The 54323-nt window shown below is 74.9% G+C and carries 53 protein-coding genes and 1 pseudogene (1 of these 54 running past the window's edge); 32 read left to right on the top strand and 22 right to left on the bottom strand.

The annotated features are described in order from the left end of the window. The 4 genes and pseudogenes from ACFWOG_RS03875 to ACFWOG_RS03860 all read left to right on the top strand — a co-directional run. Positions 1-548, top strand: the 3' portion of a protein-coding gene (locus ACFWOG_RS03875; protein ID WP_380354434.1) for an NAD-dependent protein deacetylase. The gene continues 394 nt to the left of window position 1, outside the view; 548 of the gene's 942 nt are visible here — the last part of the coding sequence; its start codon lies beyond the left edge, outside the window; its stop codon occupies positions 546-548. 365 nt (positions 549-913) lie between these two features. Then, positions 914-1076, top strand: a pseudogene (locus tag ACFWOG_RS03870) (glyoxalase/bleomycin resistance/dioxygenase family protein); the annotation flags it as partial. 198 nt (positions 1077-1274) lie between these two features. Then, positions 1275-1976 carry a copper homeostasis protein CutC gene (locus tag ACFWOG_RS03865; protein WP_380354431.1) on the top strand — a complete coding sequence of 234 codons (702 nt, stop codon included), beginning with the start codon at positions 1275-1277 and terminating at the stop codon, positions 1974-1976. Beyond that, on the top strand, positions 1973-2704 hold the full coding sequence (locus ACFWOG_RS03860) for a response regulator transcription factor (protein ID WP_380354428.1): 732 nt from the start codon (positions 1973-1975) through the stop codon (positions 2702-2704). The genes ACFWOG_RS03865 and ACFWOG_RS03860 overlap by 4 nt, the downstream gene beginning before the upstream one ends. Here the strand turns inward: ACFWOG_RS03860 and ACFWOG_RS03855 are convergent. The 5 genes from ACFWOG_RS03855 to ACFWOG_RS03835 form a co-directional block, all read right to left on the bottom strand. Beyond that, a complete protein-coding gene (locus ACFWOG_RS03855) occupies positions 2656-3600 on the bottom strand; it encodes an NAD-dependent epimerase/dehydratase family protein (RefSeq protein ID WP_355408446.1) in 945 nt (314 codons plus the stop codon). The two genes, ACFWOG_RS03860 and ACFWOG_RS03855, sit on opposite strands and share 49 nt — an antisense overlap. Before the next feature lies 1 nt (position 3601). Further along, positions 3602-5005, bottom strand: coding sequence for a UDP-glucose/GDP-mannose dehydrogenase family protein (locus ACFWOG_RS03850; protein ID WP_329947701.1), 1404 nt, complete (start codon positions 5003-5005; stop codon positions 3602-3604). Positions 5006-5144: 139 nt separating this feature from the next. After that, complete coding sequence (locus ACFWOG_RS03845) at positions 5145-6293, bottom strand: Gfo/Idh/MocA family protein (protein WP_380354425.1); 1149 nt, start codon at positions 6291-6293, stop codon at positions 5145-5147. A gap of 5 nt (positions 6294-6298) precedes the next feature. After that, the gene (locus ACFWOG_RS03840) at positions 6299-7213 is read right to left on the bottom strand and encodes a protein phosphatase 2C domain-containing protein (protein ID WP_380354422.1); all 915 of its coding nucleotides are present in this window, start codon (positions 7211-7213) and stop codon (positions 6299-6301) included. After that, positions 7210-9336, bottom strand: coding sequence for a hypothetical protein (locus ACFWOG_RS03835; protein WP_380354419.1), 2127 nt, complete (start codon positions 9334-9336; stop codon positions 7210-7212). Before ACFWOG_RS03835 ends, ACFWOG_RS03840 begins: the two co-directional genes overlap by 4 nt. A 555-nt stretch (positions 9337-9891) precedes the next feature. Here ACFWOG_RS03835 and ACFWOG_RS03830 point away from each other — a divergent pair. The 3 genes from ACFWOG_RS03830 to ACFWOG_RS03820 all read left to right on the top strand — a co-directional run bounded on the left by ACFWOG_RS03830 (position 9892) and on the right by ACFWOG_RS03820 (position 12791). Further along, positions 9892-11142: an MFS transporter gene (locus ACFWOG_RS03830; protein WP_380354417.1), complete on the top strand. Its 1251-nt coding sequence runs from the start codon at positions 9892-9894 to the stop codon at positions 11140-11142. After that, positions 11139-11717 (top strand): VOC family protein, encoded by a 579-nt coding sequence (locus ACFWOG_RS03825; RefSeq protein ID WP_380354415.1) that lies wholly within the window; start codon positions 11139-11141, stop codon positions 11715-11717. Before ACFWOG_RS03830 ends, ACFWOG_RS03825 begins: the two co-directional genes overlap by 4 nt. 351 nt (positions 11718-12068) lie before the next feature. Continuing rightward, a complete protein-coding gene (locus ACFWOG_RS03820; protein ID WP_329947706.1) occupies positions 12069-12791 on the top strand; it encodes an alpha/beta hydrolase in 723 nt (240 codons plus the stop codon). Between the two features lie 246 nt (positions 12792-13037). Here ACFWOG_RS03820 and ACFWOG_RS03815 read toward each other — a convergent pair whose 3' ends face one another. After that, entirely contained in the window at positions 13038-13772 is a 735-nt protein-coding gene (locus ACFWOG_RS03815) for an SDR family oxidoreductase (protein WP_380354412.1), read from the bottom strand. A 71-nt stretch (positions 13773-13843) separates the two neighbouring features. On the opposite strand from ACFWOG_RS03815, the gene ACFWOG_RS03810 reads away from it, so the two are divergent. Further along, positions 13844-14809: a LysR family transcriptional regulator gene (locus ACFWOG_RS03810; protein WP_380354409.1), complete on the top strand. Its 966-nt coding sequence runs from the start codon at positions 13844-13846 to the stop codon at positions 14807-14809. A 304-nt stretch (positions 14810-15113) separates the two neighbouring features. Then, entirely contained in the window at positions 15114-15692 is a 579-nt protein-coding gene (locus ACFWOG_RS03805; protein ID WP_380354406.1) for a GNAT family N-acetyltransferase, read from the top strand. 63 nt (positions 15693-15755) lie between these two features. Here ACFWOG_RS03805 and lanL read toward each other — a convergent pair whose 3' ends face one another. Beyond that, positions 15756-18524, bottom strand: coding sequence for a class IV lanthionine synthetase LanL (lanL, locus tag ACFWOG_RS03800; RefSeq protein ID WP_380354403.1), 2769 nt, complete (start codon positions 18522-18524; stop codon positions 15756-15758). Between the two features lie 179 nt (positions 18525-18703). After that, positions 18704-18871, bottom strand: coding sequence for an SflA family class IV lanthipeptide (locus tag ACFWOG_RS03795; protein WP_329885076.1), 168 nt, complete (start codon positions 18869-18871; stop codon positions 18704-18706). A 300-nt stretch (positions 18872-19171) separates the two neighbouring features. On the opposite strand from ACFWOG_RS03795, the gene ACFWOG_RS03790 reads away from it, so the two are divergent. Continuing rightward, positions 19172-19570, top strand: coding sequence for a DUF4440 domain-containing protein (locus ACFWOG_RS03790; protein WP_329949452.1), 399 nt, complete (start codon positions 19172-19174; stop codon positions 19568-19570). A gap of 169 nt (positions 19571-19739) precedes the next feature. On the opposite strand, the gene ACFWOG_RS03785 is transcribed toward ACFWOG_RS03790, so the two are convergent. Further along, positions 19740-20705, bottom strand: coding sequence for an endonuclease/exonuclease/phosphatase family protein (locus ACFWOG_RS03785; RefSeq protein ID WP_380354469.1), 966 nt, complete (start codon positions 20703-20705; stop codon positions 19740-19742). 217 nt (positions 20706-20922) lie between these two features. On the opposite strand from ACFWOG_RS03785, the gene ACFWOG_RS03780 reads away from it, so the two are divergent. After that, positions 20923-21396 carry a DUF3093 family protein gene (locus ACFWOG_RS03780; protein ID WP_329949454.1) on the top strand — a complete coding sequence of 158 codons (474 nt, stop codon included), beginning with the start codon at positions 20923-20925 and terminating at the stop codon, positions 21394-21396. A 106-nt stretch (positions 21397-21502) separates the two neighbouring features. Here ACFWOG_RS03780 and ACFWOG_RS03775 read toward each other — a convergent pair whose 3' ends face one another. Next, a complete protein-coding gene (locus ACFWOG_RS03775; protein ID WP_355405445.1) occupies positions 21503-22180 on the bottom strand; it encodes a MerR family transcriptional regulator in 678 nt (225 codons plus the stop codon). Positions 22181-22278: 98 nt separating this feature from the next. On the opposite strand from ACFWOG_RS03775, the gene ACFWOG_RS03770 reads away from it, so the two are divergent. After that, positions 22279-22791 carry a DUF4188 domain-containing protein gene (locus ACFWOG_RS03770; RefSeq protein ID WP_380354398.1) on the top strand — a complete coding sequence of 171 codons (513 nt, stop codon included), beginning with the start codon at positions 22279-22281 and terminating at the stop codon, positions 22789-22791. Positions 22792-22880: 89 nt separating this feature from the next. After that, the gene (locus tag ACFWOG_RS03765; protein ID WP_329949457.1) at positions 22881-23711 is read left to right on the top strand and encodes an inositol monophosphatase family protein; all 831 of its coding nucleotides are present in this window, start codon (positions 22881-22883) and stop codon (positions 23709-23711) included. Between the two features lie 21 nt (positions 23712-23732). Here ACFWOG_RS03765 and ACFWOG_RS03760 read toward each other — a convergent pair whose 3' ends face one another. After that, a complete protein-coding gene (locus ACFWOG_RS03760; protein ID WP_329949458.1) occupies positions 23733-24287 on the bottom strand; it encodes a TetR/AcrR family transcriptional regulator in 555 nt (184 codons plus the stop codon). Further along, a complete protein-coding gene (locus ACFWOG_RS03755) occupies positions 24284-24646 on the bottom strand; it encodes a DUF1304 domain-containing protein (protein ID WP_329885084.1) in 363 nt (120 codons plus the stop codon). Before ACFWOG_RS03755 ends, ACFWOG_RS03760 begins: the two co-directional genes overlap by 4 nt. Before the next feature lie 430 nt (positions 24647-25076). Between ACFWOG_RS03755 and ACFWOG_RS03750 the strand changes: the two genes are divergently transcribed. Continuing rightward, on the top strand, positions 25077-26294 hold the full coding sequence (locus tag ACFWOG_RS03750) for a 3-deoxy-7-phosphoheptulonate synthase (protein WP_380354465.1): 1218 nt from the start codon (positions 25077-25079) through the stop codon (positions 26292-26294). 173 nt (positions 26295-26467) lie between these two features. Here the strand turns inward: ACFWOG_RS03750 and ACFWOG_RS03745 are convergent, their stop codons facing one another. Further along, a complete protein-coding gene (locus ACFWOG_RS03745) occupies positions 26468-27595 on the bottom strand; it encodes a beta-ketoacyl-ACP synthase 3 (RefSeq protein WP_380354393.1) in 1128 nt (375 codons plus the stop codon). Between the two features lie 168 nt (positions 27596-27763). Here ACFWOG_RS03745 and ACFWOG_RS03740 point away from each other — a divergent pair, with 168 nt between their 5' ends. From ACFWOG_RS03740 to ACFWOG_RS03710, 7 genes are all read left to right on the top strand, one after another. Beyond that, positions 27764-28021 carry an acyl carrier protein gene (locus ACFWOG_RS03740; protein WP_329885087.1) on the top strand — a complete coding sequence of 86 codons (258 nt, stop codon included), beginning with the start codon at positions 27764-27766 and terminating at the stop codon, positions 28019-28021. A gap of 75 nt (positions 28022-28096) precedes the next feature. After that, on the top strand, positions 28097-29359 hold the full coding sequence (locus ACFWOG_RS03735; protein WP_329885088.1) for a beta-ketoacyl-[acyl-carrier-protein] synthase family protein: 1263 nt from the start codon (positions 28097-28099) through the stop codon (positions 29357-29359). Then, complete coding sequence (locus ACFWOG_RS03730; protein WP_380354390.1) at positions 29356-30732, top strand: ketosynthase chain-length factor; 1377 nt, start codon at positions 29356-29358, stop codon at positions 30730-30732. The genes ACFWOG_RS03735 and ACFWOG_RS03730 overlap by 4 nt, the downstream gene beginning before the upstream one ends. Continuing rightward, a complete protein-coding gene (locus ACFWOG_RS03725) occupies positions 30729-30986 on the top strand; it encodes an acyl carrier protein (protein ID WP_329949462.1) in 258 nt (85 codons plus the stop codon). Before ACFWOG_RS03730 ends, ACFWOG_RS03725 begins: the two co-directional genes overlap by 4 nt. Positions 30987-31106: 120 nt before the next feature. Beyond that, positions 31107-31895: an SDR family NAD(P)-dependent oxidoreductase gene (locus tag ACFWOG_RS03720; RefSeq protein ID WP_329885091.1), complete on the top strand. Its 789-nt coding sequence runs from the start codon at positions 31107-31109 to the stop codon at positions 31893-31895. A 103-nt stretch (positions 31896-31998) separates the two neighbouring features. Further along, positions 31999-33051, top strand: a complete 1053-nt coding sequence (locus tag ACFWOG_RS03715) for an aromatase/cyclase (protein WP_380354388.1) — start codon at positions 31999-32001, stop codon at positions 33049-33051. Beyond that, entirely contained in the window at positions 33048-33989 is a 942-nt protein-coding gene (locus tag ACFWOG_RS03710) for an MBL fold metallo-hydrolase (protein ID WP_355405454.1), read from the top strand. Before ACFWOG_RS03715 ends, ACFWOG_RS03710 begins: the two co-directional genes overlap by 4 nt. Positions 33990-34077: 88 nt before the next feature. On the opposite strand, the gene ACFWOG_RS03705 is transcribed toward ACFWOG_RS03710, so the two are convergent. Then, positions 34078-34785 carry an NTP transferase domain-containing protein gene (locus ACFWOG_RS03705; protein ID WP_355405455.1) on the bottom strand — a complete coding sequence of 236 codons (708 nt, stop codon included), beginning with the start codon at positions 34783-34785 and terminating at the stop codon, positions 34078-34080. A 107-nt stretch (positions 34786-34892) separates the two neighbouring features. Next, on the bottom strand, positions 34893-35912 hold the full coding sequence (locus ACFWOG_RS03700; protein ID WP_380354386.1) for an acyltransferase domain-containing protein: 1020 nt from the start codon (positions 35910-35912) through the stop codon (positions 34893-34895). 151 nt (positions 35913-36063) lie between these two features. Between ACFWOG_RS03700 and ACFWOG_RS03695 the strand changes: the two genes are divergently transcribed. Genes ACFWOG_RS03695 through ACFWOG_RS03685 form a run of 3 tightly spaced genes read left to right on the top strand, consistent with a single transcriptional unit; the run spans position 36064 to position 39167 of the window. Beyond that, positions 36064-37125, top strand: a complete 1062-nt coding sequence (locus ACFWOG_RS03695) for a DUF6081 family protein (RefSeq protein WP_380354383.1) — start codon at positions 36064-36066, stop codon at positions 37123-37125. 39 nt (positions 37126-37164) lie between these two features. Next, complete coding sequence (locus tag ACFWOG_RS03690) at positions 37165-38052, top strand: nitroreductase/quinone reductase family protein (protein WP_380354381.1); 888 nt, start codon at positions 37165-37167, stop codon at positions 38050-38052. Between the two features lie 47 nt (positions 38053-38099). Next, entirely contained in the window at positions 38100-39167 is a 1068-nt protein-coding gene (locus ACFWOG_RS03685) for an aldo/keto reductase (protein WP_355405459.1), read from the top strand. 171 nt (positions 39168-39338) lie between these two features. Here the strand turns inward: ACFWOG_RS03685 and ACFWOG_RS03680 are convergent, their stop codons facing one another. Further along, positions 39339-40409 carry a DUF6081 family protein gene (locus ACFWOG_RS03680; RefSeq protein ID WP_355405460.1) on the bottom strand — a complete coding sequence of 357 codons (1071 nt, stop codon included), beginning with the start codon at positions 40407-40409 and terminating at the stop codon, positions 39339-39341. 201 nt (positions 40410-40610) lie between these two features. Here ACFWOG_RS03680 and ACFWOG_RS03675 point away from each other — a divergent pair, with 201 nt between their 5' ends. The 3 genes from ACFWOG_RS03675 to ACFWOG_RS03665 are packed head-to-tail and all read left to right on the top strand — an operon-like array spanning position 40611 to position 43317. Further along, on the top strand, positions 40611-41603 hold the full coding sequence (locus ACFWOG_RS03675; protein WP_380354377.1) for a pseudouridine-5'-phosphate glycosidase: 993 nt from the start codon (positions 40611-40613) through the stop codon (positions 41601-41603). Further along, the gene (locus tag ACFWOG_RS03670; protein ID WP_329885101.1) at positions 41600-42289 is read left to right on the top strand and encodes an HAD family hydrolase; all 690 of its coding nucleotides are present in this window, start codon (positions 41600-41602) and stop codon (positions 42287-42289) included. Before ACFWOG_RS03675 ends, ACFWOG_RS03670 begins: the two co-directional genes overlap by 4 nt. After that, positions 42286-43317 carry a DUF6081 family protein gene (locus ACFWOG_RS03665; protein ID WP_380354374.1) on the top strand — a complete coding sequence of 344 codons (1032 nt, stop codon included), beginning with the start codon at positions 42286-42288 and terminating at the stop codon, positions 43315-43317. Before ACFWOG_RS03670 ends, ACFWOG_RS03665 begins: the two co-directional genes overlap by 4 nt. 230 nt (positions 43318-43547) lie before the next feature. Here the strand turns inward: ACFWOG_RS03665 and ACFWOG_RS03660 are convergent, their stop codons facing one another. Both ACFWOG_RS03660 and ACFWOG_RS03655 read right to left on the bottom strand, forming a co-directional pair. Beyond that, complete coding sequence (locus ACFWOG_RS03660) at positions 43548-44651, bottom strand: hydrolase (RefSeq protein WP_380354371.1); 1104 nt, start codon at positions 44649-44651, stop codon at positions 43548-43550. A 163-nt stretch (positions 44652-44814) separates the two neighbouring features. Further along, positions 44815-46326, bottom strand: a complete 1512-nt coding sequence (locus ACFWOG_RS03655; RefSeq protein ID WP_329885104.1) for an MFS transporter — start codon at positions 46324-46326, stop codon at positions 44815-44817. A gap of 79 nt (positions 46327-46405) precedes the next feature. On the opposite strand from ACFWOG_RS03655, the gene ACFWOG_RS03650 reads away from it, so the two are divergent. From ACFWOG_RS03650 to ACFWOG_RS03640, 3 genes are all read left to right on the top strand, one after another. After that, positions 46406-46897, top strand: a complete 492-nt coding sequence (locus ACFWOG_RS03650) for a MarR family winged helix-turn-helix transcriptional regulator (protein ID WP_380354368.1) — start codon at positions 46406-46408, stop codon at positions 46895-46897. A 105-nt stretch (positions 46898-47002) separates the two neighbouring features. Next, a complete protein-coding gene (locus tag ACFWOG_RS03645) occupies positions 47003-47950 on the top strand; it encodes an NAD(P)H-binding protein (protein ID WP_380354366.1) in 948 nt (315 codons plus the stop codon). A 60-nt stretch (positions 47951-48010) separates the two neighbouring features. Next, positions 48011-48463: a nuclear transport factor 2 family protein gene (locus ACFWOG_RS03640; RefSeq protein ID WP_329949474.1), complete on the top strand. Its 453-nt coding sequence runs from the start codon at positions 48011-48013 to the stop codon at positions 48461-48463. A 176-nt stretch (positions 48464-48639) separates the two neighbouring features. Here the strand turns inward: ACFWOG_RS03640 and ACFWOG_RS03635 are convergent, their stop codons facing one another. From ACFWOG_RS03635 to ACFWOG_RS03625, 3 genes are all read right to left on the bottom strand, one after another. Next, positions 48640-49587 carry a 3-hydroxyacyl-CoA dehydrogenase NAD-binding domain-containing protein gene (locus ACFWOG_RS03635; protein ID WP_380354364.1) on the bottom strand — a complete coding sequence of 316 codons (948 nt, stop codon included), beginning with the start codon at positions 49585-49587 and terminating at the stop codon, positions 48640-48642. After that, positions 49584-50396, bottom strand: a complete 813-nt coding sequence (locus ACFWOG_RS03630; protein WP_355405468.1) for an AfsR/SARP family transcriptional regulator — start codon at positions 50394-50396, stop codon at positions 49584-49586. The genes ACFWOG_RS03635 and ACFWOG_RS03630 overlap by 4 nt, the downstream gene beginning before the upstream one ends. A gap of 119 nt (positions 50397-50515) precedes the next feature. Then, positions 50516-51121, bottom strand: coding sequence for a response regulator transcription factor (locus ACFWOG_RS03625; RefSeq protein WP_329949476.1), 606 nt, complete (start codon positions 51119-51121; stop codon positions 50516-50518). A gap of 153 nt (positions 51122-51274) precedes the next feature. Between ACFWOG_RS03625 and ACFWOG_RS03620 the strand changes: the two genes are divergently transcribed. Continuing rightward, entirely contained in the window at positions 51275-52267 is a 993-nt protein-coding gene (locus ACFWOG_RS03620; protein ID WP_380354359.1) for a beta-ketoacyl-ACP synthase 3, read from the top strand. Continuing rightward, positions 52264-52752 carry a flavin reductase family protein gene (locus ACFWOG_RS03615; RefSeq protein WP_329885112.1) on the top strand — a complete coding sequence of 163 codons (489 nt, stop codon included), beginning with the start codon at positions 52264-52266 and terminating at the stop codon, positions 52750-52752. Before ACFWOG_RS03620 ends, ACFWOG_RS03615 begins: the two co-directional genes overlap by 4 nt. On the opposite strand, the gene carB is transcribed toward ACFWOG_RS03615, so the two are convergent. Further along, positions 52716-54323, bottom strand: a 1608-nt coding sequence (carB, locus tag ACFWOG_RS03610) for a carbamoyl-phosphate synthase large subunit (RefSeq protein WP_380354356.1), incomplete at its 5' end; no start/stop codon positions are given. The two genes, ACFWOG_RS03615 and carB, sit on opposite strands and share 37 nt — an antisense overlap.

Below are 54323 nucleotides of genomic sequence, written 5' to 3'. Positions count from 1 at the left end.
ACGGCCTGCACCGGGCGGCAGGCACGACGGACGCCGTCGAGCTGCACGGCTCGCTCGACCGGGTGGTCTGCCTGGACTGCGGGCGGACGACCCCGCGCGAGCGCCTGGACCAGCGCCTGCACGCCCTCAACCGCGCCTTCCCCGCCCAGGTCCGGGCCCTGGCCGAGACCGTGCCGGCCAACCCCGACGGGGACGCCGACCTGCCCGCCGAGCTGGCGCAGTCCTTCCGGATCGCCCCCTGCGAGGTGTGCGGCGGAGTCCTCAAGCCCGATGTGGTCTTCTTCGGCGAGAACGTGCCCGTGCCCCGGGTCCAGCACTGCTACGACCTGGTCGACGACGCCCGCGCGCTGCTCGTCCTCGGGTCCTCCCTGAGCGTCCTGTCGGGCCTGCGTTTCGCCCGTCGCGCCGCCCGCGCCGGCAAGCCCGTCGCCATCGTCAACCAGGGGCCCACCCGCGCCGACGACCTCGCCGCCGTACGGGCCGACCTCCCGCTCGGTGCCGCACTGGCCACCCTGGCCGACCGGCTCGGGGCGCCTGTGGCGCCCTGACGTCCCCCGTCCCGGCGCGGCGCGTGGCCGGGCTGGGCCCGTCGGAGGACCCTGCGGAGTGTTGCGCCCGCCCGGCCCGGGGCGGTCCGCGCACAGTGCGTCATGACCTTCACCCGGACCACGGCGCTCACCGCCGCCGTGCTGACCGTCGCGGCCGTGACCGCCGCCGTTCTCCCACCCGCCCCGCAGGCCGTCGCGGGTGCACCCCCGGCGGCGCGCGCCTGCGTCCGCTCCGATCCCGCCGGTGACGCCCGGGCCCGCGCTGGAGAAGATCACCGGCACGCGCCTCGACCATCTCCTCCGAGAGCGGGTCACCGGCCCGCTCGGCCTGGTGCGCCGGGGACACCCTGGTCGGGGAGACCGTCATGTCCCGTGTTCGGCTCGCTCCGTGTGCGTCGCCGATCTCGAAGGCTCCGCCGCCTTCTGCTCCAAGTTTGTCGGTGCCGGGCCGGCCAGGCGCCGCCCCGGCTACGCGAACTTCGCCGCGCCGAGCCCCCGCTCAAGCTCGTCCTCGTCGAGGGCGAGCCCGCGTTTGGGGCTTGCCGGCCCGGGGGGGGGCATGGCGCATTCGATCCCAGATCTCTGGGATCGAACCGCCCTTCGTACCCGCCTACGGTGAGGGATGTCCGCCTGCGCGAAGTCCCGGCGCCCGCCCGGTGATTCTGTTATGCGGACACGACAGCCCGGTCGGAGGCGCTGTGAGATCATTCCGGTATGTCTAGACCAATGCTTGAAGTGATCGCGTTGGACGCGGGGGACGCCCGGGCTGCCGAGCACGGGGGTGCGGATCGAATCGAACTGGTTAGTGACATGGCGAGGTGGGGGCTGACGCCGTCGGCGGAGACGGTGCGGGAGGTGCGCGCGGCGGTCGACCTGCCGGTGCGCGTGATGGTGCGCGAGGCGGACGGCTTCGCCGCGGGCGAGGTTCAGGTACTGCGGGACCGGGCCCGGGAACTGCTGCGTGCCGGGGCGGAGGAGTTCGTCCTCGGGTTCCTGACGCCCGACGGCGCGGTGGACCTGCCGGCCGTCGAGGCCGTGCTGGAGGTGCTGGACGGGCGTCCGTGGACCTTCCACAAGGCGATCGACTTCGCCGCCGACCGATCGGCGGCCTGGGCGGCACTGTCCGGGCTTCCCGGGCTCGACGCGGTGCTCAGTTCGGGGGGCCGGGAGGGCGTCGCTGAGGGCCTCACCACCCTGCTCGCCGAACACCGGGCGCTGGCCGGGCGCGGTGCCCCCGGCGAGCGCGGGGCCGTGCCCCGGCTGATCGCCGGGGGGACGCTGCGCGAACCGGAGGCGGCGCCGTTGCTCGCGGGCGGTGTGAACGCCTTCCACGTCGGCACCCGGGCCCGCCCGCAGGGCAGTTGGGACCACCCCGTCGACCCTGCTGCGGTCCGGGTGTGGGCCGAGTTGCTGGGGGGCGCGTCGTGACCGAGCCGGGCGGGCCCGCCACCCCTCCCGGGCGCGGAGCCGCCCTCGCGGTGACGGTGGTCGCCGAGGGCGAGATGCACCGTCACGGGATCGCCGGCATGCTCCGCGCCCTGCCCCTGGTGGGGGAGGTGACCACCAAGCCGCACGACCGGATCGGTTCGCCCGTCGAACTCTGGCGGGCCGACGTGGTCGTCCTGGTCTGCGCCGAGGAGGTCGCCCCGTGGGCCCGGGCGGTGTTCGCCACCCCGCGCGGTGAGGCCCGGCTGCTCGTCCTGCTCGGCGCCAACGCCGCACGGGAGCCGGGATCCTGGGCCACCGCCCGGGTCGACGGCTTCCTGCCGCTGGAGCAGCTGACCACCGCCGTCCTGGAGGATTCGCTGCGCCGGCTGGTGCTCCGCCGCCTGCCGGCGCCCGGCCGGGTCCGAACCGGTCCGCGGGTGCCGGACCAGCGCGGCGGCCTGCCGGGGGTGGCCGGCGGGGCGCTGACCGGGCGGGAGCGGCAGACCCTCGGGCTGCTCGTCGAGGGGTTGAGCAACAAGGAGATCGCCGCCCGGCTGGGCATCTCGGTGCACGGCGCGAAACGCCACGTCACCATGGTGCTGGCCAAACTGAACTGTCCCAACCGGACGTTGGCGGTGGCGATCGCCCTGCGCTACGGGATCGTCGACCCCGTCGGTGCTCAGGAGACCGGCACCGGCCCCCGGGTGGCGACGAACTCGGCGATGTAGTCGGGCAGGGAGATCCTTGGCTCCCAGCCGAGCTCCCGTGCCAGGGAGTTGTCCGCCCGGCCGCCGACCCGCTCACCTCTGCGGGCCGTCACCATCTCGATCTCGGTCCCGAACATCCGGGCCACGTCGACCAGTCGGTGCTCCTCGCCCCGGCCCAGCAGGTAGCCGTCCCCGGAGCCGCGCTCCGCGCACAGCAGCAGCCCCTCGACGATGTCGTCGATGTGCGTGAAGTCGCGGCTCTGGGTGCCCGGTTCGACCACCGTCAACGGCAGGCCGGCCCGGAACTGCTCCTCGAAGATGCCGATCACCGTCGCGTAGGAGCCGGTGGCGATCTGGCCGGGCCCGTAGACGTTGTAGAAGTACGTGATCACGTGGTCCAGGCCGAACCACTGCGCGGTGTTGCGGATGTACTCGATGTTCTTGGCCTTGGTCCAGGCGTACGGGTTGAGGTGCTCGTCCCGGCCGTCGTTGCCGAACTTCGAACTGGACGCCGCGTACACCAGCTTGGCGCCGTGCAGACGGCAGAGCCGGACCACCTCCTTGGTGCCGCGCAGGTTGAACTCCCATACGCGGTCCGGTTCTTCGAAGGACTGCGGAATGCGGGAGTATTCGCCGAGGTGGTACACCACGGCCGGCGGGGGCAGGCTCCGATCGGTCCACAGGGTGACCACGTCGGCCGTGTCGCCGTGCAGGTAACGCACGTTCGGGTGGTCCACGTGACGCTCGGGCGTACCCGTGAAGTAGTTGTCCACCGAGACGATCCGCGCCGAGGGGTCGGTCGCCACCAGGCTGCCGATCAGCCTGCCGCCGACGAAGCCGGCCCCTCCGGTCACCAGGATCGTCCGTTCTGCGGGCCGTCCGGTCATCAGGCCCTCCTCCTTCCGGTCACCGGCCATCTCAGGCCGCCTCCTTCCAACCCAGGCCGCGGTACGTCCAGCCGGCCGCGTGCCACGCCTGGCGGTCCAGGCAGTTGCGGCCGTCGATCACGAGGCGCCCGCTGACCAGCGGCGCCAGCGCGGCCGGGTCGGCGGTGCGGAACTCCGCCCACTCGGTGAGCACGCAGAGCAGGTCGGCGTCCGCGCAGGCCGCCTCCAGGCTCTCCGCGTAGGCGAGTTCGGGGTGGCTACGACGCGCGTTCTCCCGGCCGAGCGGGTCGTAGACCCGCACCAGCGCACCGGCGCCGTGCAGCATCCGCGCCACCGCCAGCGCGGGCGCGTCGCGCACGTCGTCCGAGTCGGGCTTGAAGGTCGCGCCGAGGACGGCGATCCGGCTGCCCGCGAGCTCCGGTCCGGCCGGGCCGGCGGTGCGGTCCAGCAGCTCCCCCGCGAGCTGCAGAACCCGCTCGCGGCGGCGCTGGTTGATCAGGTCGACCTCGTGCAGGAACCGCACCGCGGCACCCGCCCCGAGCTGGTGCGCACGCGCCTGCAGGGCGCGGATGTCCTTGGGCAGGCAGCCGCCGCCGAATCCCACCCCGGCCCGCAGGAACTCGGGTCCGATCCGGGAGTCGTGGCCCAGCGCCCGGGCGAGCGCGGCGACGTCCGCCCCGGACGCCTCGCACAGTTCGGCCATCGCGTTGATGAACGAGATCTTGGTGGCGAGGAAGGCGTTGGCGGCCGTCTTGACCAGCTCGGCGGTGGCGAAGTCGGTCTCCAGGACGGGGATCTCCCGGCCCTCGCGGGCGGCCAGCTCGTGCACGCCGTCGTGCACCCGGGCAAGGGTCTCGCGAGCCCAGTCACCGCGCGCGCCGACCACGATCCGGTCCGGGCGCAGCACGTCGTCGACGGCGTGCCCCTCCTGGAGGAACTCCGGGCACCAGGCGACCTCGGGGTCGGCGTCGTCGGGTGCGTGCTTGCGCAGCAGCCGCTCGATCCACTCGGCGGTGCCGACCGGCACGGTGGACTTGCCGACCACCAGGGCCCGGCCGTGCAGGTGCGGGGCCAGCGTGCGCACCGCGGCGGCGACCTGGTCGAGGTCGGCGCCGGTGCCGTCCGGCCGCTGCGGGGTGCCGACGCACAGGAAGTGCACGTCGGCCCCGGCGGCCGCGACGGCGGGGTCGGTGGTGAACTCCAGCCGCCCGGAGGCCAGTCCGCGCCGGACCAGCTCGGTGAGGCCGGGCTCGTGGAAGGGCACCGTGCCGGCGTTGAGGGCGGCGACCTTCGCGGTGTCGACGTCCAGGCCGATCACGCGGTGGCCGAGCTCGGCGTAGCAGGCGGCGTAGGTGGTGCCGAGGTAGCCGGTCCCGAGGAAGGACAGCCCCGGCCGGTCGTGTACGGAATGGTCGGGAGGCATGGGTCTGGTCATTGCTCCTCACTGCTCCTGATCGCTGCTCGTGGTGCGAGGGATGAGAGTGGTGTGGGTCGTGCGTGCCGTGCTTGTGCGGGTTGTGCGGGTTGTGCCGCGCGGCGTGCTGCGGTGCCGCGGTCGGGAGTCGCGGTCCTGCTCACCGGGCCCAGGGCATCGGTGGGACGGGCGCGAAGGTGGTGGTGGGACGGATGACGGCGCCGGGTCCCGCCCCGGAGATCGCCAGGGTGAGTTCCAGGACGTGCAGGGCGTGGTCCAGCGGCAACCCGGTCGGGCGTGATCCGCCTGCGGCGACGGCGAGTTCGGCCACCCCGCGGGCGAAGTCCATGTCGTGGGTGCCGGGGTAGCGGAAGGGGCGCGCGGGGCCCTCGGCGGGCGGCACGGTCTCCGGGACGCCGTCCGGGTGCCGGCGGACGGTGACCGGCGAGTCGTACTGCCAGGAGTCGGCGACGGTCAGCAGGCCGTCGTCGCCGATCACCCGCAGCGAGTAGTCCTTGGGCGCGTGGATGCTGGTGGTGAGCCGGGCCGTCACCCCGCTCTCGAACGAGAGGACGGCGAGCGAGAAGTCCGGTGCGAGCGGAGTCCCGGGTGGGACATGGGGGTTGGGGGCGAGGAGGGTGGCGAAGGCGGTGAGCTCGCGAACCGGGCCGAAGAAGGCGGTCAGCCAGGTCAGCCAGTAGCCGGCGTGCTCCACGGTGCACCCCGTCTCGAACTCGTCGAGGTAGGGCCAGGGCGACCCGGACGGGCTGATCCACTCGTGGAACGGCATCCGCAGGATCGGACCGTCGTCCAGTTCGGCGTAGACCAGCCGGGGCGTCCCGATGCGGCCCTCGCGCAGGGCGCGCCACGCCGTCTGCGCGGCGGTGCCGAGCAGCCCGCACGGCGCCGAGGCCAGCCGGAGGCCGCGCCCGGTGGCGAGTTCGACCAGCTCACGGGCCCGTTCGAGGTCGGTGGCCAGCGGCTTCTCGACGTAGACGTGTTTGCCGGCCAGCAGGGCGGCGCGGGTCACCTCGTAGTGGCTCTCGGGGTTGGTGAGGTTGACCACGGCGTCGACGGCCGGGTCGGCGAGCAGCGCGTCGAGGCTGCGGTAGCCGGGGACGCGGTGGTGGGCGGTGAAGGCGGCGGTCCGCGCCGGGTCGCGGTCGTGGACGCCGGTCAGGCGGAGGGACGGGTGGTTGGGCAGGGTCGCCGCGTAGAGGTCGGCGACGTAGCCGCAGCCGACGAAGGCGACACCGAACGGCGCGGTGCCGTCCTGGTGGTCCTGGAGGTCGAGGCGGTCCTCGGGCACGGGGTTCACTCCGTTCCCCGGCCGCTGCCGTCGGTCGCGGTGGCGCTCGTGCGGGTGCCGGGCTCGGTGACCGCTTCGCCGCCGTCGGCCCGGCCGTCGCTGCCGCTCTCCGCGCGGGCGTGGTCGCCGGTGCGGTGGTAGCGGTCGTCGCGCTCGAAGCGGCAGAGCACCGCGGTGGCGTCGTCCTGGTGCTTGCCGGGGAACCGGCCGGGCGCGGTGCGCAGTTCGGCGGTCCGCACCCGTTCGACCAACTGCACCGGGCCCTCGGCCTCCAGCAGGTCGAGCAGGTCCGGCCAGGAGCAGTCGTAGCGCTCGACCAGGCGGGCCGCGCCGTCGGTGAGCAGCGCGGCGGCGGAGAGCGACGCCACCGGATGGCGTCCGACCAGGGCCTGCCGGGCCGCCTCCGGCCTGGGGCCGGCCACCCAGAACCCGCCGGGCCGGTTGCGGTGGCGGCGGAGTTCGGCCCAGGGCAGGTGGATCAGGCGCTCCAACCGGTCGTCGGTGACCGCGTGGACGGCGCCGGAGTGCTCGCGCAGCGCCACCGTGGAGTCGCCGAGCACCAGGTGTTCGACCGTGTCGCCGGTGAGCCGGAGCAGGGCGAGGGTGGCGGTCGGGCTGCACGGGTTGTCGAGGTCGCAGGTCCGGCCGTGTTCGGTGGCGAGGTCGGTGAGCGCGTCGTGGAGGAGTTCGCGCGGGGGCTGGCGTGCGTCGGGGTCGTGCAGCAGGCCGCGGGCGAGTCGGGTCCCGACCTCGGCAACCAGCCACCGTACGTCGTGGCCGCAGCCGGTGCTGGCCCCGGGTTCGGCGGTCGCGCCGTCGATGACCAGGGCGAAGTGCGGTCCGGTGAGGACCAGGTCCTCGTTGGCGCCGCCGGGGGAGGGGATGCTGGCGGCCTCGGTGGAGAACGGGACGGTGCTCATCGGCCGCCCCCGGTCGCGTCGTCGGCGTGCGCCGCGGTCGCGGGACCGGATTCCGCGGCGGAAGCGGGCTCGGCGAGCGGCCCGGGGCCGGACCGTCGCGCGGTGCGGGGGCGGGGCTCGGCCTCGTAGGCCAGCCACTGGGACCAGGCGCGAAGGCCGTCCGCGAGCTCCGTCCGGGGCCGCCGGCCGAGCACGGCGACGACGTCCTCCGGTCCACCGGCCCGACGGTCGTCCGAGCCGTTCGTCTCGGCGCCCGGCGCCCCGACCGCCCCGGTCACCTCGACCGGGACCGGGCGGACCGCGGCGGAGGCCGCCTCCGCGAGGTCGGCCACGCTCATCGGCCGTACGCCGCGGACGTCCACCTGGCCCTCGGCGGGCGGCAGGCGCAGCGCCCGGTCCACCGCCTCGGCCAGGTCGTCGACGAAGACCGGCCGCCAGCGCCGGCCCGGCTGGTCGGGGATCCGGATCGGCCGGGCCAGCAGCGATCCGCGTACGGCCTGCTCCAGCACCGAGCCCGACTGGATGCCCGGCCCGTAGACCAGGTCGTGCCGGAGCACCGTCGCGCCCGGCACCGGTCCGAGGGGCGCCGCTCCGGCCGCGTCGACGAGCAGCACCACCGTCCCGACACCGGCCTCCTCGGCGGCTGCGAGGGTGACCCCCGCGGCCGTCGCCCGGTGCACCGGATCGTCGGCGAGCACCTGGAGGACGGCGGCGGCACCGGACAGCCCGGCGCCGGGCTCCGCGTGCCGGACGCCGGGGTACTCCGGGCCCTGCCCGCCCCACAGGGTGACGTCCCACTCCCCGTCGGCGAGTGCGCGGGCCAGGGCCGCCGCCAGCTCGGAGCCGTCCGCGTCGCGCACGTCCTGCGCGCCGTGGACGTCGGCCGCGTGGGCCACGCCGGCCACGGCTGCCGGGACGGCCGCCGGGGCGGCGGGAGCGGTCGGGGCCGTCGGCTGCGCCCCGGGGCCGGACACGACGACGCGACGCGCCCGGGCCGGGCGGGCGGGGCCGCCCCCCGGCGGCGCGGGGCCGAGCCGGGCGCCGGCGGCGAGCCCTTCCGCGTACCCGGAGCGCGCCAGGTCCAGGAGCCCGGGGCGCAGCCTGACGAGGTCGTCGTCGCCGAACCGGGTGCAGAGCCCGCCGGCGCCGAGCGTGGCGAGCGCCGACTCGGCGAGCGCGCCGTCGGGGCCGGCCGCCGCCCCGGTCCGGGTGGCCGTCACCACGCCCATCAGCAGGGCGGTCTGCCAGTGGGCGAGCAGCGCGGGCCGGTCGACCTCGGCCAGGACGACGTCCCGGCCCGGAGCCGGTTCGGCGAGCAGGTCGTCGAGGCGCTTGGCGGTGTCCTGCGCGTCGAGGCCCAGCCGGCTCAGGTAGCGGTGGGCTTCGATGCCGGCCCAGCCGCCGTCGCCGAGCCGGGTGGCGACCTGGGCCCGGCCGTGCTTGAAGAACGGGATCGCGTCCAACTGCGCCAGACCGCCGTCGAGTTCCCACGACGCGCCGGGCGCGACCGGCGCGAAGCAGGCCGCACGCCGAGGCCCGTGGCCGCCGTTGGCGTGCATGCTCGGCACGTCCGCGTGGTCGGCGAGGTTCGGCGCGGAGAGGTACGTCGGCACCCCGTGCTCGCGCAGGTAGCGGCTCATGACCACGTCGTCGGCCCAGGTCGCGCCGTGCTCGCGGGCGTACGCGCCGAACCCGGCGGCGACCGGGGCGGGCAGCAGCAGGACCACGGTCGGGGTGTACTCGCCGGTGGCGGGGGCCCAGCGGTGTCCGGAGAGCACGGCCAGGCGGACGGCGGCGGCGTTGCGCGACTGCCAGTGCGTGTAGAAGGACAGGGCGGCGTCGGGCGCGGCCTCGGCGGCGGCGCGCACGTGGTCGAAGAAGCCGGGGGTGAGCACCGCGTCGTCCTGGAGCACGAGGTGGTGGGTCGAGCCGGCCGGGACGGAGGACCAGGCCGCCACGGCGGTGCGCAGTCCGGTCGGCGGGCCGTCCGGCTCCGGGTCGAGCACCAGGTCCAGTTCCTCCGGCCGGCAGCGGCCGATCAACTCCCGTGCCAGGTCTGCCCGGCGCGGGTGCGTCATCACCGCCCCGCTGACCCGGACCCTGCCGCTGTGCACCGTGTCCATCCCCGAGCTCCCCTCCGTCGACGCCGGCGGGCTGTTCCCACCGGGCCGTTTCCGTGCCGGACCGTTCGCGTGCCGTTCGCGTGCCGTGCCGTGCTTTCGCCGTGCCCCTGACGAGACTTCGCCGCGTTCGCGTCGTGTTCGCGCCGTGTTCGTGCCACGGCGGTACCGCGGACGTCGGCCGCCTTCTCGCGCTCTCGTGCCCCGGGCGTGCCGCGCCCGTCGTGTGCCGCCGATGCGGCGCGACGCCGTGCGGCGCGCCGGCACCGTCGTCGCGGTCGGCGCCGTTCCGTCGTCGTTCCGTCGTCGTGCAGGGCGCCGCCCGCCGGTGCTCCGGAGCCGCTCGCCGACGTGCGGCGTCAGCCCCCCGGCCGTTCGGCGCCGCCCGACCGGTCCCGGCCGCATCGGCGTCGGCACCGGGCGTCGTGCCGGAGTCGTGATGCTGACACGCCGTCGGCCCGTTGCGGCATGGCCGGATGCGGCGCACGGCCGGGGTACCCGGTCGGGTACCACAGCCGCGTACAGACGTTCCGCCCGGCGTAGCGCTAACTTCGGCCAATGCCTCGACTGACCAGGGACGCCACCACGTGGCTCCTCTACGCGCAGATCGCCGCGTACGGGTACTTCGTCTTCGGATTCGGCCCGCTCGTGCCCCTGTTGCGCGACGAGCAGCACACCAGCCGCTTCGTCGCGAGCCTGCACGGCACCGCCTTCTCGCTGGCGATGCTGCTCTGCGCGCCGCTGTTCCCGCGCCTCGTGGCCCGGTTCGGCCGCAGCCGGACGCTCTGGGGCGCGATGGGCGGGGTGGCCGTCGGCTCCCTGCTGCTCGCCCTGGCGCACGGCACCGTCCAGACGCTCGGCGCGACGCTGCTGACGGCCTTCTTCGGCTGTGTGGCGCTGACCGCGATCTGGCCCTCGCTGAGCGACCACCACGGTGCGGCGGGGCCGGCCGCCATCAGCGAGGCGAACGCGGCGATGTCCGGGATCGGGCTGCTGGCGCCGCTGATCGTCGGGGCCTCGGTGAGCGCCGACCTCGGTTGGCGGCCCGGTATCGCGGTGACCGCCGTCCTCGTGCTGGCGGTCGTGCTGCTCGGCCGGCTGCTGCGCCACCGGCTGCCCTCGGGTCACCCGGTGGCGGACGCGACGACGTCGAAGGGCCGGTCCGCCGGTGGACCGGCCGACCGGACCCCCGCCCCCGCCGTGACCGGGCGCGGTGACCCCCGGCTCTTCCTGGCCGCCCTCGGCGTGATCGTCGCGGTGGCGGGCGTCGAGGTCTGCCTGACCCAGTGGCAGTCCGACTACCTGCGCGAACACGCCGGGGTGAGTGCCGCCGGCGCGACCGCCGCCGGCGCGGCCCTGGTCGTCGGGATCTTCGTCGGGCGACTGCTCGGCGCCCGGTTCACGCTGCGCTTCCCCGCCGGGGCGGTCCTGCTCGGCTCGCTCGCGTTCTCGGCCGTCGGCTTCGCGCTGTTCTGGGCCTCGACGGCACCCGCCGTCGCGGTCGCCGGCCTGGTGGTCTGCGGCCTGGGGATGGCCCTGCAGTTCCCGATGGCCATCGTGCTGGTCCTGGACACCGCCACCAACGGGCCCGACGCCGCCTCCAGCCGGATGGGCTACGCCTCGGGGACGGCCTTCGGGGCCGCCCCGATGCTGCTGGCCGCGCTCTCCGACCGGATCAGTCCCGGCGCCGGGTTCCTGCTGGTTCCGCTGCTGCTGGCCGGCGCGGCCGTCCTGACCGTGCTGATCCTGCGCGCCGGTGTCCCGGCCGCCGCGCCGGCCCCTACCACCACCCCGGAGCTCCAGCCGTGACCACGACCGACCCCCTGACGCGCGCGTTGCCCGGGCTGCTGGGCGCTCACCACGCCGCCTACACCGTCCCCGACCTGGACGAGGCGGTCGAGTTCTTCACCGGCGTCGTCGGCGCCACCGAGGTCTACCGGGCCGGGCCGGTGGAGGACGACGGCGACTGGATGGCCCGCCACCTGAACGTCCACCCGCGGGCCCGGGCCATGGTCGCGGTGGTCCGCCTGCCCGACGGACTGGAGCTGGAACTCTTCGAGTACGAGGCGCCGGACCAGCGCCGTGTCCAGCCGGCCAACAGCGACTGGGGCGGTCACCACCTCGCCCTGCGCGTCGCCGACGTGGACGCGGCCGCCGCGTACCTGCGCGCCCGTGGCGTGCGGGTCCTCGCCGACCCGCAGACCATCCACGCCGCCCACCCGGTGGCCGGCACCCGCTGGGTCTACGTCCTCACCCCCTGGGGCATGCACCTGGAGCTGTACGCCCCCGGCCCGTCCCGCGCGCCGGACGACGCCGTACCCGGTGCCGTACCCGGTGCCGGTGCCGGTGCCGGTGCCGGTGCCCTGGACCAGGGCCGGGCGTGAGCCCGGTCAGGGCTTCGACTCTCCGCTTCGACGCCGACGAACACCGCCGGTTCTGCGGGTTCCCCGACCGTGCCACCGCCACCCTCGTCGAGCAGACGCCCGAGGCCCCGGCACGATGACCGGGAAGGCTCGGCGGAGCGCGCCGGCTCCGTGGCATCCGGCCGTGGAGCCTCCGCGAAAACCTGTTGGCGGACGACTGCGACCACTGCTACGTTTCCGGAGGCCGTGCGAGAGACCGAGGAGGTGGTACCCGTGAACGCAGGATCGACATGGGTGCTCCTTTCCGGGGTCATGGTCGGGCGATAGGTCGCCCGGGAGCGCCGTTCACGAGCACTCCCGAAAGGCACGACCATGCGTTTCACTTCCGAGCAGCGCCTCGACGACGGCGTCCTCGAACGCGAATTCACCCTCGGGGAGATCCCCGGCACCCTGTGGACCCCTGAATCGGCGGCACCGCTGCCGCTGATCCTGATGGCCCACAACAACGGCCTGCCCAAGAGCGCGTCCCGGCTGGTGGCCCGGGCCCGGCACTCCGCGGCGCACGGCTACGCGGTGGCCTCCATCGACGCCCCGGGGTGCGGTGACCGGCCCCGCTCCGCCGCCGACGACCGGGCCCGGGCCGACATCCGCCGGGCGGTGCAGGCCGGCGAGCCGGTCGACGAGATCTTCGAATCCTTCATCGGCCCACTGGTCGAGAGGGCGGTCCCGGAGTGGCGGACCACCCTGGACGCCCTCCTCGCTCTGCCCGGGATCGGCGGCCCGGTCGGGTACTCGGGGTGGACGGCCGTCGGCATCCGGCTGGCGGCGGTCGAGCCGCGCATCGCGGCGGCCGGGTTCTTCGCCGGGGGCTACGTGCCCCGCGCCCAGCGCGAGGAAGCCCGGCAGGTCACCGTCCCGCTGCTCTTCCTGCTGCAGTGGGACGACGAGGGGAACCCCCGGCAGCGGGCCCTGGACCTGTTCGACGCGTTCGGCGCCGAGGAGAAGACGCTGCACTCCAACCTGGGCGGGCACACCGGCACGCCCTGGTTCGAGGTGGAGGACGGGGTCCGGTTCTTCGGCCGGCACCTGAAGTGAGGCCGGGCCGCCGAGCCGTCGGCAGACGGTAGGCGGTGGACGGCGCCGGTACCCGCCGAGATCCCGGCGGGTACCGGCGACCGCTGGCCCAAGGGGGTCCGGTGGCCCCGGGGGCCCGGGGGCGTGTATCGAAGGCCCCGAGCCGGAGGGCGCGGTGAAGCCCGCCGGGGAGATCCGCTCCTCCGGCGTCGCCGTCACCCTCGTCGTCCACGAGCAACAAGCAGACCGGCCGCGGGCGGCACGGTCTCACCAGGGAATCGGCCCGTCCTCGGCGAAGAAGGCGCCCGTCGGGCCGTCCTCGCCCGCCGTCGCCAGGTCGACCGCCACGGCCGCGCCCTCCTCCGCCGTGCGTATCCCGGTGTGGCGGTTGAGGTCGGTCGCGCAGTAGCCGGGACTCACCGCGTTGACCAGGATCCCTTCGGCGCGCAGTTCACCGGCGTAGAGCACGGTGATCGCGTTCAGCGCGCTCTTCGAGGTGCAGTAAGGGAGGAGGACCGAGGAGTAGGAGGACCACGGGCTGTCCGGGTCGGCCAGGTGGGTGAGGGAGCCGAGTTCGCTGGACATGTTGACGATGCGTGCGGCGGCGGAGCGGCGGAGCAGGGGGAGCATGGCGTGGGTCACCGCGATGACGCCGAACACGTTGGTCTCGTAAACCTGCCGGACGGTGGCGGCCGGGGTCTCACTCGGCTTCTGCGGTCCGGCGGCGATCGCGGCGTTGTTGACGAGGATGTCGAGGCGACCGAACGTGGCGTCGATGTGCTTGGCGGCGGCCTGGACCGAGGTCTCGTCGGTGACGTCCAGCGGAACGAACCGAACGTCGGCGCCGCCCGCGCGAAGCTCCTCGGCCGCAGCCTCGCCACGCTCGGCGTTGCGGGCGCCGATCAGCACGGTGATGCCGCGGGCTGCGAGCCTGCGCGCCGTCTCCTTGCCGATGCCCTTGTTCGCGCCGGTGATCAGAGCAGTCTTCTGCGAAGTCGTCATGGCACCCAGCCTCCCCTCACCCAGGGGCGGCAGGGAAAGACCAGAAGACTCTGGATCTATAGTCCACAGATATGAGTGAGCTAGAGGTGCGGGAGCTGAGGTACTTCGTCGCGGTCGCCGAGGAACTGAACTTCAGCCGGGCCGCGCAACGTCTGGGGATGGCGCAGCCCCCGCTGTCGAAGGCGATCGCTCAGATGGAGTCCCGGCTCGGGGTACGCCTGCTGGAGCGCACCACCCGGCAGGTGAGGCTGACCAACGCCGGTCAGGTGCTTCTCGACCAGGCGCGGATCGCGGTCGACGCGGTGCACGCGGCGGCCCGGCGAGCACGCCGGGCCGGTCAGCCGACACCCCAGCTCGTCGTGGCGGTCAAACCGGGAGGCGACGCCGGGCTGCTGCGGGAGATCCTCGCCGCCTACCGGGGAACGGGTTCGCATCTGCCGCCGCCTGAAGTCGTCGTCGGCGGCAGCGGTGAGCCGATCGCCATGCTGCGGGACGGCCGTGCCGACGTAGCGCTGCTCCGCAGCCCGTTCGACGGTCAGGGACTGGACTCCCAGACGCTCGTGGTCGAGCCGCGACTGGCCGTCCTCCCCGCCGCGCACCGCCTGGCCGGACGCCGGCGACTGCGGTTGGCCGACCTCAGGGGCGAACCGATCCCGCGCTGGAAGGGGGCCGCCCCCTCCACCACCGCCTACTACACAGGAGGCGACGGAGCGGAAGCGGGCGACGGCCACCCAGGCCCGGCGCCGGCTGACACTCCTGAGGGGCCGCTCGTGGCCAGCGTCGAGCAACTCCTGGAGGTGGTCGCGCTGGGGCAGGCGGTGGCGTTCCTGTCCCGCTCCACCACCGAGCGGCACCAGCGCCCGGACATCGCATACCGGCCGGTCACCGGCCTCAGCCCCAGCGCGGTCGTGGTCGCCTGGCCGGAGACCTCGCGATCCGCAGCCGTCGCCGCCTTCGTCCGAGCCGCCCACGACGTCGCCACCCACCACCCCGACCACATGACCGTGCCGCGGCCGGCCCGGCCCGCCGGGCGGTGACGGAGGCCGGGACGAGCAGTGCCGGCAACTCACCGTCGGCCGGCGGGTGCAGGCGGAACCCCGCCTCCGGCGCCGCCAGTACGGCCCGCACGTCCAGCGCGGCGCCTCGACGTCCGCACGGGAGCGCAGCAGGGTCATGGCGGAGCCTGCGAGCTCACGGGCGGACCGGGACGCAGAACGGGGGTGGCAGCCGTGGAACGGTTGCCACCCCCGCAGGGCCGGGGAGCGGGGGAGCTCGGTGGTCTGCTGCGGTGCGCCCGGAAAACGCCTTGCCGCCGGGAACGGTCGAGGACGATCCTCGGGCATGGACCTTCCCCTGCGGGTGATCGAACTGGACACCGAGCTGACGCTCCGCCGCTTCGAGGGCGAGGCGGACCTTCCGGAGTACTTCCGGGTCATCGAGGAGTCGCTGGAGCATCTGCGGCCGTGGATGTCCTGGATCGCCGACCACAGCCGGGAACGGACCGCCGAGTTCCTGGCGGCCCGCCCGGAGCGCTGGGAGAGTGGGACGGACTTCACGTACGCGGTCGTGCTGGACGGGGCGATCGTCGGTGCCTGCGGGATCTTCCGGCGGGAGGGCACGGCGGACGGCGCCCGTGAGATCGGCTACTGGCTGCACCCCGGTGCCACCGGCCGCGGGGTCGCGAGCCGGAGCGTCGTCGCCCTGGTCGGGCAGGCGTTCCGCCTCCCCGGCGTCGACTACGTCGAGATCGTCCACGACGTGGCCAACCGGGCCAGCGGCGCCGTCCCCGCGCGCCTGGGGTTCACCGCCGACGTCCGCCGCCCGGCCGAGCGGCTGGCCCCGGCGGAGAGCGGCGAGGAACAGGTCTGGCGGCTCACCCGGGGCCAGGCGGAGGAGCGGGCGGCCACCGGAACCCCCTGACCGGAGACCGCACGGACACCCCGCAGGCCGGCGTCCGGCGCGGGGCGGGGGTGCCGTCCCCGGTCAGGACGGGAACAGCATGCCCGGCCGGGGCCCGCCCCGGCGCTGCAGCCTGCGCAGGAAGGACAGCACCCCGGGGGTCCCGACGGCCCAGGTGGCGGACTCGACGGCGGGGTCGGCGCCGGGGAGCAGCGGCCGGCCGGGCGGGCCTCCGCCGCGGGTCAGGATCAGCCCGGCGATCTCCTCGGCGGCCCGCCAGTGCCGCTCGTCCCCGGTGGCCACGGCGAGGTCGACCAGGAGTTCCCCGACGCCGGCCAGACCGCAGCACTGCCCGACCGTGCCCATCCTCGGGGCCAGGGCGCGGCAGGCGGTCGCCGCTTCGGCGGCGCGGGCGGTGAACCCGTCCTCGCCGTAGTGCCGGCCCGCCTGGACCAGCGTCGTTCCGATTCCGGCCAGGCCGCGGCACCAGGATCCGTAGCGGCGGGTGGCCCCGGGCCGCGCGGCGTCGGCGACGAGGCGCGGCACGTCGGCGGCGAGTGCGTCCAGGATGCTGCGTGCCGCCTGCTCCGCCTGTGCGGCCCGTGCCGCCTCTGCTGCCTGGGTTGCCTGTGCCGCCTCTGCGGCGGGGCCTCGGGGTGCACGGGCCTCGGTGCCGGACCGGTCCGCGGCGGCGGCCTCGGCGTACGCGCCGGGCAGGGCGAGCAGGAAGTGGGCGAGGCCGGCCCGGCCGTGGGCGAAGCCCTCGGCGAGCGCGGCGGTTCCGGGGTTGGGAGCCTCCCCGGGGTCGGCGGGACCGGCGGTGAGCCGGTGGGCGCACGCGGTCGCCACGGCCAGGTGGATCCGGGCGTCCCCGTGCCGGCCGGCCGCCGCCGCACGCCGGGCGAGCAGCAGCCGGGCTGTGCCGACACCTGCGGCGCCGGAGATCTGGTCCGTCCGGAGCGGGTCGGCGACCGCGTCCGCCCAGGTCCCGGCGCCGGGACCCGGACCTGGGCCCGGACGACCGGCCGGCGGGCCGGCCGGTGGCTCGGTACCGAGAGGGTCGGCCGCGTGGGCGAGGAACAGGTCGACCCCGGCCCGGCCGTCGTACAGTCCCGGGCCGAGCCGGTCCATCGACGGGTGGTCGGCCGTCCACCGGGCCAGCGCGACGACCGCCGCGCGCGCGTCCGGACGGTCGGCGTGCTGCAGCAGTTCGAGGCCGAGGCCCGCGCCGCCGTCGTAGAGCGAGAGCAGCTTGCGCGGCTCCCCGCCCCGCCGGTCGGCGGCGACCAGCTCGTCGGCCGTCCGGACGCAGCGGGTGAGCAGGTGGCTGACGACCTCGTCGAGGAGCCCGGCGGTGACGGCGGGCGGGCCGTACGCGGCACGGGTGGCGGGAGGGGTCTCACCGCGCCGCAGCGTGGCTGCGGCTGCCGTGCGCTCGGCGGGATCGAGGCTCAGCAGGCCGGTCACCACCGTGACCACCGGGGCCGCCGGGCGCCCGGTCCGCGCGAGTGCGGCGGCGAGGCAGGCCAGGGTGCGGTCACGGTTGGTCGCGGGATCCGGGTCGATCACCACCGGGTCGAGTCCGGTGGCCGCGTAGGACAGCGTGGTGCCCAACGCGTAGTAGTCGTCGGCCGGTTCGGTCTCCGTGGCGAGCGGAAGGCCGTAGCCCCGGGTCGCGCCGTCGGGGCGAGCGCCGTCGAGGGCGCTGACCCCGAAGTCGACCAGCGAGCATCCGCCGGACGCGTCGAGCACCACGTTGGCGGGCTTGAGGTCCCGGACCACCACGCCGCGTGCGTGCACGGCGTCCAGGATCCGCAACAGCCCGCGGGCCAGGGTCCACCAGCCGCGTTCCTGCGCGGGCGGGGCGCCGGGTCGGGCGCCCCGCCGGTCGGCCGTGGTGTCGTACGGTCCCGACCCGAGCACCTCGCGGCGCAGGTCGCGCGGTCCGCAGGCGCTGCTCACCAGGTACTCGTCCTCGCCGTGCCGGAAGTAGTCGACCAGCCGCGGCACCCCGGCCACGCCCGCGAGTGCGGTGAGCACCTGCCGCTCGTGCCGGAGCCGGCCGCGGGCGTCGACTCCGGTGGTGTCCTCGGCGACGAAGGCCCGCGCCTGTTTCACCACCACCTCCTGGCCGGTGGAGAGTTCGACCGCACGGTAGACGTGCCCGTTCGGCGAGCGGGTGATCCCGGCGGTGATCCGGTAGCGGCCGTCGCCGACCCGGGTGGTCGCGCGGCGCCGCCGGGTTCGGGTGTCGAACGGGTCCTCCGCCCAGGGTGGTTGGCGGTAGGCGTCCCGGGCGAGACCCGTGAACCGTTCGCCGGCCGGACCGGTCATGACGAGTTCGGGGTCGTCGGCGGAGGGGCGGAACGGCCCGTAGCGGTAGTAGACCGGGGCGTCCGCCCGGACCCGCCGGTCGCTGACCACGCGGGGGCCGTCCCAGCCGGCCAGTGCCTCCGCCAACTCCTGCCCGAGAGCGGCGGGTTCATGCGCCGACGGGTACACCGTGACCGCCTTGCCGACGGCTGCCGCACCGCGAACTCCGGCGTTCAGTTCGCGCAGCACGGCGGCGTCGGCGGCGAACTTGGCGTCACAGGTGCGGCGGAGCAGGATCGGTACCACCACCTCCAGCAGGAGCGGGAGGAGGTCGGGGCGGGTCGAGACGTGGAGCTTCCAGCCGTGGGCGAGCTCCGGCATGTCGGGGTCGTGGAGGTACAACCAGCCGTCCCCGGCGTGACATTCGCGGCGGGCACCGGGCGCGGCGGCCGTGCTGGACGCGGTGGTCGCCAGGGCCACCAGCTCCGTCAGCCGTCCGCGCAGCGCCCCGGCCGTCCCGGAGTCCGTCCGTGCGTTCACCGCTGCTGTCGACGGCACGGATGCACCCTCCCCGAGGTCCCTGTCCGGTGTTCTGCACGCTTCGGCCCGCTGTCCCGGCCCGGAGGGCGGAGCCGCGCGGGTCTCGGGGGCCGTACGCGCGACCGCCGCGCGCGGATTCGCGGGCGGCGGCCGACGGTTGTCCGACTCTCCCGACGGGGTCAGGAGTTGACGGCACACTCGAAGCGGGTCGGGACGTAGGTGACCCACGGGTCGGCGAGACACGCCACGGGGGCGAGGTCCGCGTCGAACTCGTCCTCGAAGGTGATGGTCTCGTCGTCGATGTCCAGCAGACCGGCGTCGCGGATGTCCAGGGCCAGTGCACTCATGGGTGGTTCCTCCCATACGGGTTGGCGGATTCCTTGCGGCATGCCCATGCTAGCCATCCCAACCAATTCACCATAGGGGCGCGACATCACCACATCTGTGGACTTGTGGGGGCGGGACCGGTCCGCGAGCCCCGGGAGCTGCGGAGGGCGTCGCCGTCGGCTGCCCGGGGGTCGTCCGTGTGCGACGTCGGGTCGCTGATCGCCGTGCAGGGGAGGCGGCTTCATGGTTCGTCGTGGAATGAAGTGTCACATCTTGTCGAAAGTGATGATCGCGGAACCGGCCGGTGCTACGGTCGGATCATGTCCACGATCGAAATCGACCTGCTGACCGCCGAGTTCTTCGGGGCCTTCGACAACCGGGACGGCAGGCCGGCCGACGTGGCCCGGATCCGCCGCCTGCTCGTGCCGGGAGGTGTGATCGTCAAGACCGGCCCGGAGTTCACGGTCTACTCCGTCGAGGAGTTCGTCGAGCCGCGCGAGCGGCTGCTGAACGACGGGCGGCTGGTCGACTTCTCCGAGTGGGAGACCTCGGCCCGGACCGAGATCGAGGGGGACATCGCGTCCCGCTTCGGCGAGTACCGCAAGTCCGGGGTCCTGGACGGCGAGCCGTTCGAGGGCGGCGGGACCAAGACCATCCAGTTCGTCCGGACCCCGGAGGGCTGGCGGATCGTCGCGTTCTCCTGGTACGACCAGCCCTGACCGACCGGTTCCGACCGGTTCCGACCGGCCCGGAGCAACTCCCGGCGGCCCTGCCCCCGGGCCGGCGCGGGCACCCGGAACGCAGTTGACGGCGGGACGGGGCGCCCGGTACCCCGTCCGCCGCCCTTCCGCCGCCTGACGGCGCCCGCCCGCCCGCCGCCCGGCCGGGTCAGGGGAAGGCGAGCCGGGCGAGGACGGGAGCGTGGTCGGAGGGGCCGGCGTGCGGGGCGGTGGGCTGGGCACCGCTCACATCGGGCAGGCTCCCCGCCCCCGTCGAGACGGCTGTCACCCGTTCGAGCAGCGCGTGGCTGACCAGGATGTGGTCGATGAGTTCGCGCTGCCCCTCGAAGACCCGGGAGAAGCCGCCGGCGGCGAGGATGCGCGGGGCGAGGTTCCAGAGGCGGCTGCCGTCGCGGAGGTCCGGCCTGTCGAAGCCGCCGGTGCCGATCTGGGAGCCGGGCGGTCCGTACAGGATCTGCGTGGTGGCGGCCTGCCACTCGTCGTTGAGGTCGCCCAGGACGACGACGTCGCGGGTGCGGCCCTCGTCGGCCAGCAGGCGGTCGGCCAGTTCGCGCACCGCGGCGGCCTCGGCGCCGCGCCGGAACAGGGCGTAGGCGGCGTAGCGGGCCCGCTCGCCCTCGTCCTCGGTGCTGTGCCGGTCGCCCGGGAAGGTGAGGAGCTTCGACTTCAGGTGGCAGACCACGAGGTGGAGGGTGTGGCCGGGGCTCGGTTCGACGGAGACGGCCAGCGCGCCGCGCCCCATCGTGTGGATCGGCTCGCCGAAGTCCTCGACCTGGATCGGCCGCAGGCGCTGGGGGAACGCCGTCCGGTCCTCGACGCGGGTGAGCGGGTGGCGGCTGAGGAAGCCGACCCGGATGCCGCGCTCGTCGGGGTGGTCGGACAGTTCGGTGTGCCAGTCGCCGTCGAGGCGCGCGACCAGGTCGTCGAGTTCGGCCGGGCCGCCGACCTCCTGGACCCCGAGGACGTCCGGGGCGATGCGGTCGACGGCCTCGGCCAGGGCCCCGAGCTTGGCGTCGTAGACGTCCTGGTTCTTGGCCGCGCACCGGTGCGAGGGCGGCGCGCCGTCCTCCCGGGGCCGGCAGAGGTTCTCCAGGTTCCACGTGCCGATGACCACGTCCATGTGCACTCCTGTCGCCGTGTCGGTGGGCGCCGGTGTCCCGGGGCCCAGTGTCCCGGCCGGCGGGGGGCGGCGGACCGGGAGGACGGGGGCGGTGCGCGGATGTTCACCCGCCCGGTCGCCCGCCGGGCCGCGCGGCGTGGGGCGAGGTGCCCGCGCTCCCACCGGTGACCCACCTGCGGGGGGCGTGTGAGGCCGTGACAGCATCCCGGGTGTGGTGATCTACGACGAACGTCTCTCCGTCCCGAGGCGCTGGTGGCTGGCCGTCCTGGTGGCGGCCGGCGCTCTCACGGCCGCCCTGCTGCCACTCGGTCCGACGGCCGCGGCGGCGGCCGGCGCCCTGCTGCTGACCGCGGCGGTCCCGGCGCTGCGCTGGTACGGCGCGGTCAGGATCCGGATCTGTGACGGTGTCCTGGTGGCCGGCCCGATCGTGCTGCGCGGTGAGCACACCGGCGCGGTCGAGATCCTCGACGAGGCCGCCGCCTTCGCCTGGCGCACCCGCCTCGCCGGCCCCCGGGCGCGTCTGCTCATCCGCACCTACCTGCCCCGTGCCGTGCGCGTCGAGGTCGCGGAGCCGTCCCTGCTCTGCCCGTACGTCTACCTCTCGACCCGCCGCCCGACCGCCCTCGCGGCGGCCCTCGCCGAGGCGCGCGACCGGTACGCCGCCCCGGCCGCGACGCGCGGCTGACCGCGCCTGCGGGCGGTTCGGTGCGGGCGGACGGGTGGGCGGACCGGCCCACCCCGCCCACCTCGGCGACGGCGACGCCGACGGCTCCGGCGTACCCCCGCGGGTCTCAGCCGACGTTCGGCGCGCCCGCTCCGGCGGGGTGCCCGGCGGTCCCGGACGACCCGAACCTGGTCGCCGAGACCTCGGCGTGCCCGATCCGCCGCAGTGCCAGGAGGATCGGCTCGTTGAGCACGGTGAGGGCCACCATCGCCTCCAGCTGCTCCTCGTCGGGATATCCGGCCAGCACGTCCACCTCGTACTCGGTCAGCGGGGCGACGGCGGCCGCGTAGGGACGCAGGCGGGTGATGTCGCAGGGGTGGCCGAGCCGTTCGAGCGCGGTGACGGCGTCGACCAGGTTCCAGTAGAGCGGCTGGTCCACGCACTCGCCCCAGCCCGTCTCGGCCAGCAGTTCGTCGACGGCCGCGCGCGCCGCCGTGCCGGGTTCGGGCCTCTCCTCCGCGTCCGGGCGACCGCTGAAGAGGGCCTCCTGGGCGGCGCCGAACCGCTGGTGCTGGTCGAGCGTGTCGTCCTCGGCGGCCCGGATCACCTCCTTGGTCGCGGCGATGCTCATGCCGCCGACCTGGACGAGCGCGCGGACCAGCCGGAGCCGGCGCAGGTGCGCCTCGGTGTACTCGGAGCGGGAGGCGGTCACGCGGTCGCCGGCGGGCAGCAGGCCCTCGCGCAGGTAGTACTTGATCGTCGCGGTCGGCACGCCGCTGCGGGTACTGAGGTCGGACAGCCGCATGGCGGGCTTTCCTTTCGGATCGACTGGACACCCCAAGGGGATAGTGTCACTATCTTAATAGGGATAGCGACACTATCCATTGACCTCAGGGGTGAGTCATGGCACCAACTACCCTTTCACGCGGGCGAACCACCGATGCCCACGAAGGCGGCGTCGTCGTCTTCCTCATCGGTATGCGGATCAACCGGTGGCGCGCCGTGCGCCAGTGGTGGCCCACCTTCAAAGCCATGCCGGCCATGCTGCGGGAGCTGGCGAAGGACCCGGACTCCGGCATGGCGGGCTTCCGGGTCGTGGTCGGGGGCGGACTGCGCGAGATCACCCTGATCCAGTACTGGCGGGACGCGGACCGGCTGCTGGCCTACGCGTCGGCGGCGGACCGCCACCACCGGCCCGCTTGGCAGGCGTTCAACCGCCGCGCCCGCGCCGCGTCGGCGGCGGACAGGGCGCCGGGGGTGGGGATCTGGCACGAGACCTTCCAGGTGCCCGCCGGCGGGCACGAGTCCGTCTACGTCGGCATGCCGTCCTTCGGTCTCGGCCAGGCGTTCGGTACGCAGCCGGTGGGGAAGCGCGGCGACACCGCGGCGCAGCGGCTCGCCGGCCGGCAGGGCTGACCGCGACGGCGCGGGCGGCGCGGCCTGTGGCGGACGGTACGGCCGGCTCGGCCGGCCGGGACTCCCCGGGGGTGTGGTCTGATGGTGCGATGATCGACGAAGCTTTCGCCGCAGAGTGCCTGACGCCCGTCGCGGAGGTGGTCCGGCAGGCGGCCGCCGCCGAGATCATGCCGCACTTCCGGTCGCTCGCCGCCGACCAGGTGGCCGAGAAGAAGGGCCCGCACGACCTGGTGACGATCGCCGACCGGCGTGCCGAGGCCTACCTGTCCGCGGCGCTGACGGCGCTGCTCCCGGGCTCGGTGGTGGTGGGGGAGGAGGGCGTCGACGCGGATCCCTCCCGCTACGGCGCCCTGGGCGGCGACCTTCCGGTCTGGATCGTCGACCCGATCGACGGGACCCGCACCTTCGTCCGCGGCGAGGAGGGGTTCTGCACCCTGGTCGCCCTCGCCCACCGCGGCGAGCTGCTGGCCTCCTGGACGTACGCGCCGGCGCGTGACGAGATGGCGACGGCGCTCCGGGGCGGCGGGGCCCGGCTCGACGGCGTCCCGCTGTTCGCCGGCTCCCCGGGGCCCGGGGCTCCGCTGGAGATCGCCTCCTCGCACCCGGACTACACCACGCCCGACCAGCGGCGTGCCCTGCTCGGTCTGCGCACCGACGGGGTGACCACCCGGCCGTGCGCGGGGTCGGCCGGCCTCGAATACCTCGCCATCGCCCGCGGCGCCCTCGATGCCGTCGCCTTCTGCTGGGAGAACGCCTGGGACCACGCGGCCGGCCTCCTCCTGGTCGCCGAGGCCGGCGGCGCCCACACCACCCGGGGTGGTGTGCCCTTCCGTCTCGCCGGGGGGAACACCCTCCCGCTCACCGCCGCCCGGGACCCCGAGACCCTGGAGCGCGTACGCCGCCTCCTCGCCGGCGAGTGATCCCGGGCCGGGCCCGCGGTTTCACTCGAACGGGGTGCGGTGCAGGGAGATCAGCAGGCGCCAGCTCCGGGCGGCGAGCTCCTCGGAGGTGGCCGGGACGAGGGCGTGCAGCCAGTCCGCCAGCAGTGCGGTGAAGGTCGCGGCGACGGCGGTCGCGACGAGGTCGGGGTGTGGCGCACCGGCCAGGGCCCGCTCGGTGCGGCTGCGTTCGCGCAGCTCGCGGTGGAGGACCTCGCCGAGCGGTCCGGTGCCGCCGGGCAGCAGCAGCGGGCGGTGGACCGCCGCGTGCTCCGCCACCTCGGCGAGGAACGCGGCGAGCGCCGGGGGCGGGGCGGCCGGGTCGGGGACGCCGCGCCAGGCGTGCAGGGCGTCGACGCCCTCGCGCGCGACCTGGGCGCAGGCGTCCACGGCGAGGGCCCGGAGGTCCTCGTAGTGCAGGTAGAAGGTGGCGCGTCCGACGGCCGCGCGCCGGACCACGGCGGCCACGCTGACCTCGCCGAGCGGGCGTTCGGCGCACTCGGCGAGCAGCGCGGCGCGGAGTTTGGCCCGGGTGCGGTCGGCCCGTGCGTCGCTCACCGGGCGACCAGGACGGCGGCGAGCGCGAGGGCGCCGGGCAGGGCCTGGGCGAAGAGGATCCGGCGGTTGGCGGTCGCCGCGCCGTACAGGCCGGCCACCACGACGCAGGACAGGAAGAAGACCTGGGCGCCGAAGCCGGTGGGGTCGTCCGCGAGCAGCCCCCAGACCAGGCCGGCGGCCAGGAAGCCGTTGTAGAGGCCCTGGTTGGCGGCCAGCGGGGCGGTGGCCTTTGCCGTCGTGGCGTCGAAGCCGGAGAGGCCGCGCCCCGGCGCGCGCTCCCAGAGGAACATCTCCAGCACCAGGATGTAGCCGTGCAGGGCGGCCACCAGGCCCACCAGCGTGTTCGCGACGATACCCATGACGAGGCTCCGTTCTGGACGAGTGTCCAGTAATCATAGACAGGTGTCCAGAACGGAGCCACCGGCCGGCTGCGGGTGGAGTGGAGCGGAAGGGTCGACGCCCGCCTCCGTTAACTCCAACTCTCCCCGGGTCCGAACGGCGTGACGCCGCCTCTGGAGCCGGCGGAGCCTCAGGGGGGTGTCATGGGCCGGCGGGGGTGAGGGTGTCGGGACCGCTCGGGTTAGGTTAACCTAACCTAACTAGCGCTTCGGTTGAAGCTCCTCCCCGACGTTCCGCACCACCTCCCCGCAGTACCACCTCCCCGCAGCGCCATCGCGCCGCCGCGCCCGGGCGCTCAGGCCCGGACGCGGCGCCGATCCCCCCGGAAGCCGGGCCGTCGAGCCCATCCACCAGTCAGGACACCGCGTGCGCCCCGACCTCGAAGTCCCCCTGCCCGTACCGGACGACGCCTGGCGGACCAGGCCGGCGGCCCAGCAGCCGGACTGGCCCAGCGTTTCCGAACTGCGGGACGCCGTGCGTCGGCTGGAGTCCCTGCCCGTCCTCGTCCCGGCCGAGGAGTGCGAGCGCCTCCGTCTGCGCATGGCCGACGTGGCACGCGGCCGGTCCTTCCTGCTCCAGGGCGGGGACTGCGCGGAGACCTTCGACATGATCACCCCCGAAGGTGTGGGTGCCACCCGTGGCACGCTGCGCAGCATGGCGGCCACCCTGTCGGACGCCCTGGCCATGCCGGTGGTCACCATGGGGCGGACCGCCGGCCAGTACGCCAAGCCCCGTTCCCGGAACACGGAGACCCGTGGCGGTGTGACGTTGCCGGTCTATCGGGGTGATGCCGTCAACGGGACCGAGTTCACCCCCGAGGCGCGGACGCCCGACCCAGGCCGCCTCCTCCGGAGCCGTCGCGTCGCTGCGGTGACCATCGGGTATCTCCGCGAACTCGCGGACGAGGGAGACGAGTTCTTCGTTTCCCATGAAGGTCTTCTCCTGGACTACGAGGCCGCGCTGACCAGGACCGACCCGCGCACCGGGCGTCGCTGGGCCGGCTCCGGTCACCTGCTGTGGATCGGCGAGCGGACCCGCGACCTGGACGGCGCGCACGTCGAGTACTTCAGCACCGTCGACAACCCGATCGCCGTGAAGCTCGGCCCGACCGCGGACGCGGACACCGTGCTGCGGCTGGCCGACCGCCTCGACCCCGAGCGGGAGCCCGGGCGGCTCACCTTCATCAGCCGGATGGGTTCCCGGGCCGTGCGGCACGTCCTGCCCGAGCTCGTCTCCCGGGTGGCGGCCGAGGGCTTCCCCACGGCGTGGGTGTGCGACCCGATGCACGGCAACACCGTCACCGCGCCCTCCGGACACAAGACCCGGTACTTCAACACGGTCATGGACGAGATCAGGGGCTTCTTCGAAGTGCACCGCACACTGGACACGGTGGCCGGGGGCCTGCACCTGGAGATGACCGGCCGGGACGTCACCGAGTGCGTCGGCGGAACCGGCGGGGTTTCCGCCGACGACCTCGCCGACCGGTACGAGTCGGCCTGCGACCCGCGCTTCAACCGCGCCCAGTCCCTGGAGGTGGCCGCCCGGGTCGCCGAGCTGGCCTCCACGTCGCCCGGTCCGCTCCGGGTCTCGCCGACGATCTCCTTCTGACACCGCGGCAGGCCGCACCGCGCGGACGCCGAAGCGCCGGCACCCTCTCCCGGTCCCGGCGTTTCGGCGGGTGCGGAGCCGTCGGACCGGTCCCCGCCAGCGTGCTCCACCGGGTCGGCCGAGCCGAACCCCGGCGCCCTCCCGGGCCGACGGCGAGGGCCGGGCGGCGGGCGTCACGGCAGCAGGACCACCTGGCCCGCGTAGTTGAGGCCGGCGCCGAAGCCGACCAGGAGCGCGGTGTCGCCCGGACCGGCCTCCCCGGCCTCCAGCAGCGCCTCCAGGGCCAGCGGCACCGAGGCGGAGGACGTGTTCCCGGTGCGGGCCACGTCGTGCGAGACCACCGTCCGCGGCCCCAGCTCCAGCCGTTCGGCCATCAGGTCGATCATCCGCGCGTTGGACTGGTGCGGCACGAACACGTCCAGGTCCCCGGGCGCGACCCCCGCGCCGTCCAGCGCCCGGCGCGCGCCCGGGCAGACCTCCTCCATCGCCCACCGGAACACCCGGCGGCCGTCCATCCGCAGCCAGGGCCGCTCGGTCGTGCCCGGTGATCCCGCGTAGGCGTCCCACCCGTGCGACATCCGCAGCGAGTCGAAGTACCGGCCGTTGGCGGCGCGGGCCACCGGTCCGATCCCGGGCCGGTCGGCCGGGCCGACCACCGCCGCGCCCGCGCCGTCGGCGAACAGGAAGGCCATCGAGTCGTCCGTCGGGTTCACGATGTCGGTCATCCGCTCGGCGCCGACCACCAGGACGTGACCGGCGCTGCCGGCGCCGATCGAGTCGGCGGCCAGCGCGAGGGCGTGGCAGAAGCCCGCACAGGCGGCCGAGAGGTCGATCCCCGTGGCGCCGTGCGCGCCCAGCTCGTGCGCGATCCGGACGGCCGTCGGCGGGGTCATCAGCATGTTGGAGGTGCTCGCCAGCAGCACCAGGTCGATGTCGGCGGGCCGGACCCCGGCGCGGGCCAGGGCCTTGTCGGCAGCCGCCGCGCCCATCACGGCCAGGGTCTCCGCCGGCCCGGCGAACCGGCGCTCCACGATGCCGCTGCGGCCGGTGATCCACTCCTCCGGGTGCCCGATCAGCCGGCCCAGTTCGGCGTTGCCGACCACCCGGGCGGGCCGGTACCCGCCGACCCCGAGCAGCCGGCTGTGACCGGCGGGGGCCGCCCGCAACCCGTCCGTCCGCGCCCCGTCCGCCTCCGGCCCGTCCGCCTCCGCCCGGTTCGCCCAGGCCCCGTCCGCCTCCGGCCGGTCCGGGCGCGGACGCTCCGGTCGCACCGCGTTCTGCACCGCACTCTGCTCGGCCATCGTCGACTCCCCTTCGGGCCGCTCGGGTCAGCACTCCGGGGACAGCGTCCGGGGCCTGCCTGGAACCCGGCCGGAGCCAGCCGCGCCGTCGGCTGTCCAGCGCCGCTCGACCGCGTCCCCAGCCGGGTTGCCGACGGTGGCGATGTTCACCGAACGGAAGGAAACCCCATGGCTGGCTTCACGCTCACCGACTTCCAGCAGATCGTGGCGAAGTGCTTCGAGGGCACCGACGGCGGCGAGCTCGACGCGGCCTCGGTCGACAGCGAGTTCGGCGACCTCGGCTACGACTCCATCGTGGTCTACGAGATCGCCGTCCGGATCCAGGACGACTACGGCGTCGCCATCCCGGACGAGGACCTCGACGACCTCAAGACGCCCGCCGACTTCATCGCGTACATCGGTGCCCGCATCCCCGCCGCGAGCTGACGGAGCGACCGGAGGGCAGCTGCGGGGACGGCTGCCGACGGCAGAGGACGGAAGAGGAAAAGAGGAGAACCGACTATGAACCGTAGCGTCGCCATCACCGGCATCGGTGTGGTCGCGCCCGGCGGGATCGGCCGGAAGGCGTTCTGGGACCTGCTCGTCTCCGGGCGCACCGCCACCCGGACCATCTCGCTGTTCGACCCCGGCCGCTTCCGCTCGCGGGTGGCGGCCGAGGTGGACTTCGACCCGGCGCTGTACGGCCTGACCCCCCGGGAGGTCCGCCGGCTCGACCGGGCGGCCCAGTTCGCCGTGGTCAGCGCCCGCGAGTGCATCACCGACAGCGGACTCGAGTTCGCCGCGCTGGACCCGCACCGGGTCGGGGTCAGCGTCGGCAGCGCCGTCGGCGGCACCACCACCCTGGAACAGGAGTACCTCGTCCTCAGCGACAGCGGCCGGCAGTGGGAGGTCGACGGCGACTACGTGTCACCGCACCTGTACGACGCCTTCGTGCCCAGCTCGCTGGCGGCCGAGGTGGCCTGGACGGCAGGCGCCGAGGGCCCTGCCGCCGTGGTCTCCACGGGGTGCACCTCGGGTCTTGACTCCATCGGCTACGCCCGCGACCTGATCGCGGAGGGCAGCGCCGACGTCATGCTGGCCGGCGCGGCCGACACCCCGATCTCACCGATCGCCGTCGCCTGCTTCGACGCCGTCCGCGCCACCTCGGTGCGCAACGACGACCCGGCCCACGCCTCGCGCCCCTTCGACCGCGGCCGCGACGGGTTCGTGATCGCCGAGGGCGCCGCGATGTTCGTCCTGGAGGAGCTGGAGCACGCCCGGGCCCGGGGCGCGCACGTCTACGGGCTGGTCTCGGGGTACGCCACGCGCTGCAACGCCTACCACATGACCGGGTTGAAGAAGGACGGCCGCGAGATGGCCGAGGCCGTCAGGCACGCCCTGGCCGAGGCACGGCGGGCACCCGACGCGGTCGACTACGTCAACGCCCACGGCTCCGGCACGAAGCAGAACGACCGGCACGAGACGATGGCCTTCAAGCAGGCACTCGGCGACCACGCCTACCGGGTGCCGGTCAGCTCCATCAAGTCGATGGTCGGTCACTCGCTCGGGGCGATCGGATCGATCGAGATCGCCGCCTGCGCGCTGGCCATGGAGCACGGGGCCGTCCCGCCCACCGCCAACCTGCACGAGCGCGACCCGGAGTGCGACCTCGACTACGTGCCCAACGAGGCGCGGGAGGCCCGGTTGGACACCGTGGTGTCGGTCGGCAGCGGCTTCGGCGGCTTCCAGAGCGCGATGGTCCTGACCCGGGCGGACGCCGCATGAGCGGCGTGGACACCGGAGGCGCCGCCGCCGGGCCCGCCGTCCGCACCGGGCCCGCAGCCGGTGCCGGAGGCGCAGCCGGCACCGGCGCGGACACCGCGGTGGTCACCGGCATCGGCGTGGCCGCGCCCAACGGCCTGGGTACGGAGGCCTGGTGGGCGGCGACCCTGCGCGGCGAGAGCGGGATCCGCCCCATCACCCGCTACGACGCCACGAAGTACCCGGTGCGCCTGGCCGGGCTCATCCCGGACTTCGACGCCGCCGCCCACCTGCCGGGCCGCCTGCTGCCGCAGACCGACCGGGTCACCCGGCTGGCGGTCGCCGCCGCCGACTGGGCGCTCGCCGACTCCGGCGCCGACCCGGCCGAGCTGCCCGAGTACGGCATGAGCGTGGTGACCTCCAACGCCACCGGCGGCTTCGAGTTCACCCACCGCGAGGCGCGCAAGCTGTGGACCAAGGGCCCGCAGCACGTCAGCGTCTACGAGTCCTTCGCCTGGTTCTACGCGGCCAACACCGGTCAGATCTCCATCCGCCACGGCATGCGCGGGCCGGGAAGCGTCCTGGTGGCGGACCAGGCCGGCGGGCTCGACGCGCTCGGCCACGCCCGGCGCACCCTGCGCGGGGGGAGTTCGCTGGTGGTGAGCGGCGGGGTGGAGTCCGCGTTCGACCCGTGGGGGCTGGTGGCGCACCTGTCCGGCGGCGGGGTCTCGACGGTCGCCGACCCGACCCGCGCCTACCTGCCGTTCGACACCGGGGCCGCCGGGCACGTGCCCGGCGAGGGCGGCGCCGTGCTGATCGTGGAGAGCGCCGCGGCGGCGGCCGCGCGCGGTGCCCACCAGGTCTACGGCGAGATCGCCGGGTACGCGGCGACCTTCGACCCGGCGCCCGGGTCCGGCCGCCCGCCCGGCCTGGAACGCGCCGCCCGGCTGGCCCTGTCGGACGCCGGCCTGGCGGCCGGGGACATCGACGTGGTCTTCGCCGACGCGGCCGGCGTCCGCGAGCGCGACGACGCCGAGGCGGCGGCGATCGAGGCGCTGTTCGGCCCGTACGGGGTCCCGGTGAGCGTGCCCAAGACGCTCACCGGCCGGCTCACCGGCGGCGGCCCGCCGCTGGACACCGCCGCCGCGCTGCTGTCCGTCCGGGACGGCGTGCTGCCCGCGGCGGCGCACGTCACCCGGCCGGTGCCCGGCCACCGGCTCGACCTGGTGCGGGGCGAACCGCGCCCGCTGCGGGTCCGGGCCGCGCTGGTCCTGGCGCGCGGCCACGGCGGCTTCAACTCCGCCCTGGTGGTGCGCGCCGTGGAGCCGGGCCGCGGGGCCGCCCGGGGCACGACCCGCCCATCCGTCCGCGAGACCGCCCGGGAGGACCGGCCATGAGCCACCTGACCTTCGACGACCTCCGAGGAATCCTCGCCGAGTGCGCGGGCGAGGACGAACAGACCCGGATCGACCCCGAGGCCCTGGACCTCCCGTTCACCGACCTCGGCTACGACTCGCTGGCCCTGCTGGAGACGGCGGCGGTGATCACCCGCCGCTACGGCACCGACCTCGCCGACGACGTGATGGCGGCCGTCGAGACCCCGCGCCAGCTGCTCGACCTGGTGAACAGCGCGATGGCCGAGGCGGCCTGAGCCGTCGCGGCGGACCGGGCCGCCGGGCCGGATCCGAGAGCCCGAGAGTCCGAGAGTCCGAGAGCCCGAGTGAAGTCAGAAGTCCGAGAGAACCCGAGAGAACCCGAGAGGAGCGCGAGCATGGGAGTGCAGCAACCACCCGGCCCGGCCCTGGTCACCGGGGCGACCCGCGGCATCGGCCGGGCCGTCGCCGAGACGCTCGCCCGGCGCGGTCACCCCGTCTTCCTCGCCGCCCGGGACGCCGAACAGGTGGCCGCCACCGTCAAGGAGCTGCGCGGGCAGGGCCTGACGGCGGACGGCGCCGCCTGCGACGTGCGGTCCCGCGACGAGGTGCGGGGCTGGGTCGCGGCCGCCGTCGAGCGGTACGGCCCGGCCGAGGTGCTGGTGAACAACGCCGGCCGGGGCGGCGGCGGCGTCACCGCCGACCTTCCCGACGAGACCTGGTACGACGTCATCGACACCAACCTCAACAGCGTCTTCCTGGTCACCCGGGAGGTCCTCACCACCGGCCGGATGCGCGAGCGCGAACGCGGCCGGATCATCAGCATCGCCTCCACCGGCGGCAAGCAGGGCGTGCTCTACGGGGCGCCCTACTCGGCGTCCAAGCACGGCGTGGTCGGCTTCACCAAGGCGCTCGGCCTCGAACTCGCCAAGACCGGCATCACCGTCAACGCGGTCTGCCCCGGGTACGTCGAGACGCCGATGGCCGAGGGCGTGCGCCGGGGCTTCGCCGGCCTGTGGAACGTCACCGAGCAGGAGGTGCTGGAACGCTTCCTGGCCAAGATCCCGCTCGGCCGCTACACCGAGCCCGCCGAGGTGGCCGCCTTCGTCGGCTTCCTGGTCACCGACGAGGCGGCCCCGATCACCGCGCAGGCGCTCAACATCTGCGGCGGCCTCGGCACGTACTGACCCGCCCGCCCCGCCCGCCCCGCCCGCCCCGCCGGACGGGCCGCCCGGGCCGACGGGGCGGCCCACCACGACGGGCCGCCCCACCACGACGACGGAGGGACCCATGACCACGCCACCGACCCGCCGCACCGCCGAGCACACCGCGGACCTCCGGGCACCCGCCGACCGGGCGTTCCGGCTGATCGCCGACGTCACCCGTTGGCCGCTGCTCTTCCCGCCCTGCGTCGCCGCCGACGTGCTGGAGTCCGACCTCGACTCCGAGCGGATCCGCCTCTGGGCCCTGGTCGGCGAGGAGGTGCGCAGCTGGACCTCGCTGCGCACCCTCGACCGCGAGCGGCTGCGGATCGACTTCCGCCAGGAGACGCCGAGCCCGCCGCTCACCTGGATGGGCGGCCACTGGGAGTTCGAGCGCGGCGCGGGCGGCGAGAGCGCCACCCGGCTGGTCCTCGGCCACGAGTGGGTCACCGCCGGCGCGCCCGAGCAGGCCGACCTGATCGCCCGGGCCCTGGACGGCAACAGCGAGCAGGAGATCGGCGCCGTCCGGGTCTGGGCCGAACGGCCGGAGCCGCCGGAGGAGTTGGTCTTCTCCTTCGCGGACCGGGTCGAGACGACCGCCCCGCCCGGGGCGGTGTACGACGTCCTGCACCGCGCCGACCTGTGGCCGGACCGGCTGCCCCATGTGGACGCGGTCGAGCTGACCACGGTCCCGGCGACGCCGGTCACCGGCGGCGCGGAGGTCCAGCGGCTGTCGATGGACACCCGGGCCGAGGACGGCTCGGTGCACCGGACCCGTTCGGTGCGGCTCTGCTTCCCGCACGAGCGGATCGTCTACAAGCAGACCGCCCCGCCGGCCGGTCTGCTGGGCCACAGCGGCGAGTGGATCGTCACCCCGCACGGCGCGGGCTCCGCGGTCACCGCCGTGCACCGGGTCGCCCTCGACGCGGACGCGCTGCCCCGGCTGTTCGGCGCGGGTACCGAGCTCGCGGTGGTGCGCGAGCGGGTGCGCGCGGCGCTCGGGGGTAACAGCCTGCGCACGCTGGAGTGGGCGCGTTCGTTCCTGGCCGACGCCGACGCCGACGCCGACGCCGACGCCGACGCTGCCGTCGCTGATGCCGTCGCTGATGCCCGTGTCGCTGCCCGGGAGGTGGCCCGATGACGGAGCTGCTCGCCCCGCACGGTGCGCCGGACGCCGACCGGGTCCGCGTGCGGGAGGTCGCGGACGGGGTCTACGCCTACGTCCAGGAGCCCGGCGGCTGGTGCCTCAACAACGCCGGCGTGGTGCTCGGCGGCGGGGAGAGCCTGCTCGTCGACACGGCGGCGACCGAGCGGCGGGCCCGGCGCCTCCGCGAGGCCGTGAACGGTCTGACCGCGGCCCCGCCGCGGCTGCTGGTGCTCACCCACTTCCACGGCGATCACGTCTTCGGCTCCGCGGTGGCGGCGCCCGAGGCGGCCGTGGTCGCCCACGAGCACGCCCGCCGGGAGATGACCGAGGCCGGCCTCGGCCTCACCGGGCTCTGGCCCGATGTGGACTGGGGCCGGATCGAGGTGCGGCTGCCGCACCTGACGTACCGGGACCGTCTCACCGTGCACGTCGGCGACCGCCCCGTCGAGCTGCTGCACTTCGGGCCTGCCCACACCACCGGGGACACCCTGGTGTGGCTGCCGGAGGACGGCGTGCTGTTCGCCGGGGACGTGGTGCTCAACGGCTGCACGCCGTTCGTCCTGATGGGCTCGGTGCGCGGCACCCTGCGCACGCTGGAGCGGCTGCGCGAGCTGGCGCCCCGGACGGTGGTGCCCGGCCACGGGCCGGTCGCCGGTCCGGAGGTGCTGGACGAGACGGCCGCCTACCTGGACTGGCTGCTGCGGACGGCCGAAGCGGGCCGGGCCGCCGGGCTGAGCCCGCTGGAGACGGCCCGCGACGCCGGTCCCGGCCCGTACCCCGACTGGCTGGACGGCGAACGGGTGGTCGGCAACCTGCACCGCGCCTACGCCGAACTCGACGGCGAACCGGAGGGCGTGGCGCTGGACGTGGTGCGGATCTTCGGCGAGCTGGTGGAGTACAACGGCGGGCGACTGCCGGACTGCTACGCCTGACCCCCCACCGCGGTGCGGCCCCGGTGGGGGAGGTGCCGGTCGGTGACCCCGGTAGGAGCGGCCCCCTCGGGGGCGGACCCTGCCGGGGTCACCGTCGTGCCCGGAGGGCCGGCAGGTCGGGCTCCGTCCGGCTGCGCGACCGGGCGGCCGAGGGGCGTACCCAGGTGTCCAGGACGGCGGCGGAGAACAGGCCCAGTCCGCGGACGCGGGCCCGGGCGAGGTCGGCCGGCGTGTCGACGTCCAGCCGCAGGCCCGGTGCGGCGGCCAGCACCGGCTCCCGGGACTCGGCGGCCCGGCCGAACGACGGGACCAGGTCCGCCGCCCGCAACGCGGTCACGGCCGTGGTGCCCGCGCCGGTGTGGTCGGCGACCCGGGCCCGGCGGTGCCGGCGGGCGGCGGCCAGTGCCTCCGCCAGCTCCTCGGGCCGCAGCGTCGGCAGGTCGGCGGCGAGGACGGCCACCGGGCAGTCCGGGGCGAGCGCGGCGGCCCCGGCCAGGGCCGCCGCGTCCGGCCCGGCGCGCCGCCCCTCCGGGGTGGTCGCGGCGCCGAGCGTCCGGGCCTGCCGGGCGGCCAACGGGTCGTCGGTCACCACCAGGACGAGCCCCACGCCCGGAGTGGCCCGCACTGCACGCAGGGTGTCGAGGTAGAAGGCGTGGGCCAGTTCGGCGTGGTGGCGGCCGCTGTGCAGGGCCAGGCGCTGCTTCGCCGATCCGAAGGGCCGGACGGGCAGGACGACCGACCAGAGCAGATCGTCCTCCCCGGGGCCGCCCCGGGCACGGTAGGGCTCGGCTGTCATACCTCCGAGCGTCCCCGCCCCCTCTGGAGCCCTTCTCCAGCTCGCCTGGAGCACCTCCGGGGCTCCCTCGGGCCTCCCGTCCGGGGCCGGCGCCCGCCCCGGACGGGTCAGACCGGCCGGGCGGCCGGGCGGTGGGGGCCGGCCTCGGCGTCCAGCAGGGCGACGGCGGCGTCGAACGCGGCGCGGTCCGCAGGGGTGCCGGTCCGCCGGTGGTCGGCGAGGAGGGGGACGATCACGCTGGCGCCGGAGCGGACCGCGGGGTGGCGGCGGGCGGGGGTGGAGAGGCTGCGGTCGGGCGCGGCGTCGAGGAGCAGCAGACCGGGCCGGGTGCCGGCCCGGTCGAGCAGGGCCGACAGGGCGGGCCACCAGCGGACCGGGAGGGCGAGTTGGTCGGCCCAGAAGCGCGGGTCGAGGGCCTCTCCGGGACGGACCGGGGCGGCGGTGCGGGCGGAGAACACGGTGGTGCGCGGCGGGCGGAGGCCGAGGTCGCCGAGCGCCGTGCCGAACCGTCGTGCCGCGGGAGCCAGGGCGGGGGAGTGGAAGGCGTGGCCGGAGCGCAGCGCGCGGACGGTGAGGCCGGCCGCGCGCAGCAGGTCGGCGGCGGCGTCGAGGGCGGCGGAGGGGCCGGCGAGGACGGTCTGCCGGGGGCCGTTGACCGCCGCGACGGCGATGCCGGGGCCGAGCCGGGGCGGCAGGTCGGTGGGGGCCGCCGCGACCGCGAGCAGGCCGCCCCGGGTATCCGGGTCGAGGTCGCCGGTGCGGGCGTCGACGAGGACGGCCAGCCGGTCGGCGGGGAGGACGTCCGCCAGGGCTGCGGCGGCCAGCTCGCCGATGCTGTGGCCGAGCAGCAGCTCGGGCGGGCCGGCGGCGGCCTCGACGGCCCGCCCGAGGGCGTGGCCGACGGCCAGCAGCAGCGGCTGGGCGGCCTCCGCCTCGTCCAGCGCGGGATTGGGCGCGGGGCTCAACCAGTTCTCGCGCAGCCGGTCGCCGCGTGCGCCGAGGGCGGTGAACAGCCGGTCGAGGTGCTCGGTGAAGACCGGCTCGGTGCCGTACAGCCCGGCGGCCATGCGTTCGCGCTGGGCGCCCTGGCCGGGCAGGAGCAGCACGGTGCGGCGGTGTTCGGTCATCGTCGTCTCCCCTGGGTGGTCCGTCGTTCGCGTCGCTCGCGTTGGTCGTTCGTCGTTCGTCCCCGGTCGTGGGGAGCGTGCGGGTGATGCCTTGACCCGGGATGGACCGGGCCTCAAGCCGGACTCCTGGCCGCGCCGGGAGGGTGAGGGCGTGACGGATGTGCTCTTCCACGACGAGTTCCGCGACGGCTTCCCTGACGGCTTCCGGGGCGGTCTTCACGACGGTCTTCACGACGGTCGCCGCGCCGGCTCCGATCCCGGGCCGGGCTGGCAGGCGCGCGGCGACGGTGTCGCCACGGTCTCGGCGGACGGCCTGCTGGTGCGCTCCGCCGGGACCGACCCGGTCACCGGCGCGCCGGCCTTCACCGCGACCTGCGACCCGGCCGCACCGGGCGGCGGCCGGGGCGACCACCTGAAGTGGACGGCCCTGGTGCGGCACACCGCAGGCTCGGGACTGCCCGGGTTCGACGTGCCGGACGGGGGCGCACTGACGGTCGGCGCGGTGCTGACGGCCCGCTTCCCGGGCACCGGACGGCACCCGTTCGGGGCGGCGGTGGCCGACCCGGCGTCAGACCTCCGGCTGGCTGCGGCCGGTCTGGTGGCCTTCGATCCGGCGAGCCGGGCGGCCTTCGACTTCCTGCTCACCGATACCCGGGTCTACGCGCTGTACGAGCGCCTGCCGGAACCGGCGGGCTCCGGCGCACCGCGTCCCGCGGCCTTCAGCCAGGCCGTGCCGGTGGCCGTCCGGACGCCGGAGTCGTGGCACCGCTGCGCCGTCCGGGTGGACCGCGGCGGTACCCGGGTGACCTGGCTGCTGGACGGCGCCGAGGTGTTCGCGGTGGACCGGATCGGCCACCGGCCGGCGGGGCGCGAACACCTGCTGCTGGACCACGGGGGCGAGCCGGGGGAGCCGGTCCGGCTCGGGCAGTTGGCGGTCGGGCTGGCGACGATGACGCTGCTGGACGGCGCCGGCCCGGACGGCCGGGGGCTGGTGCGGCTGGACGCCGCGCCGGGGCACTACTACGACGTGCGGTCCGGGGCGCCGGCGCCGCAGGCGTTCGTGGACGAGCGGAGCCGGCCGGAGAGCCGACTCTTCGGCGCCGGTGCGGTGTTGAGGGTGCGTGAGGTGACCGTCCGGGAGGCGCGTGAGGTGCGCGAGGTGCCTGCGGTGCGCGTGCGGACGGGTGTTGACAGCCGTCGGCGACCCCGTTAGCTTACATTTGCTTTCAAAGCAAACGATTGGAGCGCCCTCATGAGCTGGAACGAACGGATCATCAAAGAGTTCCGGGAGAACAACGGGAAGGTGGGGGGCATGTTCGAAGGCGCCCCGATGGTGGTCCTCACCACCGCCGGCCGCCGCACCGGCAAGCCGCACACCAACCCGGCGATCTACCTGCGGGACGGCGACCGGTACCTGGTCTTCGCCTCCAACCTCGGCAACTCGCAGCACCCCGACTGGTACCACAACCTGGTCGCCGCACCCCAGGTCACGATGGAGATCGGCACCGACGAGGGGCGCGTGAAGCCCTTCGCCACCCGCGCGGTCGTCCTGGAGGGGGAGGAGCGCGACCGGCTGTACGAGCTGCAGAGCACCCTCAGCCCGGCCTTCCGCGAGTACCAGGAAAAGACCACCCGGGTGATTCCGGTGGTCGCCCTGCACGCGCTGGACCTCTCCACGGACAGCGACCGCAACCGGATGATCGGGCGTCAGTTGATCATCCACCACAAGGAGTTGCGGGCCGAGCTGGCCGAGGTCCGCGCCGCCGTCGAGAGCGTGCTGAGCGGCGGGGAGGAGGCTCGTCCGACTCCCGACCTCACCCGGCAGCTGCACCGCCGCTGCCTCACGTTCTGCTACGGACTCCAGCTGCACCACACCCGCGAGGACGGCTCCTTCACCGCCTTCGAGCAACAGTTCCCGCACCTCGTGCCGGCCATCACCAGGCTGCGCGAGGAGCACGAGGTGGTCGAACGGAAGCTGGCCGACCTCGAAGCGGTGCTGGAGCGCGGCCTCGCGGCCGAGGGCGGCGACGTCGCCGCCCTCAGGACGGAGCTCGACCGGGTGATCGACGGTCTGGAGGCGCACTTCGCCTACGAGGAGGAGCACCTGCTGCCGGCGCTGGACGTGCCCCGTCCATCCTGACCGGGCCCCGGGCAGGCCGGGGCCCCCGAACCACGGAGCGTGCTGACATGCGCTACACGCTGCTCGGCAAGTCGGGCCTGAGGGTCTCCGAACTCGCCCTGGGCACCATGACCTTCGGAACCGACTGGAAACTGCCGCCCGAGGTCCCCGGCCGCCTGCTCGACCAGTTCGCCGACGCCGGCGGCAACCTGCTGGACACCGCCAACGAGTACGGCAACGGCACCGCCGAGTCACTGCTCGGCGAACTCCTCGCCGGCCGCCGCGACCGGTTCGTGCTGAGCACCAAGTACACGATGCAGACCCGGCCCGGAGACCTCAACTCGGCCGGGAACCACCGCAAGAACCTCGTCAACTCCCTGGAGGCCAGCCTCCGCCGGCTGCGCACCGACCACCTCGACCTGCTCTGGGTGCACGCCCGCGACACGCTGACCCCGGTGCCCGAGGTGATGCGCGCCCTGGAGGACGTCGTCCGGGCCGGAAAGGTGCTCTACGTCGGTGTCTCCGACTGGCCCGCGTGGGAGGTCGCCCAGGCCAACACCCTGGCCGAACTGCGCGGCTGGTCCGCCTTCGTCGGCCTCCAGCTGCACTACAACCTCCTCGACCGCACCGCCGAGCGTGAACTGCTGCCGATGGCCCACGCCTTCGACCTCCCGGTGCTCGCGTGGGGGCCGCTGGCCGACGGCCGGCTCACCGGCAAGTACCTGACCGGCGGCACCGGGCGGCTGGACAGCGTCGCCTGGGGCCGGGCCCGCGGCGAGGGCGACGACGTCGTCCGGGAGGTTCTGGCCGTCGCCGAGGCGGTTGGCCGCCCGCCCGCGCAGGTCGCGCTCGCCTGGCTCCGCTCGCGCCCCGGCACGGTGATCCCGCTGGTCGGCGCCACCTCGGAGGAGCAGCTGCGGCAGAACCTGGCGGCCACCGAACTCTCGCTGGACGCCGAGCAGTTGGCCGCACTGGACCGGGTCAGTGCGGTGCCGGCCGGCTTCCCGCACGCGTTCCTGCGGTTCCCCGCCATGGTCCGGCTGATCTACGGCGACCAGTGGGACCAGGTCGACGACCGGCGCACCACCGTCCGCCGGGCCGTCGCCGACGACCTCTACGGTACCGCCGCACGGTAGCGCCCGGGCGGGACCGCCGACAGACGGCCGAGGACTCCGGTTAGCCCCGGGGGCCCCGGCCGTCCGTCGTCCCCTCGGACCGGGCGGCGGTCCTCCGGGCGGCGGTCCTCCGGCCCTCCGGCACGCGGCCGGCCGACGGAAGGGGCGCCGGGCGGACGGCCAGGACGGGCGTTACCGCACGTACCGCATGTCGAACGAACGCACCTTCAGCGTCACACCCTGACCCCAGAGCCGGTTCTGCTCCAGGCTCCGGTCGTCGAGGAAGGTCTGCGGCGCCGGCGCGCCCTGCGACGGCTTGTAGTAGAAGTTCTCCTCCTTGCCGAGGCGGACCAGCCCGCGCTTGTCCCGGTCGCGCACACCGCCGGCGCCGTCCAGCAGGTTCCCGGTGCCGAGGCCGCACTGCACCGAGGTCGCCCGGACCTGCTCCGGGGTGCCGCCGTGGTCCAGCCGCAGGTACTTGCGGTCGAACGCCGGCGTCCCGATCCGGTCGGTGGACAGCACGTTCCTGCCGTTCACCAGCCAGGTGACCCGCCGGCCGCCCTGGTCGAACTTGATCTGGAGGTCGTCCGTCCGGCCCGGGGTGCGCTTGGCCACCGGGACGGAGTAGTGGTACGAGGCGTAGGTGCTGCCGGGGATCGGCAGCCGCTCGTACACCGCGTGGATCTCGCCGTTGGTGACCGTCAGGTTGGCCACCGTGTGGGTGGTGTGGTCCACCGAGATCAGCGTGGCACTGGCCAGCCGGGGATCGGTCTGCGGATCGGACACCGCCCGGCCGAACGGGTGCTGGTCGACGTAGTCCGACCGGACCGACACCTGGCTGGAGCAGACCAGCGCACCGGTGTCCGGGACGGGCACGCCGTTGGCGGAGGACTGCCGCGGCTGCGCCACCCACTTGAGGTGGTCGCCGGTGCCACCGCCGAAACCGGTGGCGTTCTGGTCGGTCGTCGCGGCGAACGCCGGCCGGCCGGTGACCGGGTTGGTCCCGGTCGGCACCACCGTGATGCCGCGCCGGCCGGCGGTGATCACACCGTCGCCCTGCGGCAGCACCGCGCCGGTCGCGGTCTTCGACGAGCCCAACTGCCAGGTCTGCGCCGAGTCGAAGCCGTCGCGGAACTCGTCGTGGAAGAGGACCTGCCCGGGCCTCCCCGCCGCACCGGCGTCCGCGACGGCTGTCCCGCCGGCCCCGGCCACGCCGGCCATCGTCATCGCGACGCCGATCGCCGCCTTCACTTTCCCGTTCATCGCGTCTCCCTGCGCATTCGACAGAGCACCACAGAGCACTTCCGAGCTTCCGAGCACCTCGGGTGGTGCGCCGCACACTCTGGCCGCGCTCCCTCGAATTCCGGTCGAACCGCCGTCTCCACGCCCGCTCGACCACTGCTCCAGCCGCCCCGGACAGGCTGCCCGAGCCCATGATGACCAGCCCCTGTCCGGAAGGAGGCGATGGCCGTGGACCAGCTCCTTGCCATCACCGAGGAAGTCGGCACCGCACTGGCCGAGCGGCGGCCGGTGGTCGCGCTCGAATCGTCGCTCGTCACCCACGCACCGTCCGTCGACGCCGCCCTCGCCATCGAGAAGGCCGTCCGGGACGGCGGCGCCGTGCCCGCCACCATCGGCATCCTGGACGGCCGGCTGCTCGTCGGCCTCGACGCCGACCAGATCGAACGGCTGCGCACCACCGCCGGCGTGCCCAAGGTCAGCGCCCGCGACATCGGCCCGGTGCTGGCCGGCGGCGGCCCCGGCGCCACCACCGTGGCCGGCACCATCGTCATCGCCGAGCGGGCCGGCATCCCGGTGTTCGCCACCGCCGGGATCGGCGGCGTCCACCGCCGCGCGCAGCAGACCTTCGACATCTCGCCGGACCTCCTCCAGTTCACCCGCACCCGGATCACCGTGGTCTGCGGCGGAGCCAAGAGCATCCTGGACGCCCGGCTCACCGCCGAGTACCTGGAGACGGCCGGCGTCCCGGTGCTCGGCCACGGCACCGACCGGCTGCCCGGCTTCTACGCGCGGGCCACCGAGGTCCCGGTCCGCCGGGTGGACGACGTCCGCCAGGCCGCCCGCGCCGTCCTGGCGCACTGGGAGGTCAACGGCGGCGGCACGGTCCTGCTCACCACCCCGGTGGCCGAGGAGGACGCGTTGGACGCCGAGGTGATCGAGACCGCCATCGTGCGGGCGCTCGCCGAGGCGGACGCGGCCGGGGTCACCGGAAACGCCGTCAGCCCCTTCCTGATGAAGGCCGTCTCCCGGGTCACCGGGGGACGCACCGCGAAGGCCGGCCGGTCCCTGCTGCTGAGCACCGCGCGGCTGGCCGGCGAGCTGTCGGTCGCCCTGTCGGCCCTGGCCGGGAACGAGCAGCAGGCGGGCACGCGGGTGGCCGCGCAGCACGCCGGCGCGCGGCCCGCGTACGAGCAGGCGGCGGGGGAGTGGCGGTGACGGCCGGCGTCCTGTTCGATCTCGACGGCACCCTCGCCGACACCCCGCAGGCCATCGCCACGCTGCTCACCGCCGTCCTCGCCGAACGCGGCGTGCACCCCGGCGCGGACGCCGTGCGCGCGACCGTCGGCCTGCCGCTGGAACCGAGCCTGGCCCGGCTGCTCGGCCGGCCGGCCGATGGCCCGGAGGTGGCCGCCGCCGCCGCCGACTACCAGCGGCGCTTCCGTGCGCACCTGACGGCCACCGGCGCGGCCCTGCGCTACCCGGGGGTGGCGACCGGGCTGCGCCGGCTCGCCGGGGCGGGGCTGCGGCTCGCGGTGGCCACCTCCAAGCCACGCGGGGCGGCCGAGAAGATCCTCGCCCTGATGGGCGTCGCCGACGCGTTCGCCGTGGTCGCCGGCCACGACAGCGTCGAGCACGGCAAGCCGCACCCGGCGATGGCCCGGTACGCGGCCGACCGGCTCGGCCTGTCCGCCGAGTCCTGCGTGGTGGTCGGCGACGGCGTCGCCGACGTGGGCATGGCGCGTGCCGCCGGGATGCGCGTCATCGGCGTCTCGTACGGCGCGGCCACCGCCGCCGAGCTGACCGCCGCGGGCGCGGAGCGGGTCGTCGACTCCTTCCCCGAGGTCGTCGACCTCCTGCTCGCCCCGGCACCACCGACCGACCGACCCGAGGAGCCGCGATGAACCCCCCCGCCCGCCCCCCCCCCACCCCCGCCGAAGCCGCCGTCCCCGCCGAGGCCGCCGAGCTCTGGCGGGACGACTTCCGCGACGGCCTCTCCGCCACCGGGCCGGACGCCCGCTGGCGGTACGTCCAGGCCACGGCCGAGCTGATCGCCGACGACGCCGACGCCACCATCACCGGGGACGGCCTGCGCCTGGTCTCCCGGGGCCGCAACGCGGCGACCGGCGAGCCGGCCTTCACCCGGACGGTGCCCAGCGAGCGCGGACAGGCCGGGGTGGTGCCCGGATTCGCCGACCATGCCAAGTGGATCGCCTATGTCAACCGCACCGCGGCCTCCGGCTTCCAGGGCTTCGAGGCCGAACCGGGCCGGGTGCTCTCCGTCTCCGCCACCGTCTCCGGCCGCACCTACGGCACCGCGGGCCACCCGTTCGGCGACGCGGTCCGCGACCCCGAGGACGACCTGAGGCTGGGCGGCGCCATGCTGAACACCATCGACCCGGAGACCTCGGTCGCCTTCGACTTCATCCTGACCAACCGTCGGCTCTACGCCTTCTACGGCCGGACCAACTTCGCCCGCCGCCACCTCGGCCCGTACGGCTCCTTCGCCTGCACCGTGCCGCTGCTGGACCGCACCCCGGACGACCGCCACCGGGTGCGGATCTCCTACGACCGGGGCGCAGGCGTGGTGCGCTGGCTGCTGGAGGACGAGGAGGTGCTGCGGGTCGACCGGATCGGTCTGCCGCTCGTCCGGGAGACGCTCACCCTCGACGAGGGCGGCGAGCTGACGGTGGTCGAACCGCGCCAGCTCAGCTTCGGGATGGGCCTGCTCAGCCTGCTGGACGGCTCCTGGCCGACCGGGCGCGGCCTGGTCCGCCTCTCCCGGGCGACCACCTACTTCCGCCCCGACGCGGGCGAGCCGCACGAGCAGACCTTCGTCGACGAGGAGAGCCGGGAGAGCAGCCGGCTCTTCGGCCAGGGCGCCGAACTGACGATCGGCGGGTACACCGTCACCGACGGGCCCGTTGGCTGACCCGGCCCGGCCGGAGTGCCGGAGGGGGCTGCGGGCGGATGCCCACAGCCCCCTCGCGGCGTTCCGTCTGCGGCACTGCGGCACTGCGGCACTGCGGCACTCCGTGGTCCCGCGTCCGGCGTCCGGTGTCGGGCAACCGGGTGGGCGGTCGCCCGACCACCGGTCGCCCGACCACCCCGTGAGGCGCGGCGACCCGCCGGTCCGCGGTACCCGCAGGCCCGCCGGGTCCGTCAGCCCGCCGCGTACGTGACGAGCTCCGCCGTCGCGAAGCGGTGGGCGGCCGGCTCCCACTGGAGGACGGCGTGGGTGGCGCCGGTGGTGGCGTCCCGCCAGAACCGCTGGAACGGCGCGTCCTCCTGCAGCGCACCGGTCCCGGCGGTCCGGGCCAGCCCGTTGACCGCGGCCAGCAGCAGCTCCACGGCGGCCGCCTGGTCGCGCTGCGCGCGGGCCCCGCTCCACTCGTCCCGGGCGCCCCGGTCGGCGTCCTCGGCGGCCCGGGCCAGCAGCAGCGCGGCCGCGTCGGTCTCGGCGGAGGCCAGGGCGAGCGCGGACTCGGCGGCGGCCGAGGGCTTCCGGCGGGCCGCGGCGGCGGACCAGGCGGACAGCGCCCCTCGCACCGCCCCCAGCACGGGTCCGGCGAAGGTCAGCCCGCTGACGTCGCGCAGCGGCACGGTGAGGGGGGCGGGCGCCTCGCCCGCCGGGCGCCCGGTCAGCAGCTCGGCGTGCCCGAAGGTGTGTCCGACGGGCACGTGCACCGGGTCCAGGACCAGCGTGTGGCTGCCCGTCCCGCGCATGCCGACGGTCCGCCAGGTCTCCTCGACCCGGTAGGCGGAGCGGGGCACCAGCAGGAAGCGCGGCTGCCGTTCGTCCGGCGCGCCGTCGGGCACCGGGACCGAACAGGCGAGCAGGGCGGCGTCGGAGGAGTCCACGCCGCTGACGTAGGACCAGCGGCCGGAGAGCCGCCAGCCGCCGTCCTCAAGGACGGCCGTCCCGGCAGGCACCAGCGCGCCGGCCACCAGGGTGTCCGGGCCGTCCGCCCAGAGCGCGCGCCGGCCCTCCTCGGGCAGGAACCCGGCCATCCTGCCGAGGGTCGAGGCGATCGACGCGCACCAGGCGGCGGACGGGTCGTGCCGGGCGAGTGCGGAGACGGCGTCGAGGCAGGTGCCGAAGCCGCCCTCGTCGCCACCCCACCGGGCGGGGACGAAGTGCCGGGCGAACCCGGCCTCCCGGACGGCCTCGACGACCTCGGCCCCGAGCCGGTACTCGCGTTCGGCCCGGTCCGCGTGCGCCGAGGCCGCCCGGCACACCTCGGTCAGATCGGAATGCTCCTTCACGGCGGCACTTCCCTCCGGTGGGACGGTGGAGAACGGTGGAGAAGCGCAGCCTCGCGGCGTCCGGTCGAGGCCGGCTGGACCGCCGGTCGGGCGGCCGGCGGGTCGGCAGGTCGACAGATCGACAGGCAGGGAGCGGGGTTCGGGTGGCCGGGGGTTCGGGCGGTCAGGTCCGGGTGGCCTCCGCGTCGGCGCCGTCCGGCCGGCCCGGCTGCGTCGTCGAGGCCGGCGGCCGGGGCTGCTGCTGCGGGGGCCGGGCGGCCATGAAGACCAGACGGCCGCCGGGCAGGATCATCGCGGCGGGGGCGGCCAGCAGGTAGAGCCCGACGACGACCAGCAGGCCGGTGGCGGCGGAGCGGATCGGCGGGTGGCCGTCGTCCAGCAGGCCGAAGTAGACGGTGCCGAGCAGCGCCACCCCGGAGGCGGTGCCGATCTGGATGGCCGTGTTGACCAGTCCGGCCGCGGCGCCCACGTGATGGCCCGGGGTCTTCGCGAGGACGGTGGCGATCAGCACGCCCGAGGCCATCGACATGCCGACGCCGCCGATCAGCAGGCCCGGGATCAGCTGCCAGGAGTGCAGTCCGGTCCCGTAGCGGACCACCGCGAGCGTGGTGAGGCCCATGCCCAGGGCGAGCACCACGCACCCGACCACCGCGAGCGGACGGCCGAGCTGGCGCAGCCTGGTGGCGAAGGGGGAGAAGAGGCCGACGCCGACGGCGGCCGGGACCATGGTCAGCGCGGTGTGCAGGGGGGTGAAGCCGACGGTGCTCTGCAGATGGACCGTCAGGATCACCGGGTAGGCGGCGCCCGCGAAGAACAGCACGGCGACGGAGAGCCCGCCGAGGGCGGCCCGCTGGCGCAGCAGTGCCGGGTCGATCAGCGCGGTGTGGCCCCGGGCGACGACCGTCCGTTCGTAGCGGCCGAAGAGCCAGAGCAGCACCGGGCAGGCCGCCATGACGGCGAAGGTCCACCACGGCCAGTCCAGGGTGCGGCCCTCGACCAGCGGGTAGAGCAGGGCGAGCACCGCGACGCCGGCGATGGCCAGGCCGCGGGCGTCGATGGTGGAGGCGTGCTCGGAGCGGGAGTCCCGGCAGAGCAGCACGGTGCCGATCAGCGCGGCGATGCCGACGGGCACGTTGACGAAGAAGATCGGCCGCCAGGTGAGGCCGAACAGGTCGGCGTCGAGCAGCAGGCCGCCGAGCAGCGGGGCGCCGACGCCGCCGATCGAGAAGGTCAGGCCGTAGACGGTGGCGGCGCGCTGCTGCTCGCCGGGCGGGAACTCGACCCGGAGCATGGCGAGCACCTGGGGCACCATCAGGGCGGCGGAGGCCCCCTGGAGGATCCGGACGGTGACCAGCATCTCGGGGTTGACGGAGAGCCCGGTGAGCAGCGAGGTGAGGGTGAAGGCGATCAGCCCGGCCTGGAAGACCTTCAGCCGGCCGTAGCGGTCTCCGAGCCGGGAGGCGGTGATCATGCCGGAGGCGAAGGCGATGGTGTAGCCGGCCATGGCCCATTCGAGCTGGGTGGAGGAGGCGTCGAGCTCGCGGCGGAGCGTGGGTAAGGCGACCTGGAGGACCGTGCCGTCGATCAGGTCCATCACGGTGGCCGCCATGGTGACCACCAGGGCCGCCCAGCGACGTGGGCTGTACTGCGGGGATGCGGGCCGGGGCTCGGGCATGGAGCGCCCCTTCCGGTACTGTGTGAGAAGCCGACAGGAGACTTTGCTTTGAAAGCAAAGCTATGGGGAGGGGTGGAGGATGTCAACGGAACAGGTGTCCGACGCCTCGTCCGCGCACGGGCTCAGCACCGACGAGGCGATCCGCGCGATGCTGCTCCTCATGCCGCGCGTGGCGGCGCGGCTCAAGCGCACGCCCGTGCCCGACCGGCTCCAGTCGATGAACCTGGCGCCCCGTCACCTGTCGATGCTGTCCTACCTGCTCTTCGACGGGCCGATGCCGGTGAACCAGCTCGCGGCGCGCCTGGAGGTCGCCCCCACCACGGTGAGCCTGATGGTCAGCGACCTCACCCGGCAGGGAGTCGTCGAACGGCTGGCCGATCCGGCCGACCGCCGTCGCACCATCGTCAGCATCACCGAGGAGCCCGCCACCCGCGAGGCCATCGAGCGCTGGCTGGCCAACGGGGCCGACGCCTGGCGCAGGGCGTTCGAGCCGCTCGCCCCCGGGGACCGGGCGCTGTTCGTCCGCACCATCGAGGCCTACGAGAACGGCGCCTCCCGCCCCCGCCCGTAGGTCCGGCACCGGCGGCCGAGTCCCGCTGGAGCGTTCTTCGAGCCCCGCACGCTCTGCTGGTCGCCGGGGCGGCACACCGCCGCCCACGGACCGCAGGGAGGCGGCATGCCGAGGAAAGTACTGGTCACCGGGGCCACCGGGACGGTCGGGAGCCATCTGGTGCGCCGTCTGCTGAAGGACGGCGCGGAGGTCCGTGCCCTCGTCCGGGATCCGGAGCGGGCCGCGGCCCTGCTGCCGGCCGGGGTGCACCTCGCCCCGGGGGACCTCACCGACCCGGCGGCGGTCCGCGCCGCGCTCGTCGGGGTCGAGCGGGCCTTCGTCCTGCTGGCCGACGACGCCGGCGCCGCGGTCGCCGAGGCGCTGCGCGACGTGCCCGGAGGCGGTCCGGAGCACCTCGTCCTGCTCTCCGCGGCGGCTCCCGCCGCCCCTGCGGCCCCCGCCGCGCAGGCTGCCGAGGCGCAGGAGGACCCGACACAGGACGCCCCGACGCAGGACGCCCCGGTGCCGGACAACCCGCTGTTCCGCAAGCACCGGCAGGGCGAGGCCGCGCTCGCGGTCACCGGCCGGCCGGTCACCGTGCTGCGGCCGGGCCCGTTCGCCTCACTCACGCGGCAGTGGATCCCCGCCGTGCGCGGCGCGGGGGTGATCGGCGCCGTCCACCCGGACCTCGCGCTTCCGGTGGTCGACCCGCGGGACATCGCCGACGTCGCCGCCGCCGTCCTCGCGGGCCCCGCCCCCGCCCCCGGACCGCTGGTCCTCTCCGGCCCGCAGGCCCTGGACACCCACGAACGGGTGCGGATCCTCGCGGAGGTGACCGGCCGTCCGCTGGCCGTCCGCAGGCTGAGCGCCGAGGCCTGGGTGCGACTGGCCGGCGACCGGCTGCCCGAGGCCTACGCCCGCGCGCTGCTCGGCGTCGAGGAGTACCTGCGCCGGGTGCCGCCGCCGCTGACGGGCACCGTCCAGGAGTACACGGGCCGCCCGGCCCGGCCGTTCCGCGCCTGGGTCGAGGACCACGCGGCCGAGTTCCTCCAGACCGTCTCCAGGACGGGTTGAGCCCGCCCGGCGAGGGTGGCCGGGACCTTCCACGAACCGTTCCTACCGAGGAGGAAGCTGGTGGAGACCACCACCCCCGTGGCGAATCCGGCCCGTACCGGGCTCTACGCCGAGGTGCAACTGTTCTACGCCCGCCAGATGCAGCACCTGGACGCGGTGCGGGCCGAGCCGTTCGCGGCGACCTTCGCGGCGGACGGCGTGTTCGACCACTCGCCGGACGCACCCGCCGTCCGCGGCCGGGCGGCGATCGCCGCCGAGGTGCGCTCCTACAACGATCGCCGGTTCGCCCAGGACCCGGTCCGGCGCCGGCACTGGTTCAACATGCTCGACGTCCGCGAGCAGCCCGACGGCAGCGTGCACACCGAGTTCTACGCCCTCGTCGTGACGACCCGGCCCGGGCAGTTCCAGCCGGTCATCGCGCCGAGCTGTGTCGTCCGCGACGTCCTGGTCCGTGAGGACGGTGAACTGCGCACCCTGGAACGGCGGGTGACCCAGGACCACGCCTCGTTCTGATCCGGGCACCCGGGCCGGGCCCACGGGCAGGGCACACGGGCGGGGCTCCCGGCCGTCACGGCCGGGAGCCCCGTCGTCACTCGGTCCGCCCGCCCCCGGGGCGTCGCCCCGGGCCGGTGCCGACGGTCGGCGCTCCCTCCCGCCTCCCGTTCGGCACCGGCGTGCGGCGCGCGTCCTCAGCCCTCGCGTGCCCGGGCCGCCGCCGCGATGACCGCGTTCTGCCCACGGTCGCGCCGGGCGGCCAGCTCCTCGTACGGCACCGCCCCGAACGACGCGTCGGCCTGCGCCAGGATGGTGTCGACGGTCTCCCGGTCCACCGGCGGCGAGCCGAGCAGCGACCAACTGCGCTCCAGGCCGCTGCCCAGGTGCTCCAGCCAGTGCCGCAGGCCGCCGGGCCCGCCGCCCAGGTGGAAGGCGTGGAACGGGCCCACCACGGCCCACCGGGAGCCGATCGAGGCGGTCACGACCTCGTCCAGCTCGTCCACCGTCACCACGCCCTCGCGCACCAGGTGGATGCTCTCCCGCAGCAGGGCCGACTGCAGCCGGTTCGCCACGAAGCCCGGCACCGCGCGGCGCAGCACGACCGGTGTCTTGCCCAGCCACCGGTAGAACTCCACCGCGGCCCCGACGATCGAGGGATCGGTGTCGCGGCCGGCCACCACCTCGACCAGCGGCACGATGTGCGGGGGGTTGAACGGGTGGCCGACCAGGACCCGGCCGGGGGTGTCGAGCCCGGCGCCCAGGTCGTCCGGCAGCAGGGTCGAGGTGGAGGAGAGCAGCAGGGCGTCCGGTGCTGCCGCCGCCGCGACCTCGGCGAACAGCCGCTGCTTGAGCGGGAGGTCCTCCGGTGCGTTCTCCTGCACCACGTCGACGCCTGCCACCGCGCCGGCGAGGTCGGGGGCGAAGACCAGCCGGGCCGCCAGCTCGTCGGGGTCGGCCGGTCCGTCGGGCAGGGAGGCCGCGTACAGCGGCAGCGCCGCCGTGACGTGGGCGCGGGCGTCGGCGCGGGTGCTGCTGATCCGCACCTCCAGCCCGCGTGCGGCGAACAGGGCGATCCAGCCCAGCGCGATCGTGCCGGTGCCGATCACCGCCGCGCTGCGGTAGGTCGTCGGACGTGCGGTCACCGCGCCACCTCCAGGGCGAATTCGGGCAGTTCCGGGTGGGCCGGCTCGGGGGAGCCGCCGAGGACCAGCTGGTGCAGCCGCTGCACCCGGCGGGAGGGCTCGACCCCCAGTTCGCCGACCAGCGCGCCGCGCAGCCGCTGGTACGTCTCCAGGGCCCGCCAGGTGTGGCCGGAGCGGTAGTAGGCGACCATCAGCTGGGCGGAGAAGTTCTCGTGCAACGGGTGACGGGCCGTCAGCATCCGCAGTTCGCCGAGGATCTCGGCGTGCCGTCCGAGCCTCAGGTCCGCCTCCACGCGCAGTTCCATCGCCCGGGTGCGGGCCTCGTCCATGCCCAGGACCTCGGTCTCCAGCACGGGCCCGACCGGGACGTCGGCCAGCGCCGGGCCGCGCCAGAGCCGCAGCGCCCGGCCGAGCGCGTCGGCGGCCCGGTGGGCGTCCCCGGCGTCGAGGGCCGCGCTGCCCTCGGCGGTCAGCCGGTGGAAGGTCCGTAGGTCGGAGTCGTGCACGGCGCCGGTCAGCTGGTAGCCGCCGAGGCGGGTGGCGAGCACCTCCTTGGCCGTCTGCGGCGTGCCGGCCGGCAGCGCGGCCGCGATCCGCCGGCGGAGCTGGAGGACGTAGGTCTGTAACGTCGTCTGGGCGCTCCTCGGTATTCGGGCCCCCCAGGCCTCCTCCATCAGTGTGGGGACCTGGACCAGCCGGCCCGCCCGAAGTGCGAGCAGCGCGAGCAATTGTCGCGGCTTTCCGGCACTCGGCACGATGAAGTTTCCGTCGATTCGTATTTCCAGCGGCCCCAGAACACTGATGTCCATACGTGCGCCTCCATGGAAATCTCGGTTTCCTCGAGTGTGGCACGAGGAACTGAGGGAGCCCTAGTGATGATCTCACGGGCGGTCTGTGAATTTCTCATACCGGGGCCGTGCACGCACCGTCAGATCATGCCCGATTCCCGGGCAATCCGGACGGCGTCGACCCGGTTGCGGGCGTCCAGCTTCTGGACGACCGCGGTCAGGTAGTTGCGGACCGTTCCCACCGACAGGTGGAGCTGGCGCGCGATCTGCCGGACGTCGTCGCCCTCGGCGGCCAGTCGCAGCACCTCGACCTCGCGCGGGGTGAGCAGTCCGTCCACCGGAGTGGAGAAGCTCAGTGCGAGCTGCGGATCGACCACCCGCTCGCCGGTCATCGTCCGGCGGACCGCGGCGAACAGCTCGCTCGGCGGTGCGTCCTTCAGGAGCAGCCCCGTGCCCGGCAGCGCGAGCGCCCGCCGCAACACGGTCGGATGGCTCAGGCTGGTGAGCAGCAGCACCCGGCAGTCGGGTACGTACGACCGCAGCTGCGCGGCGGCGGTGAGGCCGTCCTGCCCCGGCAGGTTGATGTCCAGGATCGCCAGGTCGGGCCGGACCTCCAGCGCGGCCGGCACCACGGCGTCGCCGCTGCCGACCTCGGCGACCACCTTGACGTCAGGTTCGAGTTCGAGCAGCGCCACCAGTGCGCCGCGTACCATCCGTACATCTTCGGCGATGAGCAGCCGGATCACCGAGTCCCCCTTTCCCCGTTCGCAGCCGTCCCTCGGTGTGACGGTGCGTCAGGTGAATTGTAGGGCCGCCCAGCGAGCCTCAAGGGCTTTTCCAGCGTCGATTGTGAGGATCGCCTCGCCCGCATCGTGGACGCGAAATGGAGAACCGAAGTGGTGAACGCGAGGAAACGCCCAATACGCGTCGCCGGCACGGGGCACAGCGGAATACAGGGGGTCGGTGGCTACCGGCCCCGCCGCCGCGTCGACAATGCCGAGCTCTGCCGGAGCATCGACTCCACCCCCGAGTGGATCGAGACCCGCAGCGGAATTCGCCGGCGCGGATTCGCGGGCCCCGACGAGACGCTGCCGGTGATGGCCGTCGCGGCCGCCCGGCAGGCCCTCGACCGGGCCGGGGCGCGCCCCGCCGATCTCGACCTCGTCCTGGTGGCGAGCATGTCCAACCTGGTCCAGACCCCGGCGCTGGCCGCCGTGGTGGCCCACCGGCTGGGCGCCGGCGGCGCCGCCGCGTTCGACCTGTCGGCGGCCTGCGCAGGCTTCTGCCACGCCCTCGCGGTGGCCTCCGACACGGTGCGGACCGGCGGCGCCCGGCGGGTGCTGGTGATCGGGGCGGAGCGGATGACCGACATCGTCGAGCCGACCGACCGCACGAGCGCCCTGCTCTTCGCGGACGGCGCCGGCGCCGTCGTGGTCGGCGCGGCCCGTTACCCCGGCATCGGCCCGGTGGTCCGGCGCTCCGACGGCGCGTACGCCGACGCCCTGCGGATGACCGCGCCGTGGGCCGGTGACGAACGGCCCTGGATGCGGATGGACGGCCGCCGGGTGTTCCGCTGGGCGATGGAGGAGGTGGCGCCGGCCGCGCTGGCGGCCCTCGACGCGGCCGGCCAGTCGGTCGCGGACCTCGGCGCCTTCGTCCCGCACCAGGCCAACCTCCGGATGACCGAGTTGATGGTCGAGCGCCTCGGCCTGACCGCCGCGACCACCGTCGCCCGCGACGTCGTCGAGACCGGCAACACCTCCGCCGCCTCGATCCCGCTCGCGCTGGAGGCGCTGCTCGGCGAGGGCACGGCGGCGAGCGGGGACACTGCGCTGCTGGTCGGCTTCGGGGCCGGTCTCAACTACGCGGCGCAGACGGTGGTGCTGCCGTGACCGGCCGGACGGTGACCCGCGACGACCTCCGCGCCGCGATGGCCCGGACCGCCGCCGGCGTGGTGGTGGTGACGACCCGGGGGAGCGACGGCGCCCCGCAGGGCCTCACCGCGACCTCGTTCTGCTCGGTCTCGCTGGAACCGGCCCTGATCCTGGTCTGCGTGGCCGAGACGGCCGGTGCCTACAAGGCGCTCGCCGGCTGCGAGGAGTTCGCGGTGAGCGTGCTCCGCCGGGAGCAGTCCGCCGTGGCGACCCGGTTCGCCACCCGCGGGGCCGAGAAGTTCCGCGCGGCGGACACCGAGCCGACGCCCCGGGACCTGCCGGCCGTGGCCGACGCCCTCTGCCAGCTCGACTGCGCGGTGTACGACCGGCACCCCGCCGGCGACCACCTGATCCTGGTCGGCGAGGTCACCGCCGTCCGGCTCGCGGACGGCGGTGACCCGCTGGTCTACGCGGACCGGTCGTACCGGACGCTCAGTTCCTGAAGCGGGGTCACCGTCATGGCGGTCGCCGACTGGAGGGCCTCGATCGCCAGCACGGCGGCGCCCATGGCCTGCACGGTGGTCAGGCAGGGCACCGAGCGGGCGACGGCGGCGGTGCGGATCTCGTAGCCGTCGAGGCGGCCGCCGGTGCCGTACGGGGTGTTGACGACGAGGTCGATCTCGCCGTCGTGGATCAGCCGGACGACGGTCCGCTCGCCGTTCGGGCCCTCGCCCTCGTCGTGCTTGCGCACCACGGTCGCGGGGATGCCGGCATGCTGGAGCACCTCGGCGGTGCCGGCGGTGGCGAGCAGGTCGAACCCGAGGCCGACGAGGGCGAGGGCGGGCAGCACGATGTCCCGCTTGTCGCGGTCCGCCACGGACAGCACGGCCCTCCCCTTGGTGGGGAGGGCGCCGTAGGCGCCGGTCTGGGATTTGGCGTAGGCGGTGCCGAAGACCTTGTCGATGCCCATGACCTCGCCGGTGGAGCGCATCTCCGGGCCGAGGACGGTGTCGACGCCGCGGCCGTGGACGTCACGGAACCGGCTCCAGGGCATCACCGCCTCCTTGACCGCGATCGGCGCGTCCGCGGGCAGCGTGCCCCCGTCGCCCTCCGCCGGGAGCAGCCCCTCAGCGCGTAGTTCGGCGACGGTGGCGCCCAGGGAGATGCGGGCGGCGGCCTTGGCGAGCGGGACGGCCGTGGCCTTGGAGGTGAACGGCACGGTGCGCGAGGCGCGGGGGTTGGCCTCCAGGACGTAGAGGATGTCGCCGGACAGGGCGAACTGGATGTTGATCAGTCCGCGGACGCCCACGCCGCGGGCGATCGCCTCGGTCGAGGTCCGCAGGCGCTTGATGTCGTGGCCGCCGAGGGTGATCGGGGGCAGCGCGCAGGCGGAGTCGCCGGAGTGGATGCCGGCTTCCTCGATGTGTTCCATGACGCCGCCGAGGTAGAGCTCGGTGCCGTCGTAGAGGGCGTCGACGTCGATCTCGACGGCGTCGTCGAGGAAGCGGTCGATGAGGACGGGGTGTTCGGAGACGAGACCGGCGTGGCGTTCCAGGTAGGAGGCGAGGGAGGTCTCGTCGTAGACGATCTCCATGCCGCGTCCGCCCAGCACGTAGGAGGGACGGGCCAGGACCGGGTAGCCGATCTCGTCGGCGATGGCCTTCGCGTCCTCGAAGGAGAACGCGGTGCCGTGCTTGGGGGCGGGCAGGCCCGCCTCGCGCAGGACCCGGCCGAAGGCGCCGCGCTCCTCCGCGAGGTCGATCGCCTCGGGCTGGGTGCCGGCGATGGGCACGCCGTTGTCCTTCAGGGCCTGGGCCAGGCCCAGCGGCGTCTGGCCGCCGAGCTGGACGATCACCCCGGCCAGCGGTCCGGCCTGCCGCTCGGCGTGGACGATCTCCAGGACGTCCTCCAGGGTGAGCGGCTCGAAGTAGAGCCGGTCGGAGGTGTCGTAGTCCGTGGAGACGGTCTCCGGGTTGCAGTTGACCATCACCGTCTCGTACCCGGCGTCCGACAGCGCGAAGGAGGCGTGCACGCAGGAGTAGTCGAACTCGATGCCCTGACCGATCCGGTTCGG

The sequence above is a fragment of the Kitasatospora sp. NPDC058406 genome, from assembly GCF_042722765.1.
In the GTDB taxonomy this organism is placed as follows: domain Bacteria; phylum Actinomycetota; class Actinomycetes; order Streptomycetales; family Streptomycetaceae; genus Kitasatospora.
This window is presented reverse-complemented; position numbering and strand designations above follow the sequence as displayed.

Coding starts and splice junctions, on each gene's coding strand:
- ACFWOG_RS03645 (WP_380354366.1), top strand. CDS start 47,003: ATGCCGAGGAAAGTACTGGTCACCGGGGCCACCGGGACGGTCGGGAGC.
- ACFWOG_RS03865 (WP_380354431.1), top strand. CDS start 1,275: ATGCTTGAAGTGATCGCGTTGGACGCGGGGGACGCCCGGGCTGCCGAG.
- ACFWOG_RS03840 (WP_380354422.1), bottom strand. CDS start 7,213: ATGAGCACCGTCCCGTTCTCCACCGAGGCCGCCAGCATCCCCTCCCCC.
- ACFWOG_RS03690 (WP_380354381.1), top strand. CDS start 37,165: ATGAGCTGGAACGAACGGATCATCAAAGAGTTCCGGGAGAACAACGGG.
- ACFWOG_RS03735 (WP_329885088.1), top strand. CDS start 28,097: ATGAACCGTAGCGTCGCCATCACCGGCATCGGTGTGGTCGCGCCCGGC.
- ACFWOG_RS03855 (WP_355408446.1), bottom strand. CDS start 3,600: ATGGCCGGTGACCGGAAGGAGGAGGGCCTGATGACCGGACGGCCCGCA.
- ACFWOG_RS03710 (WP_355405454.1), top strand. CDS start 33,048: ATGACGGAGCTGCTCGCCCCGCACGGTGCGCCGGACGCCGACCGGGTC.
- ACFWOG_RS03770 (WP_380354398.1), top strand. CDS start 22,279: ATGGCACCAACTACCCTTTCACGCGGGCGAACCACCGATGCCCACGAA.
- ACFWOG_RS03805 (WP_380354406.1), top strand. CDS start 15,114: ATGGACCTTCCCCTGCGGGTGATCGAACTGGACACCGAGCTGACGCTC.
- ACFWOG_RS03725 (WP_329949462.1), top strand. CDS start 30,729: ATGAGCCACCTGACCTTCGACGACCTCCGAGGAATCCTCGCCGAGTGC.
- ACFWOG_RS03775 (WP_355405445.1), bottom strand. CDS start 22,180: ATGCGGCTGTCCGACCTCAGTACCCGCAGCGGCGTGCCGACCGCGACG.
- ACFWOG_RS03715 (WP_380354388.1), top strand. CDS start 31,999: ATGACCACGCCACCGACCCGCCGCACCGCCGAGCACACCGCGGACCTC.
- ACFWOG_RS03730 (WP_380354390.1), top strand. CDS start 29,356: ATGAGCGGCGTGGACACCGGAGGCGCCGCCGCCGGGCCCGCCGTCCGC.
- ACFWOG_RS03815 (WP_380354412.1), bottom strand. CDS start 13,772: ATGACGACTTCGCAGAAGACTGCTCTGATCACCGGCGCGAACAAGGGC.
- ACFWOG_RS03850 (WP_329947701.1), bottom strand. CDS start 5,005: ATGACCAGACCCATGCCTCCCGACCATTCCGTACACGACCGGCCGGGG.
- ACFWOG_RS03705 (WP_355405455.1), bottom strand. CDS start 34,785: ATGACAGCCGAGCCCTACCGTGCCCGGGGCGGCCCCGGGGAGGACGAT.
- ACFWOG_RS03820 (WP_329947706.1), top strand. CDS start 12,069: ATGCGTTTCACTTCCGAGCAGCGCCTCGACGACGGCGTCCTCGAACGC.
- ACFWOG_RS03630 (WP_355405468.1), bottom strand. CDS start 50,396: ATGGACATCAGTGTTCTGGGGCCGCTGGAAATACGAATCGACGGAAAC.
- ACFWOG_RS03795 (WP_329885076.1), bottom strand. CDS start 18,871: ATGAGTGCACTGGCCCTGGACATCCGCGACGCCGGTCTGCTGGACATC.
- ACFWOG_RS03720 (WP_329885091.1), top strand. CDS start 31,107: ATGGGAGTGCAGCAACCACCCGGCCCGGCCCTGGTCACCGGGGCGACC.
- ACFWOG_RS03810 (WP_380354409.1), top strand. CDS start 13,844: ATGAGTGAGCTAGAGGTGCGGGAGCTGAGGTACTTCGTCGCGGTCGCC.
- ACFWOG_RS03765 (WP_329949457.1), top strand. CDS start 22,881: ATGATCGACGAAGCTTTCGCCGCAGAGTGCCTGACGCCCGTCGCGGAG.
- ACFWOG_RS03675 (WP_380354377.1), top strand. CDS start 40,611: ATGGCCGTGGACCAGCTCCTTGCCATCACCGAGGAAGTCGGCACCGCA.
- ACFWOG_RS03745 (WP_380354393.1), bottom strand. CDS start 27,595: ATGGCCGAGCAGAGTGCGGTGCAGAACGCGGTGCGACCGGAGCGTCCG.
- ACFWOG_RS03740 (WP_329885087.1), top strand. CDS start 27,764: ATGGCTGGCTTCACGCTCACCGACTTCCAGCAGATCGTGGCGAAGTGC.
- ACFWOG_RS03680 (WP_355405460.1), bottom strand. CDS start 40,409: ATGAACGGGAAAGTGAAGGCGGCGATCGGCGTCGCGATGACGATGGCC.
- ACFWOG_RS03835 (WP_380354419.1), bottom strand. CDS start 9,336: ATGGACACGGTGCACAGCGGCAGGGTCCGGGTCAGCGGGGCGGTGATG.
- ACFWOG_RS03830 (WP_380354417.1), top strand. CDS start 9,892: ATGCCTCGACTGACCAGGGACGCCACCACGTGGCTCCTCTACGCGCAG.
- ACFWOG_RS03700 (WP_380354386.1), bottom strand. CDS start 35,912: ATGACCGAACACCGCCGCACCGTGCTGCTCCTGCCCGGCCAGGGCGCC.
- ACFWOG_RS03755 (WP_329885084.1), bottom strand. CDS start 24,646: ATGGGTATCGTCGCGAACACGCTGGTGGGCCTGGTGGCCGCCCTGCAC.
- ACFWOG_RS03685 (WP_355405459.1), top strand. CDS start 38,100: ATGCGCTACACGCTGCTCGGCAAGTCGGGCCTGAGGGTCTCCGAACTC.
- ACFWOG_RS03790 (WP_329949452.1), top strand. CDS start 19,172: ATGTCCACGATCGAAATCGACCTGCTGACCGCCGAGTTCTTCGGGGCC.
- ACFWOG_RS03650 (WP_380354368.1), top strand. CDS start 46,406: ATGTCAACGGAACAGGTGTCCGACGCCTCGTCCGCGCACGGGCTCAGC.
- ACFWOG_RS03655 (WP_329885104.1), bottom strand. CDS start 46,326: ATGCCCGAGCCCCGGCCCGCATCCCCGCAGTACAGCCCACGTCGCTGG.
- ACFWOG_RS03665 (WP_380354374.1), top strand. CDS start 42,286: ATGAACCCCCCCGCCCGCCCCCCCCCCACCCCCGCCGAAGCCGCCGTC.